The organism is Streptomyces sp. NPDC042371, from assembly GCF_056437465.1.
In genome coordinates, this window is record NZ_JBWKAP010000022.1 from 56,188 (window position 1) to 110,638 (window position 54,451).

Annotated in this window: 48 protein-coding genes and 6 pseudogenes (1 of these 54 cut by a window edge); 37 read left to right on the forward strand and 17 right to left on the reverse strand. The window is 69.0% G+C overall.

From position 1 onward, the window contains the following. The 4 genes from gap to AC068B_RS39090 form a co-directional block, all read left to right on the forward strand. Positions 1-250, forward strand: the end of a protein-coding gene (gap, locus tag AC068B_RS39075; RefSeq protein WP_478676221.1) for a type I glyceraldehyde-3-phosphate dehydrogenase. 752 nt of this gene lie to the left of the window's left edge; 250 of the gene's 1,002 nt are visible here — the last part of the coding sequence; its start codon lies beyond the left edge, outside the window; its stop codon occupies positions 248-250. Next, complete coding sequence (locus AC068B_RS39080; RefSeq protein WP_478676222.1) at positions 247-984, forward strand: HAD family hydrolase; 738 nt, start codon at positions 247-249, stop codon at positions 982-984. The genes gap and AC068B_RS39080 overlap by 4 nt, the downstream gene beginning before the upstream one ends. Further along, entirely contained in the window at positions 981-3,380 is a 2,400-nt protein-coding gene (locus AC068B_RS39085; RefSeq protein ID WP_478676223.1) for a glycoside hydrolase family 65 protein, read from the forward strand. The genes AC068B_RS39080 and AC068B_RS39085 overlap by 4 nt, the downstream gene beginning before the upstream one ends. A 176-nt stretch (positions 3,381-3,556) precedes the next feature. Next, the gene (locus tag AC068B_RS39090) at positions 3,557-3,982 is read left to right on the forward strand and encodes an Hsp20/alpha crystallin family protein (protein WP_478676224.1); all 426 of its coding nucleotides are present in this window, start codon (positions 3,557-3,559) and stop codon (positions 3,980-3,982) included. Positions 3,983-4,083: 101 nt separating this feature from the next. On the opposite strand, the gene AC068B_RS39095 is transcribed toward AC068B_RS39090, so the two are convergent. The 3 genes from AC068B_RS39095 to AC068B_RS39105 form a co-directional block, all read right to left on the reverse strand. Beyond that, positions 4,084-4,917, reverse strand: a complete 834-nt coding sequence (locus AC068B_RS39095; RefSeq protein ID WP_478676225.1) for a universal stress protein — start codon at positions 4,915-4,917, stop codon at positions 4,084-4,086. A 63-nt stretch (positions 4,918-4,980) separates the two neighbouring features. After that, positions 4,981-7,332, reverse strand: a complete 2,352-nt coding sequence (locus AC068B_RS39100; RefSeq protein ID WP_478676226.1) for a phosphoketolase family protein — start codon at positions 7,330-7,332, stop codon at positions 4,981-4,983. A gap of 53 nt (positions 7,333-7,385) precedes the next feature. Continuing rightward, a complete protein-coding gene (locus AC068B_RS39105) occupies positions 7,386-8,249 on the reverse strand; it encodes a universal stress protein (RefSeq protein WP_478676227.1) in 864 nt (287 codons plus the stop codon). 170 nt (positions 8,250-8,419) lie between these two features. On the opposite strand from AC068B_RS39105, the gene AC068B_RS39110 reads away from it, so the two are divergent. The 16 genes and pseudogenes from AC068B_RS39110 to AC068B_RS39185 form a co-directional block, all read left to right on the forward strand. Continuing rightward, positions 8,420-8,920, forward strand: coding sequence for a hydrogenase maturation protease (locus AC068B_RS39110; RefSeq protein ID WP_478676228.1), 501 nt, complete (start codon positions 8,420-8,422; stop codon positions 8,918-8,920). Between the two features lie 11 nt (positions 8,921-8,931). Then, on the forward strand, positions 8,932-11,226 hold the full coding sequence (hypF, locus tag AC068B_RS39115) for a carbamoyltransferase HypF (RefSeq protein ID WP_478676229.1): 2,295 nt from the start codon (positions 8,932-8,934) through the stop codon (positions 11,224-11,226). Between the two features lie 5 nt (positions 11,227-11,231). Continuing rightward, entirely contained in the window at positions 11,232-11,501 is a 270-nt protein-coding gene (locus tag AC068B_RS39120; protein WP_478676230.1) for a HypC/HybG/HupF family hydrogenase formation chaperone, read from the forward strand. Positions 11,502-11,597: 96 nt separating this feature from the next. Further along, positions 11,598-14,291, forward strand: a complete 2,694-nt coding sequence (locus tag AC068B_RS39125) for a bifunctional acetate--CoA ligase family protein/GNAT family N-acetyltransferase (RefSeq protein ID WP_478676231.1) — start codon at positions 11,598-11,600, stop codon at positions 14,289-14,291. Positions 14,292-14,301: 10 nt separating this feature from the next. Continuing rightward, positions 14,302-15,033, forward strand: coding sequence for a CBS domain-containing protein (locus AC068B_RS39130; protein ID WP_478676232.1), 732 nt, complete (start codon positions 14,302-14,304; stop codon positions 15,031-15,033). Between the two features lie 16 nt (positions 15,034-15,049). After that, positions 15,050-15,571 (forward strand): flavodoxin domain-containing protein, encoded by a 522-nt coding sequence (locus AC068B_RS39135; protein WP_478676233.1) that lies wholly within the window; start codon positions 15,050-15,052, stop codon positions 15,569-15,571. A gap of 4 nt (positions 15,572-15,575) precedes the next feature. Continuing rightward, positions 15,576-16,169, forward strand: a complete 594-nt coding sequence (locus AC068B_RS39140) for an Rv1733c family protein (RefSeq protein WP_478676234.1) — start codon at positions 15,576-15,578, stop codon at positions 16,167-16,169. Positions 16,170-16,276: 107 nt separating this feature from the next. Then, positions 16,277-17,425: a 4Fe-4S dicluster domain-containing protein gene (locus tag AC068B_RS39145; RefSeq protein WP_478676235.1), complete on the forward strand. Its 1,149-nt coding sequence runs from the start codon at positions 16,277-16,279 to the stop codon at positions 17,423-17,425. Then, on the forward strand, positions 17,422-17,886 hold the full coding sequence (locus AC068B_RS39150) for a cyclic nucleotide-binding domain-containing protein (RefSeq protein WP_478676236.1): 465 nt from the start codon (positions 17,422-17,424) through the stop codon (positions 17,884-17,886). Before AC068B_RS39145 ends, AC068B_RS39150 begins: the two co-directional genes overlap by 4 nt. After that, positions 17,883-18,686, forward strand: coding sequence for an FAD/NAD(P)-binding protein (locus AC068B_RS39155; RefSeq protein WP_478676237.1), 804 nt, complete (start codon positions 17,883-17,885; stop codon positions 18,684-18,686). Before AC068B_RS39150 ends, AC068B_RS39155 begins: the two co-directional genes overlap by 4 nt. Position 18,687: 1 nt before the next feature. After that, the gene (locus AC068B_RS39160; RefSeq protein WP_478676238.1) at positions 18,688-19,443 is read left to right on the forward strand and encodes an NADH-quinone oxidoreductase subunit B family protein; all 756 of its coding nucleotides are present in this window, start codon (positions 18,688-18,690) and stop codon (positions 19,441-19,443) included. After that, positions 19,440-20,771 (forward strand): Ni/Fe hydrogenase subunit alpha, encoded by a 1,332-nt coding sequence (locus AC068B_RS39165; RefSeq protein WP_478676239.1) that lies wholly within the window; start codon positions 19,440-19,442, stop codon positions 20,769-20,771. Before AC068B_RS39160 ends, AC068B_RS39165 begins: the two co-directional genes overlap by 4 nt. Beyond that, a complete protein-coding gene (locus AC068B_RS39170) occupies positions 20,768-21,445 on the forward strand; it encodes a CBS domain-containing protein (protein WP_478676240.1) in 678 nt (225 codons plus the stop codon). The genes AC068B_RS39165 and AC068B_RS39170 overlap by 4 nt, the downstream gene beginning before the upstream one ends. After that, a complete protein-coding gene (gene hypD, locus AC068B_RS39175) occupies positions 21,442-22,542 on the forward strand; it encodes a hydrogenase formation protein HypD (RefSeq protein ID WP_478676241.1) in 1,101 nt (366 codons plus the stop codon). Before AC068B_RS39170 ends, hypD begins: the two co-directional genes overlap by 4 nt. Then, positions 22,539-23,573, forward strand: a complete 1,035-nt coding sequence (gene hypE, locus AC068B_RS39180; RefSeq protein ID WP_478676242.1) for a hydrogenase expression/formation protein HypE — start codon at positions 22,539-22,541, stop codon at positions 23,571-23,573. The genes hypD and hypE overlap by 4 nt, the downstream gene beginning before the upstream one ends. 4 nt (positions 23,574-23,577) lie before the next feature. Then, a pseudogene (locus AC068B_RS39185) lies at positions 23,578-23,934 on the forward strand (LuxR C-terminal-related transcriptional regulator); the annotation flags it as partial. Positions 23,935-23,944: 10 nt separating this feature from the next. Here AC068B_RS39185 and AC068B_RS39190 read toward each other — a convergent pair. From AC068B_RS39190 to AC068B_RS39205, 4 genes are all read right to left on the reverse strand, one after another. Further along, positions 23,945-25,666 carry a GAF domain-containing sensor histidine kinase gene (locus AC068B_RS39190; RefSeq protein WP_478676243.1) on the reverse strand — a complete coding sequence of 574 codons (1,722 nt, stop codon included), beginning with the start codon at positions 25,664-25,666 and terminating at the stop codon, positions 23,945-23,947. A 166-nt stretch (positions 25,667-25,832) separates the two neighbouring features. Continuing rightward, on the reverse strand, positions 25,833-25,967 hold the full coding sequence (locus AC068B_RS39195; RefSeq protein WP_478676244.1) for a hypothetical protein: 135 nt from the start codon (positions 25,965-25,967) through the stop codon (positions 25,833-25,835). Then, entirely contained in the window at positions 25,948-26,658 is a 711-nt protein-coding gene (locus AC068B_RS39200) for a helix-turn-helix domain-containing protein (protein WP_478676245.1), read from the reverse strand. The genes AC068B_RS39195 and AC068B_RS39200 overlap by 20 nt, the downstream gene beginning before the upstream one ends. Positions 26,659-26,664: 6 nt before the next feature. Continuing rightward, positions 26,665-27,747: a zinc-dependent alcohol dehydrogenase family protein gene (locus tag AC068B_RS39205; RefSeq protein ID WP_478676246.1), complete on the reverse strand. Its 1,083-nt coding sequence runs from the start codon at positions 27,745-27,747 to the stop codon at positions 26,665-26,667. Between the two features lie 403 nt (positions 27,748-28,150). Here AC068B_RS39205 and ppdK point away from each other — a divergent pair, with 403 nt between their 5' ends. From ppdK to AC068B_RS39220, 3 genes are all read left to right on the forward strand, one after another. Beyond that, entirely contained in the window at positions 28,151-30,826 is a 2,676-nt protein-coding gene (gene ppdK, locus AC068B_RS39210) for a pyruvate, phosphate dikinase (protein ID WP_478676247.1), read from the forward strand. 1,434 nt (positions 30,827-32,260) lie between these two features. Beyond that, the gene (locus AC068B_RS39215; protein ID WP_478676248.1) at positions 32,261-32,794 is read left to right on the forward strand and encodes a DUF4232 domain-containing protein; all 534 of its coding nucleotides are present in this window, start codon (positions 32,261-32,263) and stop codon (positions 32,792-32,794) included. Between the two features lie 176 nt (positions 32,795-32,970). After that, positions 32,971-34,254, forward strand: a complete 1,284-nt coding sequence (locus AC068B_RS39220; RefSeq protein ID WP_478676249.1) for a hypothetical protein — start codon at positions 32,971-32,973, stop codon at positions 34,252-34,254. Positions 34,255-34,309: 55 nt separating this feature from the next. On the opposite strand, the pseudogene AC068B_RS39225 reads toward AC068B_RS39220, so the two are convergent. After that, positions 34,310-34,528 (reverse strand): annotated as a pseudogene (locus AC068B_RS39225) (transcriptional regulator); the annotation flags it as partial. 38 nt (positions 34,529-34,566) lie between these two features. Between AC068B_RS39225 and AC068B_RS39230 the strand changes: the two are divergent. From AC068B_RS39230 to AC068B_RS39240, 3 pseudogenes are all read left to right on the forward strand, one after another. After that, positions 34,567-34,988 (forward strand): annotated as a pseudogene (locus AC068B_RS39230) (IS5 family transposase); the annotation flags it as partial. Then, positions 34,919-35,836 (forward strand): annotated as a pseudogene (locus AC068B_RS39235) (IS5 family transposase); the annotation flags it as partial. The pseudogenes AC068B_RS39230 and AC068B_RS39235, both read left to right, overlap by 70 nt. A 44-nt stretch (positions 35,837-35,880) precedes the next feature. Further along, positions 35,881-36,710 (forward strand): annotated as a pseudogene (locus tag AC068B_RS39240) (IS5 family transposase). 90 nt (positions 36,711-36,800) lie between these two features. Here AC068B_RS39240 and AC068B_RS39245 read toward each other — a convergent pair. Further along, a complete protein-coding gene (locus AC068B_RS39245; RefSeq protein WP_478676250.1) occupies positions 36,801-36,995 on the reverse strand; it encodes a hypothetical protein in 195 nt (64 codons plus the stop codon). A 337-nt stretch (positions 36,996-37,332) separates the two neighbouring features. Here AC068B_RS39245 and AC068B_RS39250 point away from each other — a divergent pair, with 337 nt between their 5' ends. Further along, positions 37,333-38,256 (forward strand): hypothetical protein, encoded by a 924-nt coding sequence (locus AC068B_RS39250; RefSeq protein WP_478676251.1) that lies wholly within the window; start codon positions 37,333-37,335, stop codon positions 38,254-38,256. 389 nt (positions 38,257-38,645) lie between these two features. Here AC068B_RS39250 and AC068B_RS39255 read toward each other — a convergent pair whose 3' ends face one another. The 4 genes from AC068B_RS39255 to AC068B_RS39270 all read right to left on the reverse strand — a co-directional run bounded on the left by AC068B_RS39255 (position 38,646) and on the right by AC068B_RS39270 (position 41,268). Further along, positions 38,646-38,801, reverse strand: a complete 156-nt coding sequence (locus tag AC068B_RS39255) for a hypothetical protein (RefSeq protein WP_478676252.1) — start codon at positions 38,799-38,801, stop codon at positions 38,646-38,648. A 106-nt stretch (positions 38,802-38,907) separates the two neighbouring features. Beyond that, positions 38,908-39,171 (reverse strand): hypothetical protein, encoded by a 264-nt coding sequence (locus AC068B_RS39260; protein ID WP_478676253.1) that lies wholly within the window; start codon positions 39,169-39,171, stop codon positions 38,908-38,910. A gap of 216 nt (positions 39,172-39,387) precedes the next feature. After that, positions 39,388-40,242 (reverse strand): IS5 family transposase, encoded by an 855-nt coding sequence (locus AC068B_RS39265; RefSeq protein WP_478676254.1) that lies wholly within the window; start codon positions 40,240-40,242, stop codon positions 39,388-39,390. Positions 40,243-40,344: 102 nt separating this feature from the next. Next, the gene (locus AC068B_RS39270; protein WP_478676255.1) at positions 40,345-41,268 is read right to left on the reverse strand and encodes a tyrosine-type recombinase/integrase; all 924 of its coding nucleotides are present in this window, start codon (positions 41,266-41,268) and stop codon (positions 40,345-40,347) included. A gap of 326 nt (positions 41,269-41,594) precedes the next feature. Between AC068B_RS39270 and AC068B_RS39275 the strand changes: the two are divergent. The 6 genes and pseudogenes from AC068B_RS39275 to AC068B_RS39300 all read left to right on the forward strand — a co-directional run. Beyond that, positions 41,595-41,759 (forward strand): annotated as a pseudogene (locus tag AC068B_RS39275) (pirin family protein); the annotation flags it as partial. Between the two features lie 293 nt (positions 41,760-42,052). Next, positions 42,053-42,346 carry a hypothetical protein gene (locus tag AC068B_RS39280; protein WP_478676256.1) on the forward strand — a complete coding sequence of 98 codons (294 nt, stop codon included), beginning with the start codon at positions 42,053-42,055 and terminating at the stop codon, positions 42,344-42,346. A gap of 150 nt (positions 42,347-42,496) precedes the next feature. Then, positions 42,497-45,595, forward strand: coding sequence for an NACHT domain-containing protein (locus tag AC068B_RS39285; RefSeq protein ID WP_478676257.1), 3,099 nt, complete (start codon positions 42,497-42,499; stop codon positions 45,593-45,595). Positions 45,596-45,703: 108 nt separating this feature from the next. Continuing rightward, on the forward strand, positions 45,704-45,832 hold the full coding sequence (locus tag AC068B_RS39290; protein ID WP_478676258.1) for a hypothetical protein: 129 nt from the start codon (positions 45,704-45,706) through the stop codon (positions 45,830-45,832). 235 nt (positions 45,833-46,067) lie between these two features. After that, positions 46,068-46,445, forward strand: coding sequence for a nuclear transport factor 2 family protein (locus AC068B_RS39295; protein WP_053663874.1), 378 nt, complete (start codon positions 46,068-46,070; stop codon positions 46,443-46,445). Then, a complete protein-coding gene (locus tag AC068B_RS39300; protein WP_478676259.1) occupies positions 46,342-46,656 on the forward strand; it encodes an STAS domain-containing protein in 315 nt (104 codons plus the stop codon). Before AC068B_RS39295 ends, AC068B_RS39300 begins: the two co-directional genes overlap by 104 nt. Before the next feature lie 276 nt (positions 46,657-46,932). Here the strand turns inward: AC068B_RS39300 and AC068B_RS39305 are convergent, their stop codons facing one another. From AC068B_RS39305 to AC068B_RS39315, 3 genes are all read right to left on the reverse strand, one after another. Then, complete coding sequence (locus tag AC068B_RS39305; protein WP_478676260.1) at positions 46,933-47,376, reverse strand: DUF2267 domain-containing protein; 444 nt, start codon at positions 47,374-47,376, stop codon at positions 46,933-46,935. Between the two features lie 60 nt (positions 47,377-47,436). Next, positions 47,437-47,832, reverse strand: coding sequence for a DUF2267 domain-containing protein (locus AC068B_RS39310; protein ID WP_478676261.1), 396 nt, complete (start codon positions 47,830-47,832; stop codon positions 47,437-47,439). 103 nt (positions 47,833-47,935) lie between these two features. Further along, a complete protein-coding gene (locus AC068B_RS39315; protein ID WP_478676262.1) occupies positions 47,936-48,367 on the reverse strand; it encodes an Hsp20/alpha crystallin family protein in 432 nt (143 codons plus the stop codon). A 127-nt stretch (positions 48,368-48,494) separates the two neighbouring features. Here AC068B_RS39315 and AC068B_RS39320 point away from each other — a divergent pair, with 127 nt between their 5' ends. The 4 genes from AC068B_RS39320 to AC068B_RS39335 all read left to right on the forward strand — a co-directional run bounded on the left by AC068B_RS39320 (position 48,495) and on the right by AC068B_RS39335 (position 53,152). Further along, entirely contained in the window at positions 48,495-49,124 is a 630-nt protein-coding gene (locus tag AC068B_RS39320; RefSeq protein ID WP_478676263.1) for a type III effector protein, read from the forward strand. Positions 49,125-49,546: 422 nt separating this feature from the next. Then, positions 49,547-51,043: an MFS transporter gene (locus tag AC068B_RS39325; protein ID WP_478676264.1), complete on the forward strand. Its 1,497-nt coding sequence runs from the start codon at positions 49,547-49,549 to the stop codon at positions 51,041-51,043. Between the two features lie 460 nt (positions 51,044-51,503). Further along, positions 51,504-52,232 carry an RNA polymerase sigma factor gene (locus AC068B_RS39330; protein WP_478676265.1) on the forward strand — a complete coding sequence of 243 codons (729 nt, stop codon included), beginning with the start codon at positions 51,504-51,506 and terminating at the stop codon, positions 52,230-52,232. Beyond that, a complete protein-coding gene (locus AC068B_RS39335; RefSeq protein WP_478676266.1) occupies positions 52,229-53,152 on the forward strand; it encodes a CU044_5270 family protein in 924 nt (307 codons plus the stop codon). Before AC068B_RS39330 ends, AC068B_RS39335 begins: the two co-directional genes overlap by 4 nt. A gap of 295 nt (positions 53,153-53,447) precedes the next feature. Here AC068B_RS39335 and AC068B_RS39340 read toward each other — a convergent pair whose 3' ends face one another. Beyond that, positions 53,448-53,792 carry an EthD domain-containing protein gene (locus AC068B_RS39340; protein ID WP_478676267.1) on the reverse strand — a complete coding sequence of 115 codons (345 nt, stop codon included), beginning with the start codon at positions 53,790-53,792 and terminating at the stop codon, positions 53,448-53,450. Positions 53,793-54,451: the final 659 nt, after the last annotated feature.

The window sequence follows — 54,451 nt, forward strand, 5'->3', positions numbered from 1 at the left end:
GGGCACCGCGGAGGAGGTCAACGCGGCGTTCGGGGAGGCGGCGAGCGGCCGCCTGGAGGGTGTCCTGCGGGTGTCACACGCCCCCATCGTCTCCCGCGACGTGATCGGCGACCCGGCCTCCTGCGTCTTCGACCCCGGCCTCACCCTGGTACACGGCGACCTGGTCAAGGTCTTCGGCTGGTACGACAACGAGTGGGCGTACTGCCAAAGGCTGTTGGACCTGACCGCTTACGTCGGTGTGCGCCTGTGATCTCGGCCGTCCTGCGGGGCGTAAGGGCAGTCGTCCTCGACACCGATGGAGTGATCACCGACTCGGCGCGGGTGCACGCCGAAGCGTGGAAGCGGGCGTTCGACGCATTCCTGGTCGAGCATCCACCCGAACTGCCTGCACAGCGACGCCCGTTCGACGTGCGCGAGGACTACATCCGTTATGTCGACGGCAAGTCACGTCTCGACGGCGCCGCGTCCTTCCTGGCCTCGCGTGGTCTGCGGCTGCGGCACGGGGCCGTGGAGGCGGTGGCCGAGGAGAAGGAGCGACGTTACGTCGAGCGGTTGCGCAAGGGCCACATCGACGCGTACCCCGGTACCGTGCGCCTGCTGCACGACCTGCGTGGTGCAGGCATCCCGCTCGCGGCGGCATCGGCTTCCCGCCACGCCCGTGAACTCCTTTCGCACGCTGGGGTGTTGCCGCTGTTCGACGCGCTCGTCGACGGTGCCGAAGTGGCCCGGCTCGGGCTGCCGGGGAAGCCGGATCCGGCGTTGTTCCAGGAGGCGGCGCGTCGCCTGGGCGTGCCCGCGGCGGAGGCCGCCGTCGTCGAGGACGCGTTGGCCGGTGTCGAGGCGGGGCGGCGTGGCGGGTTCCGGGTGGTGATCGGAGTGGACAGGAGCGCGGCGGCCGACACGAGGGCTTCTCTGCTGCGGCACGGCGCGGACATCGTCGTGGACGACCTCGGGGAACTTCTGGACGGAGGAGAGGGGCCATGACGGAGCCCATCGAGGGCTGGCTCTGGGAGTACGAGGGATACGACCCGGCGGACGAGAGGCTCAGGGAGTCGCTGTGCACGCTGGGCAACGGCTACTTCGCCACTCGGGGTGCCGCCCCCGAGTGCTCGGCGGACGGCGTGCACTATCCGGGGACGTACGCGGCGGGCTGCTACAACCGGCTGACCTCGCACGTCGCCGACCGGCAGGTCGAGAACGAGGACATGGTGAACCTGCCCGACTGGCTGCCGTTGCGCTACCGGCTGAAGAACCAGGACGACGCGGGGGAGTGGCTCACCCCGGACTCCACCACGCTCGTCGCGCTGCGGCAGTCCCTCGACGTGCAGTCCGGCGTCCTGGAACGCAACCTGCGGTACGAGACCGGGCAAGGGCGAACACTGGCCGTGCGTCAGCTCCGCGTCGTGCACATGGCCGATCCGCACCTCGCGCTGCTGCGGACCGAGTTCAGTGTCGAGGGCCCGCCCACTGTCCTGGAGGTCGAGGCGGCGCTGGACGGGACCGTCACCAACGCCGGTGTGACGCGCTACCGGCAGCTGAACTCCCAGCACCTGACGCACGTCCACACCGGAGACGGCGATGCCCGGGGAGTCGTGTGGCTGCGCTGTCGCACGACAGCCTCCGACGTACGGGTGGGCATGGCAGCCCGAACGACAGCGGGTTCCGCCCGGGCCGTGACGCGGCACGACGCGGGGCGGGCCGTTCAGCGCTGCGAGCTCGACCTGACGCCCGGAGGCACCGTCACCGTCGACAAGATCGTCGCTCTGCACACCTCGCGCGACCCGGCGATCAGCGACCCCTTGCAGGCGGCCGTCGACAGGGTCGGCCGGGCACCAGGCTTCGACGAACTCCTCGACTCGCACCTCACCGCATGGGACCAGTTGTGGCGCAGGGCCGAACTGGACGTGCCGGGCGAAGCGGGCCGCATCCTTCGTCTGCACCACTTTCACGTCCTGCAGACCCTCTCCCCGCACACCGCTGAGCTGGATGTGGGCGTTCCCGCCAGAGGTCTGCACGGCGAGGCGTACCGAGGCCACGTCTTCTGGGACGAGCTGTTCGTCCTCCCCTACCTGAATCTGCACTTTCCCGAGGTCTCGCGTGCGCTGCTCACCTACCGGCACCGACGAATGGAGCGGGCGTGCGCCGCCGCGCGCGACGCCGGCCGTACCGGGGCGATGTTCCCCTGGCAGAGCGGCAGCGACGGCCGGGAGGAGACACAGCAGCTGCACCTCAACCCGCGCTCGGGGCGCTGGCTCCCGGACAACTCCCGGCTTCAGCACCATGTCGGTTCTGCTGTGGCGTACAACGTGTGGCGGTACTGCGAGGCGAGCGGGGACGCCGAGTTCCTTCACACGAAGGGCGCCGAGATGCTGCTGCAGATCGCCCGCTTCTGGGCGGACTCGGCGGCGTACGACGAGAGCCTGGGCCGGCATCGTATCCGTGGGGTCGTCGGCCCCGATGAGTACCACGATGCCTACCCCGACGCAACGGAACCGGGGCTCGATGACAACGCCTACACGAATGTCACGGCAGCCTGGGTCCTCGCCAGGGCCTTGGACGTGCTGGGTGACCTGCCCGAACCGCGTAGGCGGGAACTCGTGGAGCGGATCGGGCTCGACGGCGGGGAGATCGAACTGTGGGAGGACGTCTCCCGCACTCTCCATGTGCCGTTCCACGATGGGGTGATCAGCCAGTTCGAGGGATACGGGGAGCTCGCGGAACTGGACTGGGACGGCTACCGCGCCGGCTATGGCGACATCCGCCGCCTCGACCGCATCCTGGAGGCCGAGAACGACACGGTCAATCGGTACCAGGCGTCCAAGCAGGCCGACGTGCTGATGCTCGGCTACCTCTTCCCCCCGGCCGAACTGCACGCTCTGTTCGACCGCTTGGGATATTCGCTGGACGCGGACACCTGGCAACGCACCGTCGATCACTACCTGCTGCGAACCAGTCACGGTTCCACGCTCAGCGGCCTGGTGCACGGCTGGGTCCTTGCCAGGGTACGGCGCACCGGGGCGTGGAAGTTCGTTCAGGAGGCGCTGGAGGGCGATATCGCCGACCTGCAGGGTGGCACGACCGGAGAGGGCATCCATCTCGGCGCGATGGCCGGCACGCTCGACCTCGTCCAGCGCGGCCTCACAGGCCTGGAGGCGCGGGGAGGAGCCATCTGGCTGGACCCGGTGCCCCTGCCGGAACTCTCCGAGTACGGCTTCGCACTGCGCTATCAGGGCCACTGGGGCGTGCGGTTGCGCATGCGACCGGGCAGCCTGCACATCGCCGTGCCCGCCTCCGACCGTTCGCCCATCGACATCGAGCTGCCGGGCCGGACCGTCTCCGTCATGCCGGGCGAGTCGTGCGAACTGTCGCTGCCTGCGTGAGGGGGCTTCAGTGGCGCCCAGGGCTGTCGAGCCGGGTTCCGCCCCACTCATTGCCGCCCCGTTGGGCTGCCAGAGCCGATCGGACGCGACCGTGGACCGCTCGGCACTCGCCGGTGCCGGCCAGTGGCGCGACGCTGGAGATGGCAAGACGAGAACTGCTCCGCAGGGAGGACGACATGAGTGGCATGATCGACAGATTCCCGGGCCGACCTGCGGCGCTGCCGGACCTGTTCGGCTGGATCGAGGCCGGAATTCCCGGTTTGCACCCGGCGCCCGGTGTACACGGGATTCGGATCGAGGAGTCCATCACGGATGGGACGTACTCCCTCCGTGCCGAACTGCCCGGCACAGACCCCGCCAAGGATGTCGACGTCTCCGTGACGGAAGGCGTTCTGACGGTGTGCGCGGAGCGCACGGTCGAAACGGTGGGCAAGCGCCACACGGAGTTCCGCTACGGAACCTTCGCGCGCGCCGTCCGGCTGCCTGCCGGTGCACGCAGCGATGAGGCCACCGCGGACTACGAGGACGGAGTTCTGACCATCAGGGTCCCGGTGCCGTTGGCGAGCTCGGCAACGCGGACCATCCCGGTGCGGCGTACCTGAGCGCGATCCGCGCATGCCGCACTCGCCCGCGCGTCCGAGTCGGCCCGGCCGCGACGGCGCTCCGTGTTCTCCGTCGCCGCCCTCGGTACAGTCAGGGGCCCTCAGGCATGCGGAACGACCGCGACCGGGCATCGAGCGTGGTGAATCGCCGAGTGAGCGGTCCGTCCGAGACGCGCCCCTGAAGGGATGTGGCGCCCGACCACGAGCAGTCCGGCGCCCGCGGCCTCCTTGAGGAGATGGTGGCCGGCGAAGCCGTGCACGAGCCGTTCGGTGACCTGCGTCCCAGGGAACTTGTGTCGCCAGGGACTGAGTACTGCCGCGAGATGACGGGATTTCATCACCGCGGGATCGGTGGCATCAGCGGACGGGACCAGGGGAATTGCCCAGGCGTGCACGACGAGGAGCGGTGCGCGGCGGATACCGGCGGTGAAGAAGGCGAATTCCAGCAACTCGTCGCAGGGGCGCTCGAAGTCCAGGCCGAGCACGACCGGACGGCTCGCTTCTTCCACCCCCTCTCGCTCCTCCTCGGGGAGGTCTCCCGCCCGCACCAGGACGACCGGACAGTCGGCTCGTGCCGCCACGGCCGAAGCCACCGAACCGACCAGGATTCCGGTGAGCGCGCCGAAGCCGTGCGAGCCGAGAACCAACAGAGCCGAGGTCTTCGACGTTGCCAGCAATGCGTCCGTCGGCGCTCCGGTGACCTGCTCGTTCAGGATTCCCAAAGCGGGATGCGCGGAGGAGATCCGCAGGACGGCGCGGTCGAGCGCGCCGCTCTCGCGGTGGAACGGGACCTCGATCTCCGGCAGGTGGCTTCGCTCCGATGGCTGGTCGTATGCGTGGACGAGGTGGAGCGGCAGATCACGGCGCAGGGCTTCGCGGGCCGCCCAATCGGCGGCGGCCAGGCTCTCCGGTGATCCGTCGATGCCGACGGTCACGGTTTGAGGTGAAGGTGTCTGAGGTGAAGGCATGGGGTGCACCTCCAGGGTGCGGTTGGAGGATCAACCGGTCCATGTCCAGTCGGCGACCTCGGGGAGGTCGGTGCCGTGTTCGCGGATCCAGGAATGGTGACGACTGCGGGTGTCAGCCATGGTCTGACGGAGCAGCGCGGCACGGACGGCGAGGCCGGGGACGCGGTCGATGACGTCCATGACGAGGCGGTACCGGTCGAGGTCGTTGCGCACGACCATGTCGAAAGGTGTGGTGGTGGTGCCTGCTTCCTTGTAGCCGCGTACGTGCAGATGCGCGTGTCCGGTGCGGCGGTAGGCGAGGCGGTGTACCAGCCACGGGTAGCCGTGGTACGCGAAGATGACCGGCTTGTCGGCGGTGAAGAGCGCGTCGTACTCGGAGCCGGACATACCGTGCGGATGTTCCTCCTGGGGAAGCAGCCGGGTCATGTCGACGACGTTGACCACGCGCACGGCGAGTTCAGGCAGACGGTCGCGCAACAGGGCGGCCGCGGCCAGTGTCTCCTGGGTGGGGACGTCCCCGGCGCAGGCCAGAACCACGTCGGGTTCGCGTTCACCGGTCTCGGTTCCGGCCCACTCCCAGATGCCTGCGCCCCGTGCGCAGTGGTTGCGGGCTTCGTCGAGGGAGAGCCAGTCGAAGCAGGGCTGCTTGCCGGCGACGACGACGTTGACGTAGTCCCGGCTGTGCAGGACGTGCTCAGCCACGGACAGCAAGGTGTTGGCGTCCGGCGGCAGGTAGACACGGACGACCTCGGGACTCTTGTTGAGGACGTGGTCCACGAAGCCGGGGTCCTGGTGCGAGAAGCCGTTGTTGTCCTGGCGCCAGACATGCGACGTGAGCAAGTAGTTGAGAGACGGCACCGGCGCGCGCCAGGCCAGCAGGCGGGAGGTCTTCAGCCACTTGATGTGCTGGTTGACCATCGAGTCGATGATGTGGACGAACGCCTCATAGCTGGAGAACAGTCCGTGGCGGCCGGTGAGGGTGTAGCCCTCCATCCATCCCTGGCAGAGGTGTTCGGAGAGGACCTCAATGACACGTCCGTCCCCTGACAGGTGCTCGTCGGTGTCGAGCGTCTGAGCCTGCCAGGCCTTCCCCGTCACGTCGTACAGCGCGGTGAGACGGTTGGAGGCGGTCTCGTCAGGACCCACGACCCGGAAGTCCCGACGCTCCGAAGTGTCCGCCATGATCCTCGCGAGCAGGCCGCCGAGGACCCGGGTGGGCTCGTGCAAGGTGGCTCCGGGCTTGTCGACGGACACGGCGAAGCGCTCCAGCGGCACCAGCGGCAGCTCGCGGGTGAGCAGTCCACCGTTGGTGTGCGGGTTGGAGCCCAGGCGCCGTTGGCCGGCGGGGACACAGTCCAGTACCTCGGGGGACGGGCGGCCGTGCTCGTCGAAGAGTTCCTGTGGCCGGTAGGAGCGCAGCCACGCCTCCAACTGCTCCAGGTGGTCCTGGTTCTCGCGCACGGAAGGGAGAGGGACCTGGTGTGAACGCCAGGTACCTTCGACGGGTACGCCGTCCACCGTCGCAGGACCCGTCCAGCCCTTGGGAGTGCGCAGCACGATCACGGGCCAGCGCGCACGGCCGTGCCCGGTCCCGCCCCGCGCGGCCTGTTGGATGGCGGCGATGCGGTCGAGGGCCTGGTCCATGGCCTTGGCCATCGCCTGATGGACCTTGCGCGGGTCGTCGCCGGTGACGTGCAGCGGCTCGTGACCGTATCCCTTGAGGAGGAAATCCAGTTCGGCCTCAGGGATGCGGGACAGCACGGTCGGGTTGGCGATCTTGTAGCCGTTGAGGTGGAGGATCGGCAGGACCGCTCCGTCGTGCACCGGATCGAGGAACTTGTTGGAGTGCCAGGAAGCGGCCAGCGGACCGGTCTCGGCCTCGCCGTCACCGATGACGCAGGCCACCAGCAGGCCGGGGTTGTCGAAGGCTGCGCCGTAGGCGTGCGCGAGGGAGTAGCCGAGTTCGCCCCCCTCGTGGATCGAGCCGGGCGTCTCCGGCGCCACGTGGCTGGGCACGCCGCCGGGGAAGGAGAACTGCCGGAACAGCTTCGCCATGCCCTCCCCGTCCCGGGTGATGTCGGGATAGGCCTCGCTGTAGGAGCCCTCAAGCCAGGAGTTGGCAAGCACGGCCGGACCGCCGTGCCCCGGCCCCCACACGCACAGCGCGTCCAGATCGCGGTCTTTGATGACGCGATTGAGGTGCGTGTGGACGAGGTTGAGGCCGGGCGACGTGCCCCAATGACCAAGGAGCCGCGGCTTGATGTGCTCGGGCCGCAGCGGCTGGGCCAGCAAGGGGTTGCTCGTCAGGTAGATCTGGCCGACGGCCAGGTAGTTCGCGGCGCGCCAGTGCGCGTCCAGGGTTGCCAGTCGGGCGGGTGCCACGGTGCCTCCAGCATGTAGGGCTTCGGGAGTATGCCTCTGCGTACGGGGCGTTTTCAGGCGTGCGGGACGACGGCCACCGGGCATGCCGCGTGGTGCAGCATCGCGTGGTTGACGGGGCCGAGCTGCATGCCGACGTGCCCCTTGCGGCGACGGGCGCCGACCACCAGGAGATCCGCTGTGCGGGAAGCTTCGAGGAGGACGGTGCGCGCCTGGCCTTCGACGACCTTGCGGCGGACCGTGATGTCGGGATGGGCGGCCATCGCGTCCCGCAGGGTCTCTTCGACCTGATCCGTGGCACGCTGCTGATGTTCGTCGTGGACCGCCGTGGGGAAGTCGGGGATTTCCCGGGCCGGGCAACGCCAAGAGTGGACGACGGTCAGGGAAGCGTTGCGCGCCTGCGCCTCGCGGAAGGCGAAATCGACTGCGGCGGGCGTCTCTTGGGGTAGGTCGATGCCAAGGACGACGGCGTGGAAATCACCTTTCGCGTTCTTGTCGTGACCGCGCACGACGATCACCGGTGACACCGCGTGCGCGGCCACGGAGAGGCTGACGGAGCCCAGCAGCAGCTCGGTGAGCTCGCCACGTCCTCGGCTGCCGACTACGACGGCGCCGGCTTCGGAACTGAGCCGCGAGAGTGCCAGAAGCGGGTCCTCGGCCAACACCTCGCTCGTCATCTTCACGGCATTGCTGCGGCACTGAGCACGCTCGGTCGCCGAAGCTGCGATGTGCTCCGAAAGGATCTGTACGGAGGGACGGTTGATGCCGAAGGACGGCTCATGCCCCTCGTACCACTCCCACCGCGACGCATGGACGACACGCAACGGCACACCGTGGGACACGGCCTCGTCCACCGCCCAGTCCAGCGCACGCAGACTCGGATCCGAGCCGTCGACTCCGACGATCAGGGGCTTGTCCACGGTGCCACCACCTTCCGGCATGCCCCTGGAAGGGGCTCTGCTGCGGACGGTTCCACCCAGGAGGCCGGCCGGGGGAGGGGCGAACCGGCCCCGGTAGGGGACATTCGGCCCCTACCGGGGCTGTTGACGCATCCGCACAGTGGCACCACGACCCGACGGAAGGAGACGCGATGCCCCATCGGACACGTATCGCGGTGATCGGCGTCGGCAACGAGTTCCGGCGCGACGACGGCGTGGGCTGGGCGTTGGTGCGCCGGCTCCGCGAGCGAGCGGCCGACCGACCCCTGCCGCCAGGTACGCTCCTGGCCACGTGCGACGGCGACCCCGCCCGCCTGATCGGCCTGTGGGAGGAAACGGATCTCGCGGTGGTCGTCGACGCCGCCCATGCGCATCCCGCCCACCCCGGACGGGTTCACCGGCTGTCGCTCGACGCCGATGAGCTGGACCGGCCACGGACGACGAGTTCGCACGGGCTCGGGCTCGGCGAGGCCGTGGAACTCGCCCGTGTTCTCGGCCGGCTGCCGGGGCGGCTCGTGGTGTACGCGGTGGAAGGCGACGACACTTCGTTGGGCACCGGCCTTTCGCCGAGTGCGGAGGCCGTGGTGGAACCGCTCGTCGAGGACATCGAGCACGAGATCGTGCGGCACCGCGACGCCGCCGCGCGCAGCTGAGAGGGGCGGCCATGCCGCAACGCAGAGCGCTCAGCTTTGAAGTGTTCGGCACCGTGCAAGGAGTGGGCTTCCGCCCGTTCGTACACCGGCTCGCAACGGGCCTCGGTCTGGATGGATGGGCCGCCAACACCGAAGGCCACGTTGTGGGCGAAGTCGCCGGTTCTCCCAGCGCCGTGGACGAGTTCACCGCACGCCTGAGCACCGGTGCTCCCGCGCTGGCGCGGGTGCGGCAGGTGCGGGTCGGCGCCGCGCGGGGGCAGCTCCCGCTGCCCGCGTCCGGCTTCACCATCCGGCACAGCGACAACGACCACGCCACGACTCCCGGACCACGGGACATCCCACCCGATGCCGCGATCTGCGGCGCGTGCCTGCGCGAATTACTGGACCCCACCGATCGCCGGTTCCGCTATCCGTTCATCAACTGCACGGACTGCGGGCCGCGCGCCACAGTCATCGAGGATCTGCCCTACGACCGGGTCCGCACCACGATGCGGCGCTTTCCGCTCTGTTCGGCGTGCGCGGCGGAGTACGGCGACCCTGCTGACCGCCGCTTCCATGCTGAACCCCTCGCGTGCGCTGCCTGCGGGCCACAGCTCTCCTGGAACGAGCTGAAGGGGGAAGCCGCGTTGCGCGCCGCGGTCAAGACCGTGGAGAGCGGAGGCATCCTCGCGGTGAAGGGACTCGGCGGCTATCAACTGGTGTGCGACGCCACCGATCAATTGGCGGTAAGGGCTTTGCGTGAGCGCAAACACCGACCGGCCAAACCCTTGGCCGTCATGGTTCAGGACGTGGGAGTCGTCAGTGGTTTGGCGCGCATGTCGCGAGTGGAGCGCGGCGTCCTGGAGTCGGCGGCACGCCCCGTGATGCTGCTCGCCGCGCGAGGGGAAGGCCTGGCGCCCGCCGTGCATCCGGGCACCCACCGGGTCGGCGTGTTCCTGCCCACCACCGGGCTGCACCACCTCCTGATCCGCGAACTCGCCCGTCCGCTCGTCGTCACCAGTGGCAACCTCGCCGACGAACCGATCGCCATCAACGACACCGAAGCTCACCATTCCCTGGGCGCGGTTGCCGACGGATTCCTCACCCACGACCGGCCGATCCGTGCCCGCTACGACGACTCGGTCGTCCAGGCCGTGGGCCGTACCGTGCTCACCGTCCGCAGGGCACGGGGCCTGGCGCCGGCGCCTCTGCCCCTGCCGATCGCCGCCCCCGTCCCTCTGGTGGCGGTCGGGGCCCAGCTCAAGCACACGTTCACGCTGGCGGACGGTTGCGGCGCGCATCTCTCCCCGCACGGCGGGGATCTGTCGGACTCCGCGACACGGGACGGGTTCACGAAGACGTACGACCACCTCGTCCGGATCACGGGCATCGCCCCGAGAGCCGTCGCGCACGATCTGCATCCCGGGTATCTCTCGACTCAATGGGCGCAGGCTCAGTCGTTGCCCCGCATCCCCGTGCAGCACCACCACGCTCACGTGGCGGCTTGCGCGGCCGAGCACGGACTGCGTACCCCCTTCATCGGGGTCGCCTACGACGGTCTGGGACTCGGCGACGACGGGACACTGTGGGGAGGGGAGATCCTTGTCGCCGACCTGACCGGCTACCGAAGGGTGGGCCGCTTCGCGACCGCTCCGCTGCCGGGTGGAGAGGCAGCAGTCCGTCACCCGTACCGGATGGCACTCGGCTACCTGCACGGGACGGAGCTGCTCGGCAGTCCACGCCCCTACCCCTGGCTGACCCGGAGCTTCAACGAGCGGCTCGATCAGTCCGAAGCCGCTGTCCTGCGCTCCATGGTGGCCCGGGGGGTCAACTCCCCGCGCGCCTCCAGCGCCGGACGGCTCTTCGACGCCGTGGCGAGCCTGCTCGGCCTCGCCGACACTGTCAGCTATGAAGGCGAAGCAGCCGCGGCCCTGGAGAACGCGGCGGGCACAGTGCGCGCGCTCCCGCTGGCACACCGCCTGGTACGAGCGGAAGGCCTCTGGGTGTATGACCCGGGCCCGACCCTGATCGACCTTTTGGACAGACAGCACAACGGAGAGGGCACCCCGGCGCTTGCCGCGGCCTTTCACCTCACCCTCGCCCTCGTGACCGCGGAACTGGTCGCGCACGCCGTGGACGCCGGCGCCCCGCGCACGGTCTGCCTCGCCGGAGGCTGCTTCCTCAACCGTCGTCTGCTCACCGAGGTCAGCCGCAGGCTGCGCGCACAGGGCTTGCGTGTGCTGGTCGCCCGGGAGGTTCCGGTGGGCGACGGCGGTATCAGCTACGGGCAGGCCGCGGTCGCCGCCGCCCGCCTCGCGAAGGAGTGAGCGCGATGTGCCTCGGCATTCCCGGCCGGGTCCTGGGGATAAGGGACGATGCCGGTCTCCGCATGGCGACCGTCGATTTCGGGGGTGTACGACGCGAGGCATGCCTTGCTTACACGCCGACGGCAACGGTCGGTACGTACGTCATCGTGCACGTCGGGTTCGCCATCACCGAGGTCGACGAAGCCGAGGCCGAGCGGACCCTGGGAGTCCTACGAGCGATGGCCGGGGCTGTGGAGGCAGAGCTGGGCGCGCCACTGCCCGGCCCGGCCGCATAGGGCCGGTCGGCCCTCTGCCGTACCCGGCCAGCCCCTGGGGTGCCGCACCTGACCGAACGATCCTCGAAGGGTCAACCTGCTTCCAGGAGGCCCGAGATGCCGCACGACGAGCGAAGCCGATCTCCGGTCCACGCCCTGCTCGCCGACGGGACGACGACCTGCATACGGGCCGTCCGACCCGACGATCACGCCCAACTGCGAGCCCTTTACGAGGAGATGTCTCCGGAGAACCTGAGACTGCGCTTCTTCGTGGCGAGCCACCGGTCCGCGGAGCAGGCAGCAGACCGTGCCTGTGCCGACAACAGCCCCGGATACAGGGCGCTACTGGCGGAGACCAAGGACCGGATCATCGGTCTCGCCGAGTACGAGAGGTCGGGCGAGCCCGAAACCGCCGAGATCTCCCTCGCCGTGGCCGAGGGCCTGCACCACCGGGGGATCGGCACCCTGCTCCTGGAGCACTTGGTCTCCGCCGCCCGCGCCGACGGCATCACCGCGTTCACCGCCGACGCACTCGCCGAGAACCACGAGGTGCTGAAGGTCTTCGCCGATCTGGGACTGCGCACCGCCCGCCGCTTCGACGGCCCCGAACTGCGCTGCACCATCCAGTTGGAGGAGGACGAAACCTACCTGAAGGCGGTCGAGAAGCGAGGCAGTGCCGCTGACGTGGCCAGCCTCCGACCACTGCTGAGGCCCGGCTCGATCGCCGTGATCGGCGCGGGCCGCAAAGCCGGTTCGGTCGGCCGGGCCGTCCTGCGCAATCTGCGCACCGGTGGATTCACCGGGAAGCTCTTCGCCGTCAACCCGAGCGTCTCGTCGCTGATGAGCGTTCCGGCCTTTCCGGCGGTCAGCGCACTGCCCCAGGTCCCTGACCTGGCAGTCCTGGCGGTGCCCGCGTCGGCCCTGCCCGCCACGGCGGAAGAGTGCGGCAAGGCGGGTGTGCGCGCCTTGGTGGTCGTCACGGCAGGCCTGGACGCCGCCCAGGCCGCTGCCCTGCTGGCCACCTGCCGGACGTACGGCATGCGGCTCGTCGGCCCGAACTGCCTCGGTGTCTCCAACACCGACAGCACGGTGGCGCTGGACGCGACCTTCGCCGCCCGCCGTCCGCGTCAGGGCACGGCCGGTGTCGCCGTTCAGTCCGGGGGAGTGGGAATCGCCCTGCTGGACGGCCTGTCCCGCCTGGAACTCGGCATCTCCAGCTTCGTCTCGCTCGGTGACAAGTACGACGTGAGCGGCAACGACCTGCTCCAATGGTGGGAGTGCGACGGCGTCACCGACCTCGCCCTGCTGCACCTGGAGTCCTTCGGGAACCCGCGGGCGTTCTCGCGGACGGCGCGCCGGGTGACCAGGCGCATACCCGTGCTCACCGTCGACGCGGGCCGCACCGACGCCGGCAGGCGGGCCGCTGCCTCTCACACCGCTGCCGCCGCCACGCGGACCATGACCCGGCAGGCCCTGTTCGCCCAGGCCGGCATCACGGCCACCCGAACGATCAGTGAACTCGTCGAAAGCGCGGCCCTCCTGCACTCCCAGCCCGCGCCCGACGGAGACCGCGTCGTCATCGTCACCAATGCGGGCGGCGCGGGTGTCCTCGCGGCGGACGCGTGCGCGGAGGCAGGGCTGACCCTGCCTCCGCTGCCGGCGGATCTCGTCACCGAGCTGGTCGCCGTCCTGCCCGAGGGTGCCTCGACGGTCAACCCGGTCGATGCCACAGCAGCCGTCAGTGAGGAACAGCTCAGGGAGTGTGCGGACCGGCTCACCTCGTCCGGCTCCGTCGACTCCGTCCTGGTGGTGCTGGTCCCCACCGCGGTCGCCGCGGCGACCGGCGACGACCTCACCCGAGCACTCACACGCGTACCGGTTCGCCGCACTGGAGCACTGGTCGCGGTCCACCTCGACCAGGCACTGCCCGTCCGGCTGCTGCCCACCACGACCACCGGTTCCGTACCGTCCTACTCCGATCCGCAGTCCGCCGCCCGAGCCATCGCCCACGCGGTCCGCCGCGCCCGGTGGCTGGCCCGGCCGCCTGGCAGCGTCCCCGAGCTGACGGGGATCGAGACGGCGTCCGCCCACGTCATGACCGACGCGTGGCTGGCAGGCCACCCCGAAGGCGGCTGGCTCGACCCGCGCACCTGCGCCGAACTCCTCGCCCACTACGGCATACCCCAACTTCCCTGGGCCTGGGCCGAGACCGAGGACGAGGCCGTGATGGCCGCCGAGCGGTTGCGCGGTGCGGACGGGAGGATCGTGCTGAAGGCGCACTGGCCCGGTCTGCTGCACAAGAGCGAGCAGGGTGCCATCCACCTCGATCTGCAGGGAGAAGCCCAAGTGCGGGCAGCCTTCCGGGACTTCGAGACCAGGTTCGCCGGACTGCTGTCCGGGGTGGTCGTGCAGCCGCTCGCCGCGCGTGGCACCGAACTGTTCGCAGGCGTGGCCCAGGACGAGGTGTTCGGCCCGCTGGTCCTGTTCGGGCTCGGCGGCAGCGCAACCGAACTGCTGGCCGACCACTCGGCTCGCCTGGCACCGCTCACCGATTTCGACGTCCATGACCTGATCACCTCGCCGCGCTGCGCCCCATTGCTCTTCGGGCACGGAGGCGGCGGCCCCGTCGACCTCGAAGGCCTGGAGCAACTGCTGCACCGGCTGTCCCGGATGGCCTGCGACCTGCCGCAGCTTGCCGAGGCCGATTTCAATCCCGTCCTGGCACGGCCCGGCGGTATCACGGCACTCGATGTGCGCGTACGGCTGCTGCCACGGACCGCCCATGACCCGTACCTGCGCCGACTGCGCTGAGGAGTCTGAGATGAAGCACAGCAAGATCGGTTCCGTGATGACCGGTGAGGTCGTCAACGCCCGGTACGGCACACCGTTCAAGGACGTGGCCAGGCTGCTTGCCGAGCACCGCATCAGCGGGCTTCCCGTGATCGACACCGACGAGAAGGTGCTCGGAGTGATTTCCGAGACGGACCTGCTCGTGCGTGAGGCGGAGGCCCCCACCCCGTACCGGCGACCGAGCCGTTTCCGGCTGCGTCGGATGAGCCCCGCCGCGCGCAGGAACCAGGCCAAGGCCACGGCGCGGACAGCTGGACAGCTGATGTCCACGCCACCCGTCTGTGTGCACGCGGAGAACACCATCGTCGAGGGTGCGCGCCTCATGGCCGAGCACAAGGTGGAACGGCTGCCCGTCGTCGACGACGAGGACCGACTCGTCGGGATCGTCACCAGGAGGGACCTGCTCCAGGTGTTCCTCCGCCCCGACGACGCGATCCGCCACGAGGCGATCGAGCAGGTCCTGGTCCGCACCCTGTGGCTGGCACCCCAGACTCTCAAGATCGACGTGCGGAACGGTGTGGTGACCCTGGAAGGACAGCTCGAGCGGCGCAGTGAGGTACCCATCGCGCTGCACATGACGCGTGAGATCGACGGAGTCGTCGCGGTCGTGGACAAGCTCACGTATCGCTTGGACGACTCGCATCTCCAGCCGACCGACCAAGCACTGAAGGGCGTGGCCGACGACTGGCTGCGCAAACTCTGAGGAGGGACGGATCGCCATGACCGTCAAGGTGCTCGTCGCCTATGCGACGAAGAACTGGTCAACGGCCGAGATCGCCCGCACCATCACGGAGGTTCTGCGGAAGGAGGGCCTCGAAGCGGACATGAGGCTCGTGCGCGACGTCCACGAACTCCAGGCGTACGACGCCGTGATTCTCGGCAGTCCCCTCTACGAGGGGCGATGGCACAAGGACGCCCGTCAGTTCGTCAAGCGCAAGAGCGAGGCGCTCGCCAAGCGGCCCGTATGGCTGTTCAGCAGTGGCCCTCTCGATTCTTCGGCGAGTGAGGGAAACATCCCGGCCGTGGCGTCCGTGCGCCGAGTCCTCATCCGGATCCACGCCAAGGAGCACATCACCTTCGGGGGGTGCCTCTCCGAGGAGGCGCAGAGCTGGGCGGCCCGGACCGTGGTCAAGGCCGGCAAGGGCGGGGACTTCCGAGACTTCAAGCAGATCTCCGCTTGGGCACAGCGCATCGGCGTCACCTTGCGCGGCGAGGCCGCTGTGCAGCCGGAGGGGAGCTGACGTCGTGAGCGCCTCGGCACAGCCCCGCTTCCGGAGCGCGGGGTGGCGATGGCGGAGAAGCCCGCTGCGTCGCCGCAGCGACTTCGTGGAGGCTTGGACCGTACTTCTGCTGGGGGCCGTGATGCTGTTGGTCGCGCCGCTGGCGGGGTTGTTCGCGGGCGCATCCAGGTACGACACGTTGCACACGGAAGCCGAACGTCAGCGGGCAGAGGGCCACGTCGCACGGGCCACGCTGACCGAGGACGCACCGGCAGCCAACAGGGTCGCCTCACAGCGCCTCCACCCAGTCGAAGTGCGCTGGACCGATCCCGGTGGCACGGCACACACGGCCACCGCCAGGGTGGAGGCGGGCACTGCTTCGGGCAGCCGGACCGACGTCTGGCTCGACGCCAGAGGCAGGGGCGTAGCCGCTCCGATGCCCGAAGACGTGCAGTGGGGTACCGCGATCACTGTGGGCGGGGCGGCGAGCATCCTGGTTTGGGTGTTCACCGGAGGTGCCTGGTTCACCGCACGCGCCGTGGCCCACCACCGCCGGATGGCCGAGTGGGGGCGGGCATGGGCGCGGACGGGACCGCAGTGGACCGGCAGTCGACCCTGAACCGGGCCCGCTCGGGACCGGATAGGGCCGCTCGGCCCCTGCCTCGCATGCGGCTCGCCTCCGATCCTGGTGAGCAGGAAACCACTCCGACGCGTGGATGGACGGACATGACGACCACCCGAGCCACGGCAGTCCTCGACCGGAACGGGCTGAACGGCCTCGTGGCCGAGCTGATGGCAGACGGCCGCACGGTCGTCGGACCCACCGTCCGAGACGGAGCGATCGTCCTGGCGGAACTCGACTCCGCCGAGCAACTCCCCTACGGCTGGGGGGTGGAGCTGGAAGCTGGACGCTACCGGTTGCGGCGCCGCGAGGACCAGGCCGCCTTCGCTCACTCGGCGGGCCCGCAGTCCTGGAAGAACTTTCTCCACCCGCAGCGCGAAAAGCTCTGGAGCGCCGACCGCGCGCCCGATGGAACGGTGGCCATCAGCACCGAGCCGGCCGAGCGCCCCTCCTACGCCTTCCTGGGCGTCCGCCCCTGTGACCTGCGGGCCATCGCGATCCAGGACCGGGTGTTGTCCGGGGGGCACTTCAAGGACAGCGGCTACGGGGAACGCCGGAGGGGGGCGTTCCTCATAGCCGCCGAGTGCACCGAGCCGGGCGCCACCTGCTTCTGCGTCTCCATGGGCAGTGGTCCCGGCGTCGACGCCGGCTTCGATCTCGCACTCACCGAGGTCGTCGACGCCACGGGGCACCGCTTCTTCGTGCGGGCGGGCAGCGAGGCGGGCGCGGAACTGCTCGCCAAGGTCCCGCACCGGGCGGTCGACGCCGCCACGCGGGAGGCGGCCGTCTCCGCGGTCTCCGAGGCCGTCGACAAGATGGGCCGGAGCATGCCGCCGGTGAGCCTGCAGCAGCTGATGGGCGAGAGCCTGGACGCCGAACGCTGGAACGACGTGGCGTCGCGCTGCCTGACCTGCGGCAACTGCACCATGGTCTGCCCCACCTGTTTCTGCACCACCACCGAGGAGGTCACCGACCTCACCGGAGACCACGCCGAGCGCTGGCAGCGCTGGGACTCCTGCTTCGACCTCGATTTCTCCTACGTCCACGGCGGTCCGGTACGCGCCTCGGGGCGCAGCCGTTACCGGCAGTGGCTCACCCACAAACTCGGCACCTGGCACGACCAGTTCGACAGCTCGGGCTGTGTGGGCTGCGGACGCTGCATCGTCTGGTGCCCGGTCGGCATCGACATCACCGAAGAAGCCGCGGCCCTGCACGAGGAGGCCGAGGCGAGCAAGAAGGAGACGAACCGATGACCAGCACCACGACCATGCTCGGCGCCTTCCCGACCGAGCACCGCAATCGGCTGATGCGAACGGCGCGGGAGGTGTCCTTCCCGGCCGGATCCCGTCTCTTCGATGAGGGCGGGCACGCCGACCGCTTCTGGATCATCCGTACCGGTTCCGTCCTGCTCGACATGCACGTACCCGGCCGCCGTGCGCCGGTGATCGAGACCCTCGGCCACGGTGAACTGGTGGGCTGGTCCTGGCTCTTCCCGCCCTACGTCTGGCAGCTCGGCGCCGTGGCGCAGAGTCCGGTGCGCACCCACGAGTTCGACGCCGTGGCCGTGCGTCTCCTGTGTGAGGACGATCCGGCCCTGGGGGCGGTGGTCGGCCAGTGGGTGGGGCGCGTGCTCGCCCATCGGCTGCAGTCGGCCAGGACCCGTCTCCTCGACCTGTACGCGCCCTACGGCAGCGGAAGCGGCGTGCGGGGATGACCGTGCCGGTTCCGCACCGCGTCGTCGCGCGCTGGGCGGAGACTCCGGACACGGCCACGCTCCGCCTGGAGCCGGTCGGGGAACCGCTGCCCGCCTTCGTGCCGGGTCAGTTCGCGATGGTGTGGGTGTTCGGGAGGGGCGAGATCCCGGTTTCGGTCAGCGCCATTCCCGCTGCCGGAGGCCTGGTCCACACGGTGCGCAGTGTCGGCGCTGTCTCCGCGGGGCTGTACGGGGTCGAGGTCGGCGAGGTCATCGGCCTGCGAGGTCCCTACGGCACCGGCTGGGAGCTGGAGAGGGCCGTCGGACAGGACCTCGTGGTCGTGGCGGGGGGTATCGGACTCGCGCCACTGTGCCCCCTCATCCGGGACGCGGTGGCCGCACCGGAGTCCTACGGGCGCCTGAACCTCTTGATAGGCGCCCGCACCTCCGCGGACCTGATGGCGAAGACCGAGACCCGGCAGTGGCGTACCGCGTACACGGGAGTGACCGTGGACCAGCCCGACGACCGATGGGCGGGCCAGACCGGTGTCGTCACCACGTTGCTCGACCGGGCACGGTTCGCTCCGCGCGACACCACGGCGTTCGTCTGCGGTCCGGAGCCGATGATCCGGGCGACCGCCCGTGTCCTGTCGCACCGCGGCGTGTCCGGCGACCGCATCCGCGTCTCCCTGGAACGCAACATGCGCTGCGCGACCGGCCACTGCGGGCACTGCCAGCTGGGGCCGCTGCTGCTGTGCAGGGATGGTCCCGTCGTCACCTGGAACCAGGCGGAACCACTGCTGTACGTCAGGGAGTTGTGACATGAGCCCACCGACGCTGGCCGTGTTCAAGCTCGCCTCGTGCGACGGTTGTCAGCTCACTCTGCTCGACTGCGAGGACGAACTCCTCGGCCTGGCCGGGCGGGTGCGGATCGCCCACTTCCTGGAGGCCACCAGCGCGGTCGCTCCCGGGCCGTACGATCTGACGCTGGTGGAGGGTTCGGTCACCACGGCGGCCGACGCCGAACGGATCCGCGCGATCCGGGCCGCCTCCCGCCACCTGGTGACGATCGGTGCCTGTGCGACGGCGGGCGGCGTTCAGGCGCTGCGGAACTTCGCGGACGTGGAGGAGTTCACCCGCACGGTCTACGCACGGCCCGACTACATCGACACGCTCGCCACCTCGACCCCGGTGTCCGCTCATGTGGACGTCGACTTCGAGCTGCGCGGCTGCCCGATCGACCGACGCCAGCTTCTGGAGGTCATCACCGCGTACCTGGCGGGACGCAAGCCGGACATCCCCAACAACAGCGTGTGCTTCGAGTGCAAGCGGCGCGGCACGGTCTGCGTCACGGTCGCGCACGGCACCCCCTGTCTCGGACCGGTCACACACGCGGGATGCGGGGCGATCTGCCCGGCCTACGGACGTGGCTGCTACGGCTGCTTCGGCCCGTCCGGCTCGGTGAACCTGCCCGCCCTGATCCCGGTGCTGCACCGCGACGGCATGGACGACCGCGACACCGAACGCTTCCTGCACACCTTCAACACGTCCGCCTTTGACGAGGAGTTGCGTAGATGACGCACCGGGGATCCCGTGTTCTGCACGTCGGCTCGCTCTCCCGGGTCGAGGGCGAAGGCGCCTTGCACCTGAGTGTCCACGACGGGACCGTCACCGAGGCGCGGCTGCAGATCTATGAACCGCCCCGGTTCTTCGAGGCGTTCCTGCGGGGCAGGGCGTACACGGAGCCGCCCGACATCACCGCCCGGGTGTGCGGAATCTGCCCGGTCGCCTATCAGATGAGCGCCTGCGCCGCCCTTGAGGACGCCTGCGGAGTCACCGTCGACCCGGCCCTGCGCGAGCTGCGACGACTGCTGTACTGCGGGGAATGGATCGAGAGCCAGACCCTGCACATCTACCTCCTGCACGCCCCCGACTTCCTCGGCTGCGACGGTGCCATCGAGCTGGCCCGCACCGCACGGGGCCACGTCGAGCGGGGACTGCGCCTGAAGCAGGCGGGCAACGCGATCCTCGAACTCCTCGGCGGGCGCGCCATCCACCCCGTCAACGTCCGCTTGGGCGGCTTCCACCGCACTCCGACGGCCGGGGAGCTGAGGCCGCTGGCCGAGCAGCTGAAGCGGGCCCTGGACGACGCCTGGCAGACCGTGGCGTGGGTATCGGGCTTCGACTTCCCCGATGCGCAGATCGACGCCGACCTGTTCGCGCTGGCCGATCCGGGAACGTACGCGATAGAGAGCGGCGTTCCCACCGTCCTGCGCGCCGACGGCACCCGGAGCGCGTTCCCGCTTCCGGACTTCCTGGACCACGTGCACGAGGAGCACCTCCCGCACTCCACCGCCCTGCACTCCACCCTCGACGGGCGCCGTCACCTCACGGGTTCGCTGGCCCGCTTCGCGATCAGCGGCCGCTGGCTGTCGCGCCCGGCAGTGCAGGCATCCCTTGCCGCCGGACTCGGCGATCCGCGCGCGGGGGCGGTCTGCCGCAACCCGTTCCGGTCGATCCTGGTCCGGGCCGTCGAGGTCGTCTACGCGATCGACGAAGCGCTGCGGATCATCGGCACGTACGAACCGCCGCGGCGCCCCTGCACCGACGTCCCCGCTGTCACGGGCACGGGCCACGGGGCGACAGAGGCGCCCCGAGGGCTGCTCTACCACCGCTACGTGCTGGACGCCGAAGGCACTGTCACGGACGCCCGTCTCGTACCGCCCACGGCACAGAATCAGGGCGCCATCGAGGACGACCTGCGCCGCACAGCTCAGCACGCGATCACCCGGCGCGAACCGGCAGACGACGAGCTGACACGGCTGTGCGAGCGGGTCATCCGCAATCACGACCCGTGCATCTCCTGCTCCACGCACTTTCTTGACCTGACCGTCGACCGCACATGACTCACCAGGAGGACGCCGTGCTCCACTCCCCACGCACCGTGAGCGACGTGATGACCCACACCGTCATCGCAGTGGGCCGCAAGGCCCCCTTCAAGGAGATCGTCGAGCTGATGGGCCAGTGGAAGGTCAGCGCGCTGCCCGTCCTGGCGGGCGAGGGCCGGGTGATCGGCGTGGTGTCCGAGGCGGATCTGCTGCCCAAGGAGGAGTTCCGCGACAGCGATCCCAGTCGCTTCGACCAGTTGCGCCGCCTCTCCGATCTGGCCAAGGCCGGCGCTGTGACCGCGGGCGAGGTGATGAGCGCCCCCGCCGTCACCGTCCACCCGGACACCACCCTTCCGCAGGCCGCCCGCATCATGGCCCTGCGTCGCGTCAAGCGGCTTCCTGTGACCGATGCCCAGGGGCTGCTGCAGGGCGTGGTCAGCCGCAGTGATCTGCTCAAGGTGTTCCTGCGCACCGACGAGGAGCTGGCCGACGAGGTGGCCCGAACCGTCGTCGCCTTCCTCTTCCCGGGCGGCGCCGTCACGGTCGCAGTCGAGGGCGGAGTGGTCACCCTCGGCGGCGCGATCCGCGACAAGAGCCTCGTTCCGGTCGCCGCCCGGCTCACCCGTGCCGTCGAAGGCGTCGTGGACGTCCGCATGGAGCTCACCGATCACGTACAGGCGCCGCCTCGATGAAGTACCTCGACGAGTACCGCGATCCTGCGCTGGCCCGACAGCTGCTGGCAGAGCTGCGACGCACCGCGACCCGCCCGTGGCGGATCATGGAAGTGTGCGGCGGTCAGACCCACACTCTCGTCCGCCAGGGCATCGACGAAGTCCTGCCCGCCGGCATCCGCATGATCCATGGCCCCGGCTGCCCGGTCTGCGTCACTCCGCTGGAGACCCTTGACCGCGCCATGGCCATCGCCGCCCGCCCCGGCGTGATCCTCACCAGCTTCGGTGACATGCTGCGCGTTCCCGGCAGCACCACCGACCTGCTCGCCCTGCGCGCTCGTGGAGCGGACGTGCGGGTGGTGTACTCGCCGATGGACGCGGTGCGGACCGCCGAGGAGAACCCCGACCGCGAAGTGGTCTTCCTCGCTGTCGGGTTCGAGACCACGGCTCCCGCCAACGCCATGGCCGTCCTGCACGCCGACCGGATCGGTCTCTCCAACTTCTCGCTCCTGGTGAGCCATGTCCTCGTGCCGCCCGCCATGATCGCCCTCCTTGAGGACACGGAGTGTGAGGTCGAGGCGTTCCTGGCTGCCGGGCATGTGTGCGCGGTCATGGGGTGGACCCAGTACGAACCGATCGCGTCGCGCTATCACGTGCCTGTGGTGATCACCGGCTTCGAGCCGCTCGACCTCCTGGAAGGGATCCTGATGGCCGTCGCTCAGCTCGAAGAGGGGCGGTACGACGTCGAGAACCAGTACGTACGGGCCGTGAACCGGACCGGGAACACCGTGGCCAAGGACGTCCTCACCCGCGTCTTCCGCGTCACGGACCGGGCCTGGCGCGGCATCGGGACGCTAGAGGCCAGTGGGCTCGAACTCGCCACGACATACGAGTCCTTCGACGCGGTCCGCCGCTTCGACGTGAGCGGTCTGCACCCCGTCGAGGACCCTGCCTGCATCGCCGGCACCATTCTCACGGGCGCGCGGCTCCCCACCGAGTGCACCGCGTACGGGGTGCGCTGCACGCCCCGTACCCCACTCGGTGCCCCCATGGTCTCCAGTGAGGGCACCTGCGCCGCCTTCCACGCCGCCGGACGGACCAGGAGCACACCGGCATGAACCTCGACTGCCCTGTGCCGTACAACGAGAACGAACTGATCCAGTCCGGCCATGGCGCGGGCGGACAGCTCACCGCCGAGCTCCTGGAGACGCTGATCCTGCCCGCGCTGGGGGGACGGCCGAACGGTCCGCTCGAAGACGCGGCTCTGCTGCCTGACAGCGGTGAACTCGTGGTCTCCACGGACTCGTTCGTGATCAGCCCGCTGGCCTTTCCCGGTGGGGACATCGGGTCCTTGGCCGTCCACGGCACGGTCAATGACCTGGCCATGCGCGGCGCGATGCCCATCGCCCTGACCCTCGCGGTGATCGCAGAAGAAGGGCTTCCACTGGATGAACTCCGCGCGGTTCTCGACTCGGTGGGCAAGGCGGCACACCAGGCCGAGGTCCCTGTCATCACAGGGGACACCAAGGTGGTGGAACGAGGCGCCGCCGACCGCCTCTTCCTCAACACGACCGGCATCGGCCGCCGCATCCCGGGCCTTGTCCCCTCGGCCGCCGCGGCCCGCTCCGGCGACGCCGTTCTGCTCTCCGGGCCCATCGGCCTGCACGGCACGGCAGTGCTCTCCCTCCGTGAGGGACTCGGCTTTGAAACCGACATCGCCTCCGACACCCGTCCTCTGCACCGTCTGGTCCGGGCCCTGGGCCCGCTCGGTGGCGCCGTCCACAGTCTGCGGGACCCCACCCGGGGAGGCCTCGCTGCCTCGCTGAACGAGATCGCGCACTCCTCGGGAGTCGGCGTGGAGATCGACGAGCGTGCCGTGCCGGTCCCCGCGGCCGTCGCTGCCGCGTGCGATCTGCTCGGTCTCGATCCGTTCATCGTCGCCAATGAGGGCTGCCTGGTCGCATTCGTTGCGGCCGACCGGGCCGACGAGGCACTCGCCGTACTTCGCTCGTACAGCGAGGGAGCGCAGGCCGTCCGCATCGGGCGCTGCACGGCGGGGCCTGCCGGACGGGTCGAACTGCGCACATTGATAGGGGCGCGGCGCGTCGTGGACATGCCCCTCGGGGAGCAGCTTCCCCGCATCTGCTGAGCCAGGCTATGTCCTGAAGCAGATCAAGGGCTCAGATCTGATCGCTGCGGTCCGCACCGTCGCTTCCGGCCAGTCTCTGCTCGATCCGGCCACTACGACGCGGTTGATGAGTACGTTGCGGGGGCCGGAAGAGGCGGTTGCGTCGCCGGACGACAAGCTGGCGGGCCTGACCGAACGTGAGCGAGGCATCCTCGCTCTGATCGGCGAAGGCTTGACCAACCGCCAGATCGGCAAGCAGCTCTACCTCTCCGAGAAGACCGTCAAGAACCACATATCCCGGCTCCTTTCGAAGCTGGGTGTGGAACGGCGCATCCAAGCCGCCGTGATCGCCGCCCACTTCGACTCGGATCGGCCGGACTGACGCATCGGGTTCACCGGCCCGGTAGCGGAACCTGCCAGTCCAGGCGTGTGCCGCCATGTGGTCCGCCCCTTGTGGTCAGCGTGCCGCCCAGCCTCTCCGCCCGTTCAGCGATGTTGCGCAGGCCGCTCCGGCGCCCGCTCTCGTCGATGCCGACGCCGTTGTCCGTCACGGTGATCGTCAGCTGTCCTCTTCGTACGAGGATGGCGACGTCCGCGGCCGACGCCTGGGCATGCCGGGTGATGTTGGCGAGGGCCTCACTGAGTACGGCGAGCGTGTCGTCGGCCACGGCGGCAGGCACATCCACGTCGATCAGACCCTCCATGCGCAGCGCGGGTGTGAAACCGAGGACAGTGGCCGCCTCCTCGATCGTCCGTGTGATCCGCACGCGCAATCCGGGGCCGGGAGTGGCGCTCGCGTCATGGGCGCGAAGCCCGAAGATGGCCGAGCGGATGATCTTGATGGTGGTGTCCAGATCGTCCACCGCCCGGGATAGGCGCTCGGCGGCTTCGGGGTGCTGGACGAAGCGTTGGGCGCTCTGGAGGGTCATGCCGGTTGCGAAGAGACGTTGAATGGCCAGGTCGTGAAGGTCCCGGGCAATCCGGTCCCGGTCCTCGAGCAGGCTGATCTGCTCGGCGTCCCGCCTCCGGTCCGCCATCTCCAGGGCAAGTGCGGCCTGTCCGGCGAATCCGGGCAGTGGCGCGATCTCGGCTCGGCCGAAGGAGGGGCGGCCGGTTCGGCGTGCAAGGACCAGCACGCCGCGCAGCCCGTCGGCCGTTCCCATCGGAACGGCGACCGCCGGGCCCATTCCTTTCCACCTCTCCGGGGTGAAGGTGACCCGGGGATCATTGGCCACGTCCGCTGTCGCGACCAGTCCGCCGTCGCTCAACGCGGCGCCGGCCAGAGTCCCTTGCCGAGGGATCCGCTTGCCGTGGTGCACCTCCGAGCCTTCCCCGAGGGTAAGGGCCCCCAGCAGCTCCTGCGACTCTGCCACCACCAGATCCACCACGCCGATGTCGGCGGAAGTGATCGCCAGAGCGCGCTCAACCAGCAACTCCAGTACGCGGTTCTCGGAAGTGCCGGACAGCAGGGCGTTGGTGAGCTCGGCGCCTGCGGTCAGCCACTGCTCGCGCAGCCTGGATTCCTCGTAGAGCCTTGCGTTCTCGATGGCCACGCCTGCCGCCACGGCAAGGGTGGACAGCACCGACAGGTCCTCGTCGTCGAACTCGCCCCCTCCTCGTTTCTCGGTGAGGTAGAGATTCCCGAACACCCTCTCGCGCACCCGGATGGGCACGCCGAGGAACGAGTGCATGGGCGGGTGATGAGCCGGGAAGCCGGACGAGGCCGGATGCTCCGACAGCTCCCGGAGCCGCAACGGCTCAGGGTGCCGGATCAACTCGCCGAGAAGGCCGTGACCTGAGGGGAGATCACCGATCTGCGCCTGCACCTGCTCGTTGATCCCAACCGGCAGGAACTCGTCCAGTTTGCTCCCCGCACCGATGACGCCAAGCGCTCCGTACCCCGCGTCCACCAACGTCACGGCGGTCTCGACGATGCGCCGAAGCACTTGGGGAAGATCCAGCTCCTGCCCGACCGACAGCATCGCTTCAAGCAAGCCGTGCAGCCGGTCCCGAGTGCCACGGACCGCGTTGATGCGTACCTGCAGCTCTTCGAGCAGTTCGTCCAACCGTAACCGTGGCAACTTCCCCGAACTACCGTGCTGTTCGCCAGCCATGTGCTGCCTCCACGGGGGGAGTGTCGGACAGGGCGTACAGATGTGCCCTCAACAGTAGCCATGCGACGGGGGAGCGGCAGAGCGTGACAAGCCCGATTTCAGCGGGACATCAGGAAGCGAGCTGACGTCCCTCATCCTGTATGCGGCCATGGGCCGACGTCGAAGTTCACGAGGGGGCGGGCAGAGCGTCGCGGCTGTGGGCCTTGCGGCCGACCGAAGCCATGGCCGTCGGGCGCGGCGACTGATGCCGGTCGAGCTCCCCGGCCCGGATGCCGAGCGCCTCACTCAGCGTCTCCCGCATGCGAAGGAGCCACGGTGATCCCGCGTCCGCTCATGCTGTCGGGCTCTATGCGCACCCACAGCTCGCGCTGACCGCCGGCCCAGGGCGAGCTGTGAAGGCGGTCCTGCAACCGGCGTACGGCCTCAGGGTCCGACACGGCCCTCGCGTGACCGCGGACGAGCACGCTCCAGCCGCGGCTGAGCGCGTCGTCGATGCGGTCGACCTCGAAGGCGACCACGTCTCCAACAGCCGTGGCGGGCAGTGTGCCGGGCGCGGTCCTGAAGACGATCGCGTCGTCGATCACGGTGTAGTTGAGCGGGACGATCGCCGTTCCCTCCTGGGCGGACACCGCGAGTCGTCCGACGCCGTGGGTGGCCAACCGGGCTCGGCACTCCTCGGGGCTCAGCTCTGTCAGCACGGAGTTGCGGGCGGCTCGGCCGAGGCCGGGCGGCTGGTCGATGCCGCCGCCGCAGAGCGCTGCCGCGGTGGTGTCCAGAGCCTGTGCCAGCCGGATGAGGACACCGATTCCAGGGGTGGCGGTGGGGTGCTCCTCCAGGTGCTGAAGGTAGCCGGGGGCCGTGCCCGCACGTTCGGCGGTTTCCCGCCGGGTGAGGCCGAGTTGCCGACGTCGGTGCGCGAGTCGGCGCCCCAAGTCGCCCCGTGGGGTTTCGCCCGGTACCGAACGGGCGTTCGTGGGCTGCTCGCCGGCCATGGAAGATCACTCCTCGGGAGAGGGCGTCGTGCGGGCCAGGGCGGTATGGGACCGCCCGCCCAGGATGACCTTGAGCGCGCCGGTGTCGGCCGCATGGGAGAACACGTCGTACGCCTCCTCCATGTCGTCCAGGGGGAAAGTGTGGGTGCCCATGGACGAAGTCGACAGCCGTCCGGCCCCCAACATCCGCAGGAGTGTGGGGGTGGAGGAGGTGTCGACCAGACCGGTGGTGATCGTCACGTTCTTGATCCACAGGTCCTCCAAGTGGAGTGTCACCGGGTTGCCGTGCACCCCGACGTTGGCCACGTGCCCGCCGGGCCGCACCATGCGCATGCACATCTCGAAGCTCTCGGGCAGCCCTACCGCTTCGATGACGACATCGGCCCCGAGCCCGTCGGTGAGGTCGGCGACCAACTGCTCGGGTCCACCGGCCGAGTCGACGATCACGTCGGCGCCAAGGTGCTTGGCCGCGTCGAGTCGGGTGGGCTCGGGGTCCACGGCGATGATCCGTTCCGGTGTGCACAGCCCTGCCGTAACGATCGTGGCGAGCCCGACGGGACCGGCCCCGACCACGGCGACGGTGTCGCCCGGCCGTACCCTGCCGTTCAGCACGCCCACCTCGTAGGCGGTGGGGAAGACGTCGGCCAGAAGCACGGCGTCCGCGCTTCCCACCGAGCCGGGCAGAGCATGCACGGAAAGATCTGCGTAGGGGACGCGGACGTACTCGGCCTGAGTGCCGTTGATCCGGTGGCCGAGGATCCAGCCTCCACCGCCGAGGCACTGGCCGTAGGAGCCATGCCGGCAGAAGCGGCATCGGCCGCACGCCGTGATGCACGAGACCAGGACGCGGTCACCGGGCCGGACCGTGCGGACATCGCGTCCGACCTCGACCACTTCACCGACGGCTTCATGCCCGAGGATGGTTCCGGGACGCACATCCGGCACGTGGCCCTTCAGGATGTGCAGGTCCGTTCCGCAGATCGTGACGGTGTCGACCCGGACGATCGCGTCGGTGGCCTCTTGGATACCGGGGTCCGGGACCGAGTCCCAAGCGGATTGGCCCGGGCCGTGGAAGACGAGTGCTTGCATGACGATTCCCCTCCTGAAGCCCCCGGATCGGGTTCCTCCAGCCTGTCCGGGACCAGCGGTGCCCGCATGGGCCGGTCGGTCCCCTTCGCCGAACCGAGTCGGCTTTGTTTCTCCTTCGCCAGCCGGTGCCAGAGTGGTGGGTGGAAAAGGGGGCCGAGGGGCGCGCACTTGGCAATGCGGTCGGTCCGAGACTGGCGGTGCCTCGCGCCCCACGGGCCGGATGTCCCTTGATAGGGCCGGATGGCCCGCAGCGCCACCACGGCCCGCAGCGGCACGATGCGGGCAGGACAGACTTCGCGGGTGGTCGTCTGCCGCGACGCGTCGATACCGGCCCGAGTCCGGAGCGCACGCCGTCCATCAACCCCACGTTCTATGTCGCTGCAAGGCTGTGAAGGACATCGACATGACCCAGTACGTGTATACGTTCGAGGACGGCAACCGAGGGATGAGCGGCCTGCTGGGCGGCAAGGGGGCGAACCTCGCCGAGATGACGCGCCTGGGGCTGCCCGTCCCGCACGGGTTCACCGTCACCACCGAAGCCTGCCGCGCCTTTCTCGGCACAGGCACGGAACCGATCGGGCTCGGCGGCCAAGTGGCCCAGGCGCTCGCAGTGTTGGAGCGAGCCATGGGGCGCACACTCGGAGCCGCGAACGACCCGCTGCTGCTCTCGGTGCGATCCGGCGGCAAGTTCTCCATGCCGGGGATGATGGAAACCATCCTTGATATCGGGCTCGGCGATGTCTCGGTGGCCGGCCTCGCCAAGGCGCACGGGGACGAGCGTTTCGCCTGGGACTCCTATCGGCGCTTGCTGCAGATGTTCGGCCGTACGGTCATGGGCGTCGCCGGTGACCTGTTCGAGCGTGCCCTCGACGAACACAAGGCCGCGCGGAACGTCACCGCCGACGCCGGGCTCGACGCCGACGATCTCGTACTGCTCGTCCGCGAGTTCAAGGAACTGATACGGCGTGAGACAGGTGAAGAGTTCCCGCAGGACCCGGTCGAGCAGCTACACCGCGCCCTGCGTGCCGTTTTCGCCTCCTGGAACGGTGAGCGCGCCCGGCTCTACCGCAGGCGCGAGCACATCCCCGACGGCCTGGGAACGGCTGTGAACATCCAGGCCATGGTCTTCGGCAACCTCGGTCCGGGCTCGGGCACCGGTGTCGCCTTCACCCGCGACCCGGCTACCGGCAGTCCTGGTGTATACGGCGACTACCTGCCCGATGCGCAGGGCGAGGACGTCGTGGCCGGAGCCCGCGACGCCGTCTCCCTACGGGAACTGGAGCGGCTCGATCCGAGCGTGTATGCCGAGTTGCTGGACGACCTGCGAAAGCTCGAACGCCACTACCGGGACCTGTGCGACGTGGAGTTCACCGTCGAGCGCGGCAAGCTGTGGATCTTGCAGACCCGCATCGGCAAGCGCACGGCGGAGGCAGCGTTCCGCATCGCGCACGACCTTCGTGCGGCAGGACTGATCGAGGACAGGGACACCCTGGCACGGGTATCGGGAGGTGAACTCACCCGCCTGATGTTCCCTCGCTTCGAGACCGGCTCCGCGCCCGCGCCGCTCGCCGAGGGCATCCCTGCTTCGCCAGGAGCCGCCGTCGGCGCCGCGGTCTTCGACTCGGCGGAGGCCGTGCGGCGTTCCACCGCGGGCGAGAACGTCGTGCTCGTGCGCCGCGAGACCACACCTGACGACTACCCCGGCATGGTCGCCGCACAGGCGGTACTCACCGGGCGCGGCGGCAAGACCAGCCATGCGGCCGTGGTGGCCCGCGGTATGGGCAAGGTCTGTGTGTGCGGCGCCGAGTCGCTCACGATCGACGAACAGTCACGACGGTTCACCGCGTCGGACGGGACCGTGGTGCCGGAGGGCACCATGCTCTCGGTGGACGGTACGACGGGCCTGGTCCACCTCGGCGAACTCCCCTTGACCACCTCGGACGTGGCCGGATATCTCGACACAGGCCGTTCCAGCGGCCCGCTGACGGACGCTGTCGCAGGAGCACTCTCCCTCGCGGACTCGGCGCGCCGACTCGAGGTGCGGGCCAACGCCGACACCCCCGAGGACGCTGCCCGCGCCCGTCGCTACGGTGCGCAGGGCATCGGCCTGTGCCGCACGGAGCACATGTTCCTCGGTGACCGACGCCCTCTGGTGGAGCGACTGATCCTCGCCGTTGACGACGAGGAACGGCGTTCGGCCCTCGCTGAGCTGCTTCCGCCGCAGCGGCAGGACTTCACCGGCATCCTGGAGGCGATGGACGGCCTTCCGGTCACCATCCGGCTGCTCGACCCGCCCCTCCACGAATTCCTGCCGGACCGCACCGAGTTGTCCGTCCGGATGGCGACGACGGCCGCCCCCGCTGCGTATGACCTGCGGCTGCTCGAAGCCGTGGAGCGGATGCACGAGCGGAACCCGATGCTCGGTCTGCGCGGCGTACGTCTCGGTCTGGTGGTGCCGGGCCTGGTGGCCATGCAGGTACGTGCCCTCGCCGAAGCAGTGGTGCGGCGCTTGCGTGCCGGAGGCGATCCCAAGGTGGAGATCATGGTTCCGCTCGTCGCGACCGTCGAGGAGTTCCGGCTGGCCCGTACGGAGGTGGAACGTGCCCTCGCCGAGGTCAGCGACGAGACGGGCATCCCGATCCGATGCCCGATCGGCACCATGATCGAACTACCGCGAGCCGCCCTGACCGCGCGCCGCATCGCTGAGGCAGCGGACTTCTTCTCGTTCGGCACCAACGACCTCACCCAGACGGCCTGGGGGCTGTCGCGCGACGATGCGGAGGCTTCCTTCTTCCCTGCCTATCTGGCCCAGGGCATCTTCCCGGTCTCACCGTTCGAGACCCTGGACCGCGAGGGTGTGGGCCGCCTGGTGACCCTTGCCGTAGAGGAGGGCAGAGCCGCCTCGCCGGGCCTGGTGACAGGGGTGTGCGGCGAACACGGCGGTGATCCCGACTCGATCCACTTCTTCCACGAGGCGGGCCTGGACTACGTCTCCTGTTCGCCTTTCCGGATCCCCGCGTCCCGGCTGGAGGCGGGCCGGGCAGCGCTGGATGCGGTGGTTGAGTCCGATACGAGGTGAGGGTGCCGTGGCTGTTTGCGGGCGCCGCGAGCGTCTTGGCTGCTGTGCTCTGCGTACATGAGCGGGCGCCAGCGGAGTCCTGTTGGGCTTTGAGCCGGAGCTGTCGGTCAACCTGTGGGGGATCGTGGCGCGGGACGCAGCTGCGCGCAGGGCCGCGCTGTTGGACGTGTGGCAGACGGGTGGCCGGGCGCTGGCAGCGGTACAGGTGGCGCCGTGCCTGCGTACGGACAATCTGCCCTAGGAGCTGATCGTTCGGCGTGACAGCCTTCTCCCGTTCCGCGGTGACATCCGACGACTCGGCCGGCAGAGGGCCTCTTCGGCTCGTTCATCTCTGGACGAGGCGCGTGAGGCACCGCTAGTGGACATACCTGCGACCCATGCCCCCGATCGGTGTTGGCCGGGCCGCCGCCGGCGGGCCTTCCGGAGGAACCTGGGAGTTGGTGGTACCGGCCGCGACGAGCTCCCCTCCACGGCCGGTCCCGCCCCGGCCGTGGCGCCGATGTCGCGGGTATGCGTCGGCGTCAGGGGGGCTGGGCCGACGGGCTCATCCCTCGGCGGCCCAACCGGAACGCCGCAATGCCTCAGATACGCAGTGCGATGGTCGGAGGCTTGCGGAGCTCCCCTGTTGCCGCAGATGCGGCGGCAACAGGGGACGCGCGGGACCGTAGCTCCTCTTTTCCCGGCCCTCGCGCGGGGTGCCCTCCTTGCGTGGGGACGAGGCTGCGGGAGTTGCCTCGCCGACCGGTCACGTGCGGAGGGCGGAGGCTGGAGCCGCGTTGTCGGTGATGCGGCTCGGGGGCAGGGAGCCCGGGGCGTGGGTGTGGAACCCAATTCCCCTTCTAGGCGCGAGCGTAGGGCGGTCCCAGGGCGATCGGAAGAGCGTTGCGGGCATGCCGCCCGCGAGGCCAGTCGGTTCCAGGAGGCCATGGCGTCAACGGGTGGCGGTCGCCGGTCGGGACGGCGGCCGCGTGCCCCTTCCAAGTGCCCCTGTCCTCCCCGGACAAGCCACTGGAGCACTCCCTCCAGGCAGCCGGGGGAGTGGTTCTGCCCGGCCTCGAAGTTGCCCCGAGGGGCCGGTCCGGCTGTCGGTGACTTCCGCGGGAGTGGGAGGCAAGCCCGGCGTCTTCAGGATGCGCCACAGGCTCGCTCTGCTGCAGGGTTGCCCCCGATACGCCAGAAGGCGCGGAGGGTTGTACTCACCGTAGAACCCGAACTGCAAAACGGACCCCTGGCAGCCCGGAACTGTTGCGCACGGCAGCACCGCGCGGCGGGCATGGGCACGCCGCTGGCCGGTCATCTCGGCCCGAGTGTTTACCTCCTGTCCCCTTGTAACCGTTTGGTGACATTGGTGGCGGAGCCTCGTGGCAAGGCGCCAGTGCAGAGGAAGTTGCGACTGCCTCCGTACGTGAGCATGAACTGCAAGGAGGAACGCACATGGTCATCTCGCGCGCCACCATCGCCGTCACCGCCGCGGTCGCTTTCGCTGCCGCGGGAACGGGGACAGCTCTCGCATCTGACACCACATCGTCTGCGACGCGAGCCACGCAGGAATGCCAGCAGGGCACTCTGAAGGCGACCACGACGCAGCTGGGGACCGAACAGGCGGGCATGAACCATGCCGGGACGTTTCTGAAGCTCACCAACACCGGGAACGTCACGTGCGTGCTTTCCGGCTACGCGGGCCTCGCCCTGGAAGGCAGCGGCCACACCGCGCTGATGACGCAGACCGAACACGGCGACACCTACTTCGCCGCGGACCCCGGGCGGCAAGATGTCACCCTGCAGGCCGGCGACTCGGCCTACGCCGACCTCGTGTGGACGCACACCGGAGCTGATACTGCAGCCGCCCACTACCTGCAGATATCGCCCACGGGCGGCAACTCGCACAGCACCGTCGCCTTCAAACAAGACGTGGACAACGGCGATCTGTCGGTCACGGCGTGGAGCGACACCCCGCCCACCATCTGAGCCCCGTACCAACCGGACGCCTGGGCCCGCACTACAGTGCGGGCCCAGGCGTCCGAAGGTTTCAGTAAAGGTCGCGGACCTGCGGACCTCGCCGTACAGGATCGTGCTGAAGACTGGTCTTGAAGCCCACTCGCCTGCCGCATCACGTGGCACGCCCACGACGACAAGGAGTATCCGTGCAGAGCGACCGAGCCCCCGTATCCCACGCTCCTCTCTCGCGCCGACGGCTCTTCGGCCTTTCCGCCGGGGCCTTTCTGGCTGCTGGGTGCAGCGGGAGCGCGGACCGCGACGGCCAGGGGGACGCCTCGGGCAAGCCGGAGAACACGGAGGCCGCACGGCCCCGCGCCGCCGCCCCGGACGGTGCCCTCGGCGCGAACTTCAACGAGGACCCCACCTATGTGGACAAGGCGGCCCTGGACGGTCTGGGCACCAGCTGGGTGCGCGGCTTCACCGTGCTGGACCGCGTCAAGCAGGGCACGGCCCCGGAGCGCCTGCGGGCGGTCGATAGGCTCCTGGACCTGCACGGTCAGGGCTTCGGCACCATGCTGGCGCTGAAGTTCCAGTTCAGGAAGGAGGGCCGGACGGTCCCGGCCCCGGGGAGCAGGCAGATGCGGGCCGAACTGGCGGCCGTGGACAAGGTGCTTGAGGCCGTCCTGGACAAGGTGGAGATCCTCACCCTTGGCAACGAACCCTTCCTGGAAACCCGTCCGCAGGAGAGGCAGACCAAGCTCAACCCCTTCTACCAGGCGGTCGCGAAGCACGTCATCGACTACCGGGACGAGCACTTCCCCGACGGGTGCCGCACCAGGCTGCACATGGGCGCCCTCAACCACCTGGACGACCCCGCGATGCTCTCGGAGGCCACCGAGGAGTGGATCGACTTCGTCAACCGGACCTCACAGCTCGACGGACTGGACATGCACCCGCACGTCACCTCGGCCGGGGCCGCCCAGAAGTACCTGGATTACGTCCTGCCCCGGCTCGACGGCGGCAAGAAGTTCCTCGTCACCGAGTTTTCCCTGGTCAACCACTACCAGAGGCAGATGCCGAAGCCTCTGTCCGCCCCATTCGTCACCGCCCACGGCAAGGAACTCGGCCTCGGCCGTGACACCCGAGTGTGGCAGTTCCTCAAGGCCGCCGCCGAACGCCCGCTCACCGAGGAACAGTGGCGGGACTTCCTGCGGATGAGCCCGTGGTTCGAGGAGCACAAGCACTTCATGCGGGACCAGGTGACCGCGTACCGGGAGACGGGCCGCCTGGCCGTAGCCACCTACGGCGTGGTGCAGGGCAAGGCATCCGTGCGGGCCATCACCGAGAAGACGAAACCCTGGATGCTCAACAGCCTCTACGTGCCCCGCACCGTCCGCTACGAACGAGGCACCCCACTACCGCGCACCTACACCGTCTTTGACGACTTCGCCGCCCTGCAACGTGAACAGGACCGTCTCCCGAAGAGCTGATCTGCCCCGGTCACCCAGCTTCGCCTCAGTCGAAGGCGAGCCCACGGAAGGGCTCGATGAGTGCCGCCCGCAGCTGATCCGCGAGCCTGCGCCGGAGCCGGACGAGGGCGGGGGCCTGGGACTGCGGCAGCAACGGCCCGGCATACGGCGCCGCGGCCGCCGTCACCGCCCCCGCGCCCAGACGCCGTTCCACCACGTCGACGTCGCACTCGACGGGCGCCGCCAGCCGATACGGCCGCGACCGCAGAAGCTCCGCACCCAGAACCCGCCTTAGAGGTCGTCTCAATTGGTGTACCGGGTAGCTTTCACCGCATGGTGATGGTCGAGCGTTCGGTGCCGGATGAACTGTGGGAGCTGCTCCATCGGGTGGTCCCGCCCGCTCCAGTTCGACCGCAGGGCGGTGGCCGGCGCGGGTACGGGGACCGTGAGGTGCTGGCCGCGATCATCTTCGTGGCCACGACGGGCTGCACCTGGCGGCAGCTACCGCCGGTCTTTGGACCATCGGGGCCGACCGCGCACCGGCGTTTCACCGAGTGGAGTACCGCCCGGGTCTGGGCCAAGTTGCACCGCGTCATCCTCGACGAGCTGGACTCGCACGGCGGCCTGGACTGGTCGCGCTGCGCGATCGACTCGGTGAACATGCGGGCCCTGAAAGGGGGGACCTGACAGGTCCGAATCCTGTCGACCGGGGCAAGAAAGGCTCGAAGATCCACTTGATCACCGAGCGGACCGGGTGATCAACGGCGTGCTGTTCAGGGCCCGTACCGGGGTGCCGTGGCCGGATCTGCCCGAGCGGTACGGGCCGTGGCAGACCGTCTATGAGCGCCATCGCCGCTGGTCGGCCGACGGAACCTGGCAGCGGATCCTGTCCGAGCTGCAGATCGAGGCCGACGCGAGTGACCCGGACGGGGCGCTGGCCCGGTCCGCGGCGAAGGAGGGCGAGTGGGCGGTGAACATCGACTCCACTTCCTGCCGGGCTCATCAGCATGCGGCGGGAGCCCGGCACCGGCCGCCGGGTGACTTCCCGCAAAAGGGGGGGGGCGGGGCGCGTGTGGAGGCCGATGGACGCGGGGCCCTGGGACGTTCCCGGGGCGGACTGACCAGCAAGGTCCACTTCCTGGCCGATGACCGGGCCCGCCCGCTGGTCCGGCAGACCTCGCTGGGCCAGCGGGGCGACAACCCCCTGCTCGTGTCCGTGCTGGAGTGTCTGCGGATCCCCAGGCGCGGGCCGGGACGGCCCCGCACCCGCCCGGACCGGCTGCGCGGCGACAAGGCCTACTCCAGCCGGGACACCCGCGCCTACCTGCGCGGACGGCACATCAAGGTGACCATCGCCCAACCTGGTGACCAGCAGGCCAAGCGAAGGCGGCGCGGCCGGAGCGGCGGCCGGCCACCGGCCTTCGACGCAGGCCAGTACCGCCGCCGCAGTGCTGCCGAACGGTGCGTCAGCAAGTGGAAGCAGTTCCGTGCGGTCGCCAGCCGCTACGACAAACGCGACTACATCTTCAACGGGACCCTGGCCGCCGCAGCAGTCGTCATCTGGCTCCGCGACACCGTCCAAGAACCATCAGAAACGACCTAGGCGGCGTCTTCAAATGTTCACCACTGGTGGATCATGGTGTCGTGATACGTCGCTATGAACTGTCCGATGCCGAGTGGGAGTTCGTCCGGCCGTTGCTGCCCGCGTCGTTGCGGGGACGGAAACGGCTGGACGACCGCAGGGTCCTGAACGGGATCGTGTGGAAGTTCCGGACCGGGACGGCCTGGCGGGATGTGCCCGAGCGTTACGGTCCGTGGGCCACGCTGCATACGCGTTTTCGCAGGTGGGCGGCGGACGGGACGTTCGAGCGGATGCTGCAGGCAGCCCAGGCGAAAGCGGACGCGGCGGGCGACATCGAGTGGCTGGTGTCCGTCGACTCCACGATCGTCCGGGCCCACCAGCATGCGGCAGGGGCCCGAAAAGGGGGCTCCGCGACCCGGCCCTCGGCCGGTCCAGAGGCGGACTGACCAGCAAGATTCACCTGGCCTGCGATGGACAGGGCCGTCCGCTCGCCTTCGTCGTCACGGGCGGCAACGCCAACGACTGCACCCGGTTCACCGCCGTGATGGAAGCGATCCGAGTGCCCAGGATCGGACCGGGACGACCCCGCACCCGGCCCGATCACGTCCTGGGAGACAAGGGCTACAGCTCGAAGGCGATCCGCGCCTGGCTCCGCCGCCGGGGCATCCCGCACACGATTCCCGAGCGGGCCGACCAGGCCGGCCATCGGGCCCGGCGAGGCAGCCGCGGCGGCCGCCCGCCGGCCTTCGACCGCGAGGTCTACAAGCACCGCAACGTCGTGGAACGTTGCTTCAACCGCCTGAAGCAGTGGCGCGGTATCGCCACCCGCTACGACAAAACAGCCCAGTCCTACGAAGCAGCCGTCGCTCTCGCATCACTCCTGATGTGGGCGTGACATTTGACGACAGAACCTAGGAATCAGTTAGCGGTTGGCCCTCACACGAGCCGCGTTGGCGATCTTCCGCAGAGCGACTGATGGCCCCCTTCACCCGATGGTCACAGAGGCTCCTTGGCCGAGCACGATCAGCGTGGCCATGATGATGCCGATCACCATCAGGACCCCGACGAGCCGGGCCGTGCGGCGCTCTTCCGCAATGGCATACCGGACCGTGCGCCACCACTCCTTGCCGAGCTTCATGTCCCTCACCTCTCCGTCTCCGTAGGTGAGTTGAGCATCCAAGACGACTCTCCTCGATGTTCCACGGCGATACGCTGTGGGGCGCAACGACTCGTGGTGAATCGTGGTGAGCCGTGGGTCCCGGATCGTTCCGGAACCACAGCGGGGGAGGGGCACATTGCCGGGTTCAGCCAGCAGAGCCGTGCAGATCCCTGCACACATTCCGCCAGGCCCTCTGCGGACGTGGTTGGAGTGGCTTCAGGAGCTGCGGCGTAGAGCGAACACGCCGTCACTGGTCGTCGTCGCCGAGAAGGCTGCGGAGCGGGGCCACAAACTCAGCCCTCCCACCGTGGGCCGCTTGCTCCGTGGTGCAACGGTCAGTGAAGGAACCGCGGCTGTCGTGGCCTACGTCCTGGCTGAGCTGGACACGCGCCCGGTGGCCGACCGGCCTGCGGCCGACTGGGACGCCTTTGACGAGAGGCTAGTAGCCCTGCTTTCCGCCGCACGAGAGCATCGCGACAGACAAAAGCTGACGAAGGCGGAGCATGACCAGACAACCCAGAACTCCAGTGTCCAGGCCAGCAAACCTATTGAAAATCCTGCTAAGCGGATTTCCCTGCCTCCGCCATGGGGATCAGACGCGCGTCTCCCACACTATTACACTCCAACCGCAAGGGATCTGCCGACAATTTCGCGAGAGAAAATGACGGTTGATATATCCCGTGAAAGGCCTGCTGTAGCTTTCACGTTTACCCGAGTCGTCGCACCGGGTGACGGGCCTTTCGCGGAGAATGATGACCTTGAGGCTCTGCGGGGCTTGGTAGCGCAAGATTATTTGATGCCGCATAGGGTCATCTTGTGCACTGATCTCTCTCCGGCGGTGCGCATCAGGGTTGAAGAGTCGGTGCGTCTAGACATCCTATTCGCTCTCTTTGACGATGTCGTCGTCGAACTGGGGGCAGACAGTGGCGTCATTGAGGAATCGAACCTGCCCTCTCTCACTTGGGCCCGAAGCCAATTGAGATTGAGTGAATCCTTGCCTCGCTTTAGAGTCGCAATCCTTCTCTTCGCGGATTTCGTAGGAGATTTGGACGCTGAGGCGAAGGGGGAAGTGTGGGACGGGGACGCGGATGAAGTGCTGATGATCTCGTACGCCGGGCCTGCCGATGCGATGCTCGCCCGCCTGCGTACCGCTGTGCAAAAGCCGCAGGGTGAGCCTGCATCAGCGAGAGGAATCGACTGCTTAGCTGCTGAGGTCCGTCTCATTTGCGCTCTCGATACTCGCTACAGATTTGGGCACTATCTAGCCTCACGGTCGGCATGACGCATGGGACGGAGCCGGGCGCCTCACCCGGCTCCATAGATTACGTACGCGTCCTTTGGCCGAGAACGGGATGGGTCCGGTTCGGTGGCGATCGGCTGGGACGAGGCGGCGGGACTCCGACTCGGCGGATACGCGCTCGCTGCCTGACTCCTCAGCCTCTGACCATGCAGAGGGGGGTACCCGGCTGGATCGGTTAGCACCCGCCACTTGTCCTCATCCGGCTGATGTTCCGGCTTGCTGGCGCCCACTTGCGGGAAGCACCTCATCGGCCGAGAACCGCCACCCGCTGTGCGTTTGCTGACGGGCATACAGCCGTTCGGTCAGCTGCTGCTCGCCGTCGGGTAGCAGTACCCGGATCGGCGGCGGGGTAGAGGCGTCCGTCGCCGCGGCTACTCGCCGTCCGGCGCCGGCGCCTGGTGCTGGGCAGCGAGCTGCTTCAGCTTCATCCGGGCGGCGACCAGGTCGGGGCCGGTGAACTGCTGCCAGTACGGATGGGCGGTCACGAGCCCTGCCCGGTCGAGCTCGGTCGCCATCAGCGTGTTCATCCGCTCCAGTTGCTCGGGGGTGTAGCCGGGGCTGTCCGGACGGCTGAGAACCCGTCTCTGAAGTGCTCGGCGCCTTGTTTCAGGCATCCGTCCATGGATCGGCCTGCTAGTTCGTATGAGGGAGCCAGGCGGGAGGCAGGACAACGGTTTCGGGGACAGGACCACCGAGGGCAGCGAGGAGCCCCTGGGGAACTGGGTCCGTCACGCTGGTGAAGGACACGGTGGCGCCGGAGAACCTCGCTCCGCGTGTGAGGCGTCCGAGGCGGCTGCGGGTGATGTTGACGGTCGCCTCGTCGGTGGGCATGCCGAGGAGTTCGTGCAGCTCGCGGGCTCTGAATGCCTGGCCGGGGTGCTGGTTGAAGGCGTTCACGATGGCCTGGTAGGCGGTGTTCGTCTCGGGTGGGTCGGGCTCGGTCTGACCGGTGCGAGTTCGGCGAGACCTTCCGGGTGGTGGCCAGGTCCGCGAGTCGGGCCTCGGTGTCGGCCAGAGTGGCGGTTAAGTGCTCGATCTGGTCGCGTAGTTCAGCGGCTCGGGCCGTGGTCTCGTCGTGCTGGACCTGGAGGTCCGCCAGGAGCTCGATGACGTTCACGCGGCCAGCCCGAGGCCGTCGCGCCAGGCAGGACTCGGTGTGGCGAGGCGGCGGGCCATGTTCGCGATGGACGCCCAGTAGACGCGCGAGGCGGAGGTGTCGGGCCGGTGGGCGTACTCGCGGGCCAGGCGCCGGTGCAGCATCAACGTGCCGTTGACCTGCTCCACAATCCACCGCTTGGGCTGCGGGACGAAGCCCTTGCCCTGGTCGTCCGGGTTGCGGCGGACGACCTCGACGTCGATATCCAGCAGGGCGCCGTGGATGAGCACTTCGTCCTTGAAGCCCTGGTCCACCAGAGCCTTCTCCAGGCGTATCCCGCCCCGCTCGGCCACCTGGTTGAGCAGGGCGGTGCCGGCGGCGTTGTCGTGGGCGGAGGCGGCCAGCACGACGACGCCGATGATCAGCCCCAGTACGTCGACGGCCAGTCCCCGCTTGCGGCCCGGTACCTTCTTGTTGGCGTCCAGTCCCGTCGTGGTCTTCGGGACACCCGCGGCAGCGCGGACAGACTGGGTGTCGACGATCATGAGGGACGGGTCCTCTAATCGCCGGGCCTTCTCCCGCACCTGGCAGCGCAGGAGTTCCTGGATCCGCTGGTCGAGCCCCTCCTCACGCCACAGCGTGAAGTAGTAGAAAGCCGCAGACCAGGCCGGGAAGTCATGGGGCAGATAGCGCCACTGGCAGCCCGTCCGGTTCTGATAGAAGATCGCATTCACGACCTCCCTCAGATCGCAGGCCCCCGGACCCCCGGTCGCCGACCGCGCCACGCGGTCCCGCTTCCAGGCCGTGATCATCGGCTCGGTCAACACCCACTGCTCGTTCGCTAAGCCGCTCGGGTACGGCTCTCGCTCCATGCCTCGCATCTCAACATGGACATGCCTAGCAGGCGGCCTGCGCGACGATCAGTACCACGATCGAGCGATCACGAACCGAGGAAGATCGAACTTAACGACCTCTTAGGCGATCAAGCCCATGTTCAGGACCTTCGCGGCGGCGCTGATGGAGCCGGGCATGAGGTGTCGGTAGATCCTGTACGTGATATCGATGCTCCGGTGTCCCATCCATTCGGCGACGTCGGTGATGGGGATGTTGTGGCTGAGGCAGTTGGAGGCGAAGAAGTGCCGCATCCCATACAGGACCATCCCCTCGGGGATCTCCACCGCGCCGGCCTTCCTGATGCGCCGCCACTGGTTGTCCAGGTAGTAGTACGGGAACGGCCTGCCGGGATCCTTGGGATGGCGCAGCAGGTAGCCGTCGACGGTGCCGTACTTGTCGGCATACCACTCGATGGTCTGCCGGGTATGGGTCGGCAGGGGCACATCCCGGTACTCACCGACCTTGCGGTGCTTGAGGCGCGCGTACTGGCCACTGGTCTGGTTGACCTGCTCGGATACCCGGTACACGTCGTGGGCCACGATGTTGCGGACATTGACGGCCGCGGCCTCACCATTGCGCAGCCCAGAGCCGCTCATCAGATCAGCGACCAGCAAGAACGTGTCGTCGCCGGCCGTGCGTATCCCGGCCAGCTGCGGCACTGACGGGATCACCGCCTTCGCCGGGTCGTACTGCGGAGGCCTGCCCCCCTCCAGCGGACTGTGCTCGTGGAGCCCCAGCCGGTGGGAATCCAGCAGGATCGACTTCACCTTGTCGAACGCGTTGGCCTGCGTAGCCAGCCCTGCCCCGTTCCGCTCCATCGTCTTGATGAACCCGTCCACCACCTTGTGGTCGAAGGCATCCATCCGCCGGCTCCCCAGCGCCGGGAAGATGTGATGCTCCAGCAGCGAGTCCAGATGCCGCAGCGACGAGGCCTCCAGATGCCTCTGACTCTCCCGCCACTCCAGCGCATACTCCTCGAACCGCATCGCCCCGTACTTCGCCACACGAACCGCCCGACCCGACCGCCCCGGAACAGCCCTCTTCGCGTTGTAGATATCCGTCAAACGCGTAATGGCCGCAGTATCGGTCCCGAACCCGGACTCGACGGTCTGCTTCCCGGCCGCGTTACGAAATTGGATCTTGTAGAGGTGTGGGCACCTTGGCTATCTCGACTGGGCGTGATCGCAGTCCTTGAAGAAGGTGCCCATCCCGTGCGCGCAGGCCTTGCTCGCCATCGTGCCGCCGACTCCCCAGGTCCAATGCTGACGGTTTGCTGACCGTCCGAGGGCCGAGATGTCTCTGACCTGCACAAAGCAACGAAGCACCTGCTATGTGGTGGAACTTCGTGGGCCGCACGCAGGAGGACATCGAACCGGCCCGCGCCGACTGGATGACGGGCTCCCGCTTCGGCGAGGTGAAGGGTTACGAGGGCGCGCCACTGCCCGCCCCGGAACTGCCACCGGTGGCGCTGAAGCCGCGGGGTCGGGTGCGTTGACCTGGGGTTGTGGGCCTGGTGCTGATGGTCTCGTCCGCCTCACCACGTAGGACACGGTCTAAGCAGGGGCGGCGGCACTTCCTAGTGTGGTGCGGATCCTTTGAAGTGAAGATCCCGATCCGGCTGTGAGGCTGTAGTTCTCCTGGTCAGGGCTGGAGTAGAAGCACCGCCTGAGTGTTGCTGTCTGCTGTGCCCTGACTTTGCGTGTGGAGGCTCTGTGGAACAGGCAAGACGCGACGGTGCCCCCGAGTCACACTCGATCGTTCGATGATGCCGGCGCGAAGAGGAAGCGGATGAAGCTGTTCAAGCGCAGGAGCGACGACGGCGAAGGCTGGATTGTCGAGCCGACCAGCGACGGCATTGAACGCGGGTGGAGGGTCCGCATGGACCGCGTGGACGTGCTGGACAGCAGACTCCCCGAAGATTACTGGCCGGTACTGCAGGCGGCAGCCGACACCACGGGGTCGTCCCTGCCCGCTTACCTCTCCTGGGTCGCGCACATGACTGCCGAAGAACTGCACTACTACCGGGACAGAATCAGGAACGGCTCTGCCTCCGAGGAAGACGCCGTTCTCTACTACGCCTAGCTCGACGTCCGCGGCGTGCAGTGCGGTTCCTGCATCGAGGTCTCGTGTTCGTGGGGCAACACGCAGATCCGCCCCCAGCAGCCGTTCTTGCCCGCGCAGACTCGGTGAGTGCGCGTTTTGCTGGCATTCTGGCGTCCGGGGGTGCGGTGGATGCCTGGAGCGCTGCGTTACGCCGATGCTGTACGGATACTCGGAGGGAGTGGCCCGCTCCTCGGTGCCCTGGACAGGGTGGTTGGTGGGGCGCTGACCACTGCCACGGGGTACGCACCCGCTGCGGTGCTCTCACTCCTCGGCGCGGACGCCCACCTCGCGCGCCTCAGCCGGTCGTTGGTCGCGGGTGCGGCGGAGCGGATGCAGGGACTGGGACGGTTCGAGCGCACCGAGCGCCTGGCCGCCGCGCACGCGGTCATCGTCGTGGCCGCCTACAGCGACGCCATCAAGCGCGTACATCTTCCCTTCGACCTGCGGGAACTCTCCGTGACACGGACCGAATCCGTGTGGCTGGCCACCGGGGACTCCCCGGAATCCGGGCGGCTCGTCGCGGTCGTCGAGCATCTCCTGCGCTCCCGGCTGCCGCTGCCCTCACCCCACGAACCGTACGAGACGACGCTGACAGCGTTGCACGCCTTCTACAGCGCCATGTCCGGGCACGTCGAGACGTACGTGTCGGGCCTGGCCGTCTGGGAGGAATGGACGCCGGAGGCACGGCGGGAAGCGCACGAGTCGCTGCGTGAGCGCATCCCTCGGGCGGCGCTGGCCGAGTACGAGGAGATGTTCCGCCAACTGGCGGTCGACTTCCCCGAAGTCGGCGTCTGGGCCGACCGCATGGATCACCGGGCGACGCGCGTCGCGCTGCGGCGCTTGGAGGAGACCGTCACGCGGCAGGCCGACGGGCGGCTGCCGACCGGGCGCCTCGCCGCGCTGCGGCGCGCCGGAAGTCTGCCGTACGACGCGCCGGTGCTCGGGGATGCCGACGACGCCGCGGAGTTGACCATTCCCAGCCTGCGTGAGGCGTATGTCAGCCCGGACTTCAAGGTGGCCGGGTTCGGCGCGGCAGACCGGTTGTCCGGTTGGTCGTGGTGGCGGGAGCTGGAGGTCCGGCAGGGCCTGGACTCGTTCTTCGCGGCGCTGCTGACCGCACCCCGGGCGGTCGAGGTGCCGATCGTGCTGCTGGGGCATCCGGGGTCCGGGAAGTCTGTCCTCACCAAGGTGCTGGCGGCTCGGCTTCCCGCGGAGGACTTTTTGGTGGTGCGCGTCCCGCTGCGGGACGTGCCCGCCGACGCGGAGGTTCAGGACCAGATCGAGACGGCGATACGACAGGCCACCGGTGAGCAGACGATGGGGTGGGCCGACGTCGTCCGCGCGACAGGCCCGGCTCTGCCGGTCGTCCTGCTGGACGGCTTCGACGAACTGCTCCAGGCGACCGGCGTCCATCGGTCCGACTACCTGGAGAAGGTGGCGGCCTTCCAGCAGCGTGAGGCCGCTCTGGGGCGGCCGCTCGCCATCGTCGTCACCAGCCGCATGGTCGTGGCTGACCACGCCCGGACGACGAGCGGCGGGATCGCGATCCGTCTCGAACCCTTCAGCGCCGCGCAGACACACGAGTGGCTGGGGGTGTGGAACCGGAAGAACGCGGACTACTTCGGCCGCCGCGGTCTGCGCCCTCTCGGTTCCGCGCAGGCGCTGCATCAGGCTGTGCTCGCGAGTCAGCCCTTGTTGCTGCTGATGCTTGCCCTGTACGACGCCGAGGACAACGCCTATCAGCGGGAGGCGGGCACGCTGGTCAGCCATGAACTGTATGAACGCCTGCTCACCCGGTTCGCCCGCCGCGAGGTCCTGAAGCACGAGGCCTGGCTGAGCGACCACGAGCTTGCGCAGGCCGTCGAGTACGAACTGTTGCGGCTCTCGGTGGCGGCCTTCGGGATGTTCAACCGGGGCCGGCAGTGGCTCACCGAGGACGAGCTGGAGGCCGATCTGGGCGCACTGCTGCAGCAACAGGAACCCCGGCCGACCGGGTTGAGGGCCTCACTGACCAGCGCCCAGACAACCATCGGACGGTTCTTCTTCGTGCACCGCGCCGAGGCTCTCCGCGATGACGTACGGCTGCGGTCCTACGAGTTCCTGCACGCCACGTTCGGCGAATTCCTGATCGCACGGCTGGTCTCGCAGGAACTGCGGGACCTGATCGCCGAGGCCGGGGCCCGGCGGGCCCGGCACTCCCGCGTCGACGACGCGTTTCTGTACGCGCTCCTGTCGTTCGCCGCCTGCACGGGCCGCGGGCCGATCGTGACCTTCCTGGCGGAGGCGCTGCGCTCGCTGCCTCCCGCCCGCAGGGACGAGTTGAACGGACTGCTGTTGCAGGTGTTCCACGCATCCCTGGACGCACGGCCGACCACCTCGTACGACACCTACCGACCCGGCGCGCGCTCCGCGGCGGCTGCCCCGGCCTTCTACCACGCCAATGTGCTGACGCTGCTGCTCATAGTGCGGGACGAGGTGTCGGCGCGCGAGCTGTACCCCGCGTCCGATGACCCGGCCTGTGCCTGGCGGGGCACGGTGCTGCTCCTGGAGTCGCAGCTGCGCGATCACGAGTGGCGGGCGCTCGCGGACCGTCTGCGTCTGGAGCGCACCTGGGCGGGTCACATGCCCGACCTCACCGTCCGGCTGGGCGAGGACATCGATGCCGCGTGGGAGTGGGAGCTGACGGACGCGGCACCGGACTCGCGTCCTGTCGATCCGTTCTGGATCTACCACTACGCGCCGGGCACCGCCGCACGGCAGCGCGTGACCAACGATGGCTGGCGGCACACCAGTCAGCACGCGGTACAGCGGGACGCCTACCTCCGCTGCGATCCGGGGACGGACGCCCTACTGGGCATGGCTCAGGCTCTGGACGAGGTCGGCCTTGGGCTGACCCTGACAAGCTATGTGTCCCTTCCTGACGGCGACACCCTCTCCTGTGCCCGGCTGCTGCTCCGGCTGTGGAGCATGGGTGCTACCTTCTCGGCCGCGCATCGGGATGCCCTGTGGGCCACCGGGCATGCCTTCAACCCCGTCAGGACCGACTTCCTCAAGCGCTATCTGGCGGCCGTGCTGCATCAGTGGGACGTGGCCGGGCAGCCCGTGCACGAGGAGTGGATCGGCCGGGCACACCACCTGCTCGATACGCACAACACGGAGGCGGCGTCGCCAGCGCTCGCTGCGGCATTCGACGTCCTCGTAGGCGAGCTTCCCCGCCCTCAGCGCTGAGCCGGCCGGTGTCCGGCATCGAAGTCGAGGTGGGGGCGACGATGCTGGGCATCGCCTCCTTAAGCGTCGAGTCGCAGGCGAGGGTTCAAAGGCAGGCTCTGAGTTGGGGTGCGCGCCTTCCGCTTCCAGTGGTGCTGGGACCCGGACGTCCAGGACGTGGAGCACGAGCCGTTCCCGCACCACGTGCTGGGCCGGGACGGGCAGGCGTGGCTGTGCCACCAGGAGGCGCGCTCATGACGGCCCGCTTCCGCAGATTCGGACACGGCAGCGGCCTGATGCACTCTGGCCACCAGAAGGCCGTCGCCGAGTTCGCCGCCAAGATCTCCCTGCTCCACGTCCCACGGCACGAGTTCCCAGCAAGAGCGTCACACGACCCATCGGACAGCTCCTAGCGCTGTGACCGGGATGGTCCACCGTGATCGGAAGGCGGCTCGCGGGACGAGTGCACGCCCATGGCTGGTATTACTGGGGTATGCAGGAAGAGACGGCACGCTCCGCGATCGACACGTTCATCTCCGCGTTCAACGCCTCGGACGACAGTTACGTGACTGCCCTGCTCTCCCAGGCCCTGACCTCAGACGTGGTCTTCTGGGGGCCATTGGGTCGCAGCGAAGGAATCGCGGCGGTCGAGCGGTTCGTGCTGGACATCCGGCGCCATCCGGCGGGGACCGGCACGATGGTGCGCTGCTCGGCGGTGGACATGCCTGACGAGTGGGCCCGGTACCAGTGGGTCTTCACCACGCCGGATGGAGGCCCCCGCCTGGCGGGAACGGACGTCGTCCATCTGCGGCGGAGCCTCATCGACCAGGTCATCGTCTTTGCGGGGGAGATCAAGCCGTCCGCCTCCTGAGTCGTCCGTCTGCCGCCCCACCCGTCGGCTGGTGCTCGATCTGTCTGCCCTCACCTATTGCGACGAGGCAGGCCTGTTCGCCCTGGTGGGCATCTGTCAAGCGCTGGACGCGGTCGGCATCACGGTCGCCATCGCCTGGACCGGAACCGTCGCCGACGCGGCCATCGAACGCGCGGGCCTGCAGGACCGGCTCCCGCTGAGATCGTTCTGACCGGCATCGAACATCGAACAACGAAGAAGCGTCGGCGCGTTCCTGTACGGAGTGCACTGGTACCTGTTCTTCTCGCCCTCGGCCCTGGTGTGGGCGGGCGGTAGGAGTCGGTGCCGGTCTCGATGACGGCGCGTCCTTCTCCTGGCGCTCGGTCAGCACCTTGAACAGCCGCTCGGTGGAGCCCCCCGATCGCGGGGATGGGGGGACTCCACCGAGCGAGCCGGTCCGGCGGGCCGGGGTGGGCCCTGTTGCGGCTCTGGGTGCCGGGTGTCCGTTCTACGCGGTCGGGTTGAGTTCGGCTCGGCCGAACAGCAGGGCCCAGCCGGTGGGGAGCTGGCGGAGGATGCGGGTGATGAGCTGGGGGCCGGCGTGGGCGGTGACGGCGGCGAAGACGGATCCGGTGTCCCAGCGGGTGGTGGCCAGGGAGGTGCTGGAGCGTGCGGCGAGGTCCTTGACGAAGGCCCACCCTCCCAGCGGCTGGGGGGCGGGGATCTGTGCCGTCAGGACACGTGCGGCCTCCAGGGGCAGGCAGGCGGCCAGGTCGACGCGTTCGTCGCCGGTCAGCTGGCGGCCCAGCCCTGCCAGGACCAGGCGGACGGCTTCGTCTGCTCGCTCGCGGTTGGGGTAGGCGCCTTCGTAGCGGACCCTCTCCAGCATCTGCTCGTACGCCGTCGAGTACGGCTGCTGGTGCTCAAGCGGTACGCGCACGTCGGTGATCACTGCAGTGGATGCCTTTCGTCAAGCCAGGGTCGGGTGCGTGCCGGTGTGCGGCATCGGGGGTCAGGTGGGTTGGGGGCGGCCGAAGAGCAGGTCGTAGCCCGCGGGGAGTTGGAGCAGGATTTCCTTGAGGAGGTCGTCGCCGGCGGTGTCGGCGACCGTGGACAGCACGGCGCTGACGTCCCAGGTCGCGGTCTGCTCGGTGGCGCCCTCGATCCAGGCCGCGGTCGCCCGTACGAACCGCTCCGTCGGCAGCGGTTCGGCGCTTTGCAGCGGGTTGAGCAGGACCAGGGCGAATTCCTCCGGCAGGCGTGCCGCGAGCTGGGCGCGGACTTCGCCGACCAGGTGTGCGCCGAGCAGGGCGAGCACCACCCGGGCCGCGCGTTCGGCTTCCTCTACGGTGCCGTACTTGCCGCGTTCCTTGACGTGGTCGAGGAAGGCTTCGCGTCGCAGAGTCATCTCGGCCGCCACCCCTTCTTGTTCTTCGAACTGCTCACAGGGTGCGGAGGGCGGGGGAGAGGGGGAGGCCAGGTGCCCGTCCTCCGCACTCGGCCGGCCGGTGTCAGCCGGAGATCTCCTTGTGGCCGGTCCCGACGCCGATGGAGATCTTGCGGGGCTTGGCGCGCTCGGCGATCGGGATGCGCAGGGTGAGCACGCCTGCGTCGTAGTCGGCCTGGATGCGCTCGGTGTCGAGGGTGTCGGCGAGCACGATCTGGCGGGAGAAGGCGCCCAGCGGTCGCTCGGACAGTTCCATCTGCACGTCTTCGGCCTTCGTCACCGGCCTGCGCTCGGCCTTGACGGTGAGCATGTTCCGCTCGACGTCGATGTCGATCGCGTCCGCGGCGACGCCGGGAAGGTCGAAGGCCACCACGTATTCGTCGCCCTCGCGGTAGGCATCCATCGGCATCGCCGACGGCTTGGACCAGGTGCCCGGGCCCATCAGCTGCTGTGCCAGCCGGTCCAGCTCACGGAAGGGGTCAGTGCGCATCAACATGTGGAAACACCTCCGGTGGGTTCAGGCAGTTGCTGCCAATGCGCTGCACTGACACCGTTGTAACATGTCATCCAATGGATGACAAACACGATGTCGTCAAAGTGATGACGACCCTATGGAGGTGTCCGTGACCCCGGCCGACCAGCCGTCCACGACCGGCACCGACGCCCACAGTCCGGCGTCGTTCCTCGCCGCCTCGGCAGCCCTCAACGCCATCGACGACGCCTTGCGCGAAGCCCAGCAGGAGGGCCCGAACGCTTTCGATGCCGGGCCGGGCCCGGAGCAGGCCCTGGCCTCGTTGTCGCTGCTGCGGCAGGTCCGCGAGCAGCTCGCCGGATGGGAGACCTGTCTGATCGAAACGGCCCGTGACGCGGGCGCCAGCTGGGCCGACCTCGCCCCGCCCCTCGGCGTCGCCAGCCGCCAGGCCGCCGAGCGCCGTTACCTGCGCGGTCGCCCCGGCCCGGCCGGGACCACCGGCGAACAGCGCGTGACGGCCACCCGCCAGGCCCGTGCCGCCGACCGCACCACCGCCGCCTGGGCCCGCGCCAACGCCGCCGACCTGCGCCGTCTCGCCGGACAGGTCACCGCACTCCCCGACCTGCCCGTCGCGGCCCGTCGCCCGCTCAGCGAACTCCACGCGGCCCTCGCCCACGACGATCCCGCCGACCTCATCGCCCCTTTGACCGCCGCCCGCCCCCACCTGGTCGCCGCCCACCCCGATCTCGCCGCCCGGCTCGACACCCTCAAAGCCCCGTAGTACGTGTCACTTCGCGGCAGCTTCGGAAGGACGGGGCCGTGGCGGTGTGACGTTCTGCTGACCGGTCGGGCCCGCGAGGCGGGTCCGCCGCCTGGTGTGCGTCGAAGCGCAGGGGGTGCCGTATCGTGGACGGGTCCCTGCGCCGAGGTGTCGGTGGCAGTGACCCTGTTCCTTCTGCGTGTCGATCTTGAGGTGACGTCCTATCAACCAGGCCATGTAGTCGTCCGTGTTCCCCGCGTGCTGATGTGTCGCACGTGTACGGGGGCGGACGTCGCGCTGGCCTGAGTTGCGTCACCCACCCCCGCAGTTTTCTGTCGTTCCCGGGTGCAGCTCTGCCGTCTGCCCCGGGTTTCGTGCTGTCCGGCCCCGGTGCGGCTGTCGGCAGGGCTCCCCGATTCCTTTCGGATCAGGAGTCCCCTCTCGTGTCTTCCTCCGCGCTCGGCGACGAGCCGCAGCACGCTACCCCCACCCCCACCGCAGAGCCAGGTACAGCCCACCCGGCACCTGGTCCGTCGAAGATGGGCTTCGCGGCCCGTGTCGCTCTCCTGGTGCTGCTGACCGCTGAGCTCATGGACATCCTTGACCAGTCGGTCGTGCTGACCGCGCTGCCCGCCATCCAGGAGACGACCGGTGCAGGACCGGACGCCTTGCAGTGGCTGACCACCGGCTATTCCCTGCCCGTCGCCGTCGGTTTGATCACCGGCGGACGGCTCGGCGACCTCTACGGGCGGCGCAGGCTCCTCCTGATGGGCGCCGTCGTGTTCACCACGGCCTCACTGCTGTGCGGCCTCGCGGCCGGGCCGGGCGTCCTGATCGGCGCCCGCGCGCTCCAAGGGGTCGGCGTCGCGTTGATGATCCCGCAGATCCTGGCCACCCTCCACGTCACCCTCGAAGGGAAAAACCGCAGCCGGGCCTTCGGCCTCTACGGGGCTGTCCTGTCGATCGCCAACGTCCTGGGGCCGGTCATGGGCGGACTGCTCACCGAAGCCGACTTCTTCGGACTGTCCTGGCGGCCGATCTTCCTGGTCAACCTGCCCGTCGGCCTCGCCGTGATCCTCCTGGGAGGCCGCTTCGTCCCCGAGTCGACCGCGAAGAAGGCCGACCGCCTCGACCTGACCGGCGTGCTGCTGTCCGCACTGGCCGTCATCCTGATCGTCTTCCCGCTCTCCGAGGGGCATGTGCGTCATTGGCCGCTGTGGTGCTTCGCCCTGCTCGCCGCCGGTGTCCTGGTGCTGGGTGTGTTCGTGCACCACCAGCACTGCATGCAGGGCAACGCGCCCCTGCTGCCCCTGCCGCTCTTCAGGGGTCGTCAGTTCTCGGGCGGTACGGCCGCGCAGCTCGTGCACGGTCTGCTGTGCGGGCTGTTCTTCATGACCTGGACCCTCTACCTCCAGCGCGGTCTGGGCATGAGCCCAGTTCAGGCGGCCATCGCGTTCGTACTGCTGTCCGTCGGCGAGCTGGCCGGCGCGACGATCGCCGCGAAGAGCGCCGGGCGCTTCGCCCGCCGCCTGCCCCAGACCGGAACCCTCATCACCATCGCCGCGATGGGCGGCTACGGACTTCAGATCGCCGCAGGCCAGGCAGACCTGACTCTGCTGGGGATGACCGCTCCGGTGATCCTGATCGGGTTCGGTCTCGGCATGGTCAGTGGCCCGCTCGCCGACATGACCCTCGCCGAAGTCCCGCACGAGGACGCCGGGGCCGCTTCGGGCCTGTTCAACACCGCCATGCACCTGGGCATCGCGCTGGGCACGGCGCTGACCGCCCTGGTGTTCTTCGCCACCACCAACGGCTCTCCCGACGCCGCACTCAACCGCGACGCGTTCCTCACCGTGCTGTGGTGGGGCACCGGCCTCCTCGCTCTGATGTGGGCCCTGATGTTCGGTCTGCCCAAGCAGGCCAGCAACCAGGCTGACTGAGCCACCCAGGCCCCGGCCGCGACGTCGGTCGGGGCCCTCACTCGCCCTTCCCGGTCCTCGCCCTCTTCGGTGGCATCGGGGTCCCGGAAAGGGCGCGGAAGTTGATGTGACGGTTCTTCAGCGGGGAGAGCCGGGCAACGTCTTCGTCCTCGACGTGGTCGACCGGCCCTCCTGCTGGATCCCTTTTTGCGGGCTCCGGCCGTGTGGCGGTGAGGACGTCCTGCCAGCTGCCGTACTTCTCCGGCAGGTGAACCCACTGAGTTCCGGTCGGGAAGCAACGGCTCGATCCGCGCCCCCCGCGCATCAGCCAACGGCCCATCCGGACCAACGATCAGACGATCAGGACGGCCTAGGTGTATTGCCCCGCGGCGTTATTCACTCGGTTGAGCGGTACGTGGCCGCCGGACCCGCCGTGACCCACATCACCGGGACGGCCCGCGCCGGGCGGACAGGAGGCGATGTGGACCTTTCCTTACGCGCTCGCATACGAGCCGGTGACGCCCAGGCGTTCGCCCACCTCTTCCGGCAGCACGCGGAGGCCGTGCACGCTCACGCCGCACGGTGGCTCGGTGATCCGGGCCCGGCCGAGGACGTGGTCTCGCTGACCTTCCTGGAAGCCTGGCGGCTGCGGGAGAAACTGCTGGACGACGACGGCTTCGCCGCACAGGCCCGGCACGACGAGAACGACGACGGTCTGAGGGCCTGGCTGTTCGGGATCTGCACCAACGTGCTGCGCAACACCCGCCGCGCGGCCCGGCGGCACAGGGCCGCCCTCGATCGCCTCCTCGACCGACGGTCCGGCACCGGGACGGTGCCGGACTTCACCGACGCCCTGATCGGCCGTCTTGAGGACGCCGAACGGCTCTCCGCAGCCACGGCTGCCCTGCGACAACTCCGTCCCCGCGAACGGGAGGTCTTCGCGCTGTGCGTCTGGTCCGAGCTGAGCTACGCCGACGCCGCCGTGGCCCTGCGGGTGCCGGTCAGCACGGTGCGCTCCCGACTCGCCCGTGCCCGGCAGCGCCTGCGGCGGCTGGCCGAGAGCGAACTGGCGAGCCGTACCGGAGCACCGGCCGGAAGGGACATGACCGTGATCGACGGAAGAACGAGACGCTTCCCCACCCGCGGACAGGAACCGGGTGACCGAGCCGCGACGGCCCGGTCGGCACAGGAGGAGGAGAGAGACCGATGAATCCCACAGAACGCCAGGAGTTGGCCGGGCTGCTGCCAAGGCCGGGCGCCCCGGTCCTGTCGAGCGACCGGATGACGCTGATGGAGGCCCATCTCATGCAGGAGATCACTGAGGAAGCCCCCACCTCTGGTCCAGCCGACGACAGCCGGGTCGCGTCCCGGCGGCTGCGGCTGCGGCTGCGGCGGGCGGCGGTCCTGCTGGCCGTACCCGTCACCGCCGCCGCGGTCCTCACCACCGTCCTCACCGTCGGCGGCGACGGGCCCGACAGGCCCGCCACCGACTCGGAAGCCGTCGCGCTGCTGGACCGCATCGCCACGGTCACCGCCGCCAAGGACGCCCCCGCCATACGGGACGACCAGTACGTCTACACCCTCATCCAGGGCACCGACGACTTGACGGACAAGGGACTGGACACCTTCCGTCGCGCGGACTGGCATGCCGTCGACGGCCGACGTGGCGGGCTCGCCCGTACCACCGTCCTGTCCGGCCCCTCCGGCAAGGGCACTACGGACATGCGGCTCCAGGCCGACCCGAACGCCACCACCCACCGGGAGCTGGAGGCCCTGCCCACCGATCCCGGCGCGCTGTACGACAAGGTCTGGTCAGCGACCGAGGGCCAGGGTCCCACCCATGAGGAAGCCGCCCTGGAGATGATCGGCAGCATGCTCGAGGGGGCCACCCTGCTGCCCGACGTGGGTGCCACCCTCTACCGCGCTGCCGCCCGGATTCCGGGCATCACCGTGGTCGACGACGCCGAGGACGCGTCCGGCCGGTCCGGCGTGGGGCTCGCCTTCGGCGACGGCGATGACCGGCAGGTCTGGGTCTTCGAAGCCAAGCACCTCGCTTACCTGGGCTCAGACGATGTTGCGCTCCTCGACGTCGGCGTGGTCGACCGGGTGGGGCAGACACCGGCTGGCTGATCGCCCGTACAGCGCCGTGATGGCGCCACGGGTCCGGGGCGCGTGTGGTTGGCGCTGTCCCCGGTTCGGGCGTACAGGTCCCGTACGCGCTCGGCCCTGACACGGAAGCCGTGGTCGGTGGCGACCATCCAGGAGCGGTGTTGTTAGGGGTTGGGTGCGCCTTGGACCAGCCTCAGGCTGGTCTGCACGAACCGTGAAGTCTCGCACCGCCCAATGATCTTCGAAGAAGTCCTCTGCCCATGGCCGACCCGAGCGCCTCGCCGCCCGCGCAGTCGAGGTATCTCGATGGTCGTGCTCAACCGACGATCGGGGTCTCGGTGGTGTACAGGAAGCGGGTCAGGGAGCGGTCGAGGAACTTCTCCTCGTCGGCGGCGACGGTCGTGGTGAAGACGTCGGAGGTGAACCAGCGGGCGGCGTCGGTGATGTCGTCGAACCAGACCTCGACGACACCGTCGCAATAGGTGGTCGGTACGCCGGGGATCTCGTCGCCGGTGGGCAGGAGCAGGACATGGCGCCGTACCGGCACCGTTCCGTCCGCCACGCTCGCGATCAGCGGCAGGTGCTTGTGCGTCCAGTACTCCACGAACTCCTCGTGGGTGAGGTCCGCGCGCCGAGTCAGGAAGATGCTGATCTTGATCACTGGACTCCTCGTGGCAGATTGACTTTCCTCGGTAACTCGGTAACTCGGTAACTCCCATGCTATCCACGCACCTTGAGCAGCGGCCGGGGCGACGACGTTGAGCCCGAGACGCAAGGTCCTCTCGGTCCCGAGGGCGCCCGTGACGGGGACCCGGCAGGTGAGGTCGTGCTGATGCTTCTTCACGAGGGTGAGTACTTCGAGTCGGCGCGGGCCGTCTCCTGGCCGTCGTCGTCCATCAGCCGCAGACGGAGCAATACGCGGAAGGACAATTGCTACCAGCGGAAGAGCTTCGGCTCTTGCCCGACCAAGCTCAGCGCCCGCCACCCCGCCCAACTCGTCGCCATCGCCTACCAAACCGGCTTCGTGCGCGTACACCAACCACCTCAACCGGGTACGACTACATGACACGCTCAGCAACGGGGCCGCGCCGCAGCGAGATGCCGGTTACATCTGAACTGACCGCCGATTACCAGCGCTGGATGCTGCCGCCCGGCAGGTTCCCGAGCACGGTCGCCCGCATCCGTGCGCGGTCGGCGACCGACAAGTGGGGGTCAAGCAAGCAGTTCCAGTACGGCAGGCAAGCGCATGCAACCGATCCGAAGGGGGCAACTGCGGCTGTTTTCGCCTCAAGTCGCCTCGGGTGGCGGCGTGGCTCCTAG

Coding starts and splice junctions, on each gene's coding strand:
- AC068B_RS39335 (WP_478676266.1), top strand. CDS start 52,229: ATGAATCCCACAGAACGCCAGGAGTTGGCCGGGCTGCTGCCAAGGCCG.
- AC068B_RS39215 (WP_478676248.1), top strand. CDS start 32,261: ATGGTCATCTCGCGCGCCACCATCGCCGTCACCGCCGCGGTCGCTTTC.
- AC068B_RS39150 (WP_478676236.1), top strand. CDS start 17,422: ATGACCAGCACCACGACCATGCTCGGCGCCTTCCCGACCGAGCACCGC.
- AC068B_RS39280 (WP_478676256.1), top strand. CDS start 42,053: ATGAAGCTGTTCAAGCGCAGGAGCGACGACGGCGAAGGCTGGATTGTC.
- AC068B_RS39145 (WP_478676235.1), top strand. CDS start 16,277: ATGACGACCACCCGAGCCACGGCAGTCCTCGACCGGAACGGGCTGAAC.
- AC068B_RS39170 (WP_478676240.1), top strand. CDS start 20,768: ATGACTCACCAGGAGGACGCCGTGCTCCACTCCCCACGCACCGTGAGC.
- AC068B_RS39165 (WP_478676239.1), top strand. CDS start 19,440: ATGACGCACCGGGGATCCCGTGTTCTGCACGTCGGCTCGCTCTCCCGG.
- AC068B_RS39130 (WP_478676232.1), top strand. CDS start 14,302: ATGAAGCACAGCAAGATCGGTTCCGTGATGACCGGTGAGGTCGTCAAC.
- AC068B_RS39300 (WP_478676259.1), top strand. CDS start 46,342: ATGGAGGCCCCCGCCTGGCGGGAACGGACGTCGTCCATCTGCGGCGGA.
- hypD (WP_478676241.1), top strand. CDS start 21,442: ATGAAGTACCTCGACGAGTACCGCGATCCTGCGCTGGCCCGACAGCTG.
- hypF (WP_478676229.1), top strand. CDS start 8,932: ATGCCGCAACGCAGAGCGCTCAGCTTTGAAGTGTTCGGCACCGTGCAA.
- AC068B_RS39090 (WP_478676224.1), top strand. CDS start 3,557: ATGAGTGGCATGATCGACAGATTCCCGGGCCGACCTGCGGCGCTGCCG.
- AC068B_RS39285 (WP_478676257.1), top strand. CDS start 42,497: ATGCCTGGAGCGCTGCGTTACGCCGATGCTGTACGGATACTCGGAGGG.
- AC068B_RS39310 (WP_478676261.1), bottom strand. CDS start 47,832: ATGACTCTGCGACGCGAAGCCTTCCTCGACCACGTCAAGGAACGCGGC.
- AC068B_RS39110 (WP_478676228.1), top strand. CDS start 8,420: ATGCCCCATCGGACACGTATCGCGGTGATCGGCGTCGGCAACGAGTTC.
- AC068B_RS39205 (WP_478676246.1), bottom strand. CDS start 27,747: ATGCAAGCACTCGTCTTCCACGGCCCGGGCCAATCCGCTTGGGACTCG.
- AC068B_RS39190 (WP_478676243.1), bottom strand. CDS start 25,666: ATGGCTGGCGAACAGCACGGTAGTTCGGGGAAGTTGCCACGGTTACGG.
- AC068B_RS39125 (WP_478676231.1), top strand. CDS start 11,598: ATGCCGCACGACGAGCGAAGCCGATCTCCGGTCCACGCCCTGCTCGCC.
- AC068B_RS39120 (WP_478676230.1), top strand. CDS start 11,232: ATGTGCCTCGGCATTCCCGGCCGGGTCCTGGGGATAAGGGACGATGCC.
- AC068B_RS39315 (WP_478676262.1), bottom strand. CDS start 48,367: ATGTTGATGCGCACTGACCCCTTCCGTGAGCTGGACCGGCTGGCACAG.
- AC068B_RS39295 (WP_053663874.1), top strand. CDS start 46,068: ATGCAGGAAGAGACGGCACGCTCCGCGATCGACACGTTCATCTCCGCG.
- ppdK (WP_478676247.1), top strand. CDS start 28,151: ATGACCCAGTACGTGTATACGTTCGAGGACGGCAACCGAGGGATGAGC.
- hypE (WP_478676242.1), top strand. CDS start 22,539: ATGAACCTCGACTGCCCTGTGCCGTACAACGAGAACGAACTGATCCAG.
- AC068B_RS39255 (WP_478676252.1), bottom strand. CDS start 38,801: ATGAACACGCTGATGGCGACCGAGCTCGACCGGGCAGGGCTCGTGACC.
- AC068B_RS39135 (WP_478676233.1), top strand. CDS start 15,050: ATGACCGTCAAGGTGCTCGTCGCCTATGCGACGAAGAACTGGTCAACG.
- AC068B_RS39155 (WP_478676237.1), top strand. CDS start 17,883: ATGACCGTGCCGGTTCCGCACCGCGTCGTCGCGCGCTGGGCGGAGACT.
- AC068B_RS39265 (WP_478676254.1), bottom strand. CDS start 40,242: ATGGAGCGAGAGCCGTACCCGAGCGGCTTAGCGAACGAGCAGTGGGTG.
- AC068B_RS39085 (WP_478676223.1), top strand. CDS start 981: ATGACGGAGCCCATCGAGGGCTGGCTCTGGGAGTACGAGGGATACGAC.
- AC068B_RS39195 (WP_478676244.1), bottom strand. CDS start 25,967: ATGCGGGAGACGCTGAGTGAGGCGCTCGGCATCCGGGCCGGGGAGCTC.
- AC068B_RS39200 (WP_478676245.1), bottom strand. CDS start 26,658: ATGGCCGGCGAGCAGCCCACGAACGCCCGTTCGGTACCGGGCGAAACC.
- AC068B_RS39160 (WP_478676238.1), top strand. CDS start 18,688: ATGAGCCCACCGACGCTGGCCGTGTTCAAGCTCGCCTCGTGCGACGGT.